Origin of the sequence: Kitasatospora sp. NPDC058492, from assembly GCF_042720685.1 — a bacterium.
In the GTDB taxonomy this organism is placed as follows: Bacteria; Actinomycetota; Actinomycetes; order Streptomycetales; family Streptomycetaceae; genus Kitasatospora.
This window is the reverse complement of the sequence record NZ_JBHXMU010000003.1, coordinates 202,343-245,006: the sequence shown is the minus strand read 5'-3', so window position 1 is coordinate 245,006 and position 42,664 is coordinate 202,343. Positions and strand designations below refer to the sequence as shown.

The 42,664-nt window shown below is 72.3% G+C and carries 33 protein-coding genes and 2 rRNA genes; 26 read left to right on the top strand and 9 right to left on the bottom strand.

Annotated features, from left to right (window positions below; translation table 11 throughout):
• From ACFWPI_RS03800 to ACFWPI_RS03775, 6 genes are all read left to right on the top strand, one after another.
• Positions 1–1,172, top strand: a 23S ribosomal RNA gene (locus ACFWPI_RS03800); the annotation flags it as partial.
• Between the two features lie 87 nt (positions 1,173–1,259).
• Positions 1,260–1,376: ribosomal RNA gene (rrf, locus tag ACFWPI_RS03795) — 5S ribosomal RNA — on the top strand.
• Positions 1,377–1,616: 240 nt separating this feature from the next.
• Complete coding sequence (locus ACFWPI_RS03790; protein WP_380371189.1) at positions 1,617–4,205, top strand: ATP-binding protein; 2,589 nt, start codon at positions 1,617–1,619, stop codon at positions 4,203–4,205.
• A gap of 109 nt (positions 4,206–4,314) precedes the next feature.
• The gene (locus ACFWPI_RS03785) at positions 4,315–4,995 is read left to right on the top strand and encodes a response regulator (RefSeq protein ID WP_033351413.1); all 681 of its coding nucleotides are present in this window, start codon (positions 4,315–4,317) and stop codon (positions 4,993–4,995) included.
• 66 nt (positions 4,996–5,061) lie between these two features.
• Positions 5,062–5,469 carry an OB-fold nucleic acid binding domain-containing protein gene (locus ACFWPI_RS03780; protein WP_063347599.1) on the top strand — a complete coding sequence of 136 codons (408 nt, stop codon included), beginning with the start codon at positions 5,062–5,064 and terminating at the stop codon, positions 5,467–5,469.
• A gap of 2 nt (positions 5,470–5,471) precedes the next feature.
• On the top strand, positions 5,472–6,287 hold the full coding sequence (locus ACFWPI_RS03775; RefSeq protein WP_244293354.1) for a DUF3159 domain-containing protein: 816 nt from the start codon (positions 5,472–5,474) through the stop codon (positions 6,285–6,287).
• A gap of 107 nt (positions 6,288–6,394) precedes the next feature.
• On the opposite strand, the gene ACFWPI_RS03770 is transcribed toward ACFWPI_RS03775, so the two are convergent.
• Together ACFWPI_RS03770 and ACFWPI_RS03765 are read right to left on the bottom strand one after the other, a co-directional pair.
• Positions 6,395–7,066, bottom strand: coding sequence for a TrkA family potassium uptake protein (locus tag ACFWPI_RS03770; RefSeq protein ID WP_063347598.1), 672 nt, complete (start codon positions 7,064–7,066; stop codon positions 6,395–6,397).
• Positions 7,066–7,734, bottom strand: coding sequence for a TrkA family potassium uptake protein (locus tag ACFWPI_RS03765; protein ID WP_063347597.1), 669 nt, complete (start codon positions 7,732–7,734; stop codon positions 7,066–7,068). Before ACFWPI_RS03765 ends, ACFWPI_RS03770 begins: the two co-directional genes overlap by 1 nt.
• A gap of 229 nt (positions 7,735–7,963) precedes the next feature.
• Between ACFWPI_RS03765 and ACFWPI_RS03760 the strand changes: the two genes are divergently transcribed.
• Together ACFWPI_RS03760 and ACFWPI_RS03755 are read left to right on the top strand one after the other, a co-directional pair.
• Positions 7,964–10,033 carry an APC family permease gene (locus ACFWPI_RS03760; protein WP_107452862.1) on the top strand — a complete coding sequence of 690 codons (2,070 nt, stop codon included), beginning with the start codon at positions 7,964–7,966 and terminating at the stop codon, positions 10,031–10,033.
• Positions 10,034–10,416: 383 nt separating this feature from the next.
• The gene (locus ACFWPI_RS03755; protein WP_380371281.1) at positions 10,417–11,763 is read left to right on the top strand and encodes a class I SAM-dependent RNA methyltransferase; all 1,347 of its coding nucleotides are present in this window, start codon (positions 10,417–10,419) and stop codon (positions 11,761–11,763) included.
• A 170-nt stretch (positions 11,764–11,933) separates the two neighbouring features.
• Here the strand turns inward: ACFWPI_RS03755 and ACFWPI_RS03750 are convergent, their stop codons facing one another.
• Positions 11,934–12,131: a hypothetical protein gene (locus ACFWPI_RS03750; protein ID WP_159398428.1), complete on the bottom strand. Its 198-nt coding sequence runs from the start codon at positions 12,129–12,131 to the stop codon at positions 11,934–11,936.
• 378 nt (positions 12,132–12,509) lie between these two features.
• On the opposite strand from ACFWPI_RS03750, the gene ACFWPI_RS03745 reads away from it, so the two are divergent.
• The 4 genes from ACFWPI_RS03745 to ACFWPI_RS03730 all read left to right on the top strand — a co-directional run bounded on the left by ACFWPI_RS03745 (position 12,510) and on the right by ACFWPI_RS03730 (position 17,217).
• Positions 12,510–13,469 carry a LysR family transcriptional regulator gene (locus ACFWPI_RS03745; protein WP_380371196.1) on the top strand — a complete coding sequence of 320 codons (960 nt, stop codon included), beginning with the start codon at positions 12,510–12,512 and terminating at the stop codon, positions 13,467–13,469.
• Between the two features lie 237 nt (positions 13,470–13,706).
• Complete coding sequence (locus ACFWPI_RS03740) at positions 13,707–16,388, top strand: collagenase (protein ID WP_380371199.1); 2,682 nt, start codon at positions 13,707–13,709, stop codon at positions 16,386–16,388.
• Positions 16,389–16,561: 173 nt separating this feature from the next.
• A complete protein-coding gene (locus tag ACFWPI_RS03735; RefSeq protein WP_063347592.1) occupies positions 16,562–16,798 on the top strand; it encodes a toxin-antitoxin system HicB family antitoxin in 237 nt (78 codons plus the stop codon).
• The gene (locus ACFWPI_RS03730; RefSeq protein WP_063347591.1) at positions 16,795–17,217 is read left to right on the top strand and encodes a hypothetical protein; all 423 of its coding nucleotides are present in this window, start codon (positions 16,795–16,797) and stop codon (positions 17,215–17,217) included. The genes ACFWPI_RS03735 and ACFWPI_RS03730 overlap by 4 nt, the downstream gene beginning before the upstream one ends.
• A 74-nt stretch (positions 17,218–17,291) precedes the next feature.
• Here ACFWPI_RS03730 and ACFWPI_RS03725 read toward each other — a convergent pair whose 3' ends face one another.
• Positions 17,292–18,161, bottom strand: a complete 870-nt coding sequence (locus ACFWPI_RS03725; protein ID WP_063347590.1) for a GNAT family N-acetyltransferase — start codon at positions 18,159–18,161, stop codon at positions 17,292–17,294.
• Positions 18,162–18,463: 302 nt separating this feature from the next.
• Here ACFWPI_RS03725 and ACFWPI_RS03720 point away from each other — a divergent pair, with 302 nt between their 5' ends.
• The 6 genes from ACFWPI_RS03720 to ACFWPI_RS03695 all read left to right on the top strand — a co-directional run bounded on the left by ACFWPI_RS03720 (position 18,464) and on the right by ACFWPI_RS03695 (position 23,910).
• Positions 18,464–19,435 (top strand): RimK family alpha-L-glutamate ligase, encoded by a 972-nt coding sequence (locus tag ACFWPI_RS03720; protein WP_380371204.1) that lies wholly within the window; start codon positions 18,464–18,466, stop codon positions 19,433–19,435.
• The gene (locus tag ACFWPI_RS03715) at positions 19,432–20,238 is read left to right on the top strand and encodes a RimK family alpha-L-glutamate ligase (protein WP_380371207.1); all 807 of its coding nucleotides are present in this window, start codon (positions 19,432–19,434) and stop codon (positions 20,236–20,238) included. The genes ACFWPI_RS03720 and ACFWPI_RS03715 overlap by 4 nt, the downstream gene beginning before the upstream one ends.
• A 170-nt stretch (positions 20,239–20,408) precedes the next feature.
• Positions 20,409–21,239, top strand: coding sequence for a putative RNA methyltransferase (locus ACFWPI_RS03710; protein ID WP_380336962.1), 831 nt, complete (start codon positions 20,409–20,411; stop codon positions 21,237–21,239).
• Between the two features lie 94 nt (positions 21,240–21,333).
• Entirely contained in the window at positions 21,334–22,686 is a 1,353-nt protein-coding gene (locus ACFWPI_RS03705; RefSeq protein WP_380371210.1) for an AAA family ATPase, read from the top strand.
• 69 nt (positions 22,687–22,755) lie between these two features.
• Positions 22,756–23,121 (top strand): nucleotide pyrophosphohydrolase, encoded by a 366-nt coding sequence (locus tag ACFWPI_RS03700; protein ID WP_380371284.1) that lies wholly within the window; start codon positions 22,756–22,758, stop codon positions 23,119–23,121.
• Between the two features lie 165 nt (positions 23,122–23,286).
• Positions 23,287–23,910: a DUF6099 family protein gene (locus ACFWPI_RS03695; RefSeq protein ID WP_380371212.1), complete on the top strand. Its 624-nt coding sequence runs from the start codon at positions 23,287–23,289 to the stop codon at positions 23,908–23,910.
• On the opposite strand, the gene ACFWPI_RS03690 is transcribed toward ACFWPI_RS03695, so the two are convergent.
• A complete protein-coding gene (locus ACFWPI_RS03690; protein ID WP_380371214.1) occupies positions 23,853–24,092 on the bottom strand; it encodes a hypothetical protein in 240 nt (79 codons plus the stop codon). The genes ACFWPI_RS03695 and ACFWPI_RS03690 overlap by 58 nt on opposite strands.
• Positions 24,093–24,220: 128 nt before the next feature.
• Positions 24,221–25,210: a 2,3,4,5-tetrahydropyridine-2,6-dicarboxylate N-succinyltransferase gene (gene dapD, locus ACFWPI_RS03685; RefSeq protein WP_063347584.1), complete on the bottom strand. Its 990-nt coding sequence runs from the start codon at positions 25,208–25,210 to the stop codon at positions 24,221–24,223.
• Positions 25,211–25,386: 176 nt separating this feature from the next.
• On the opposite strand from dapD, the gene ACFWPI_RS03680 reads away from it, so the two are divergent.
• From ACFWPI_RS03680 to argF, 3 genes are all read left to right on the top strand, one after another.
• A complete protein-coding gene (locus ACFWPI_RS03680) occupies positions 25,387–27,000 on the top strand; it encodes a 3' terminal RNA ribose 2'-O-methyltransferase Hen1 (RefSeq protein WP_380371287.1) in 1,614 nt (537 codons plus the stop codon).
• The gene (locus tag ACFWPI_RS03675; RefSeq protein WP_380371218.1) at positions 26,997–29,714 is read left to right on the top strand and encodes a polynucleotide kinase-phosphatase; all 2,718 of its coding nucleotides are present in this window, start codon (positions 26,997–26,999) and stop codon (positions 29,712–29,714) included. The genes ACFWPI_RS03680 and ACFWPI_RS03675 overlap by 4 nt, the downstream gene beginning before the upstream one ends.
• 196 nt (positions 29,715–29,910) lie before the next feature.
• Complete coding sequence (gene argF, locus ACFWPI_RS03670; RefSeq protein WP_380371221.1) at positions 29,911–30,912, top strand: ornithine carbamoyltransferase; 1,002 nt, start codon at positions 29,911–29,913, stop codon at positions 30,910–30,912.
• A gap of 9 nt (positions 30,913–30,921) precedes the next feature.
• On the opposite strand, the gene ACFWPI_RS03665 is transcribed toward argF, so the two are convergent.
• On the bottom strand, positions 30,922–31,509 hold the full coding sequence (locus ACFWPI_RS03665; protein WP_380371224.1) for a superoxide dismutase family protein: 588 nt from the start codon (positions 31,507–31,509) through the stop codon (positions 30,922–30,924).
• 470 nt (positions 31,510–31,979) lie between these two features.
• Between ACFWPI_RS03665 and acnA the strand changes: the two genes are divergently transcribed.
• Entirely contained in the window at positions 31,980–34,625 is a 2,646-nt protein-coding gene (gene acnA / locus ACFWPI_RS03660; RefSeq protein ID WP_063347581.1) for an aconitate hydratase AcnA, read from the top strand.
• A gap of 186 nt (positions 34,626–34,811) precedes the next feature.
• Positions 34,812–36,137, top strand: coding sequence for a glycoside hydrolase family 18 protein (locus tag ACFWPI_RS03655; protein ID WP_380371228.1), 1,326 nt, complete (start codon positions 34,812–34,814; stop codon positions 36,135–36,137).
• Between the two features lie 75 nt (positions 36,138–36,212).
• Here ACFWPI_RS03655 and pepN read toward each other — a convergent pair whose 3' ends face one another.
• The gene (pepN, locus tag ACFWPI_RS03650; protein WP_380371230.1) at positions 36,213–38,777 is read right to left on the bottom strand and encodes an aminopeptidase N; all 2,565 of its coding nucleotides are present in this window, start codon (positions 38,775–38,777) and stop codon (positions 36,213–36,215) included.
• 225 nt (positions 38,778–39,002) lie between these two features.
• On the opposite strand from pepN, the gene ACFWPI_RS03645 reads away from it, so the two are divergent.
• Entirely contained in the window at positions 39,003–39,635 is a 633-nt protein-coding gene (locus tag ACFWPI_RS03645) for a DsbA family protein (protein WP_380336936.1), read from the top strand.
• Positions 39,636–39,698: 63 nt separating this feature from the next.
• Here ACFWPI_RS03645 and ACFWPI_RS03640 read toward each other — a convergent pair whose 3' ends face one another.
• On the bottom strand, positions 39,699–41,114 hold the full coding sequence (locus ACFWPI_RS03640) for an amino acid permease (RefSeq protein WP_063347577.1): 1,416 nt from the start codon (positions 41,112–41,114) through the stop codon (positions 39,699–39,701).
• Between the two features lie 277 nt (positions 41,115–41,391).
• Here ACFWPI_RS03640 and ACFWPI_RS03635 point away from each other — a divergent pair, with 277 nt between their 5' ends.
• Together ACFWPI_RS03635 and ACFWPI_RS03630 are read left to right on the top strand one after the other, a co-directional pair.
• Positions 41,392–41,991, top strand: a complete 600-nt coding sequence (locus tag ACFWPI_RS03635; protein ID WP_063347576.1) for a biotin transporter BioY — start codon at positions 41,392–41,394, stop codon at positions 41,989–41,991.
• Positions 41,992–42,035: 44 nt separating this feature from the next.
• Entirely contained in the window at positions 42,036–42,521 is a 486-nt protein-coding gene (locus tag ACFWPI_RS03630) for a ribose-5-phosphate isomerase (protein WP_063347575.1), read from the top strand.
• Positions 42,522–42,664 lie beyond the last annotated feature (143 nt).

Genomic DNA, 42,664 nt, shown 5'->3' with positions numbered 1-42,664 from the left:
GAGCTGGGGGTGGCCGCAGAGACCAGCGAGAAGCGACTGTTTACTAAAAACACAGGTCCGTGCGAAGCCGTAAGGCGATGTATACGGACTGACGCCTGCCCGGTGCTGGAACGTTAAGGGGACCGGTTAGCTTGGATTCGTCCAGGCGAAGCTGAGAACTTAAGCGCCAGTAAACGGCGGTGGTAACTATAACCATCCTAAGGTAGCGAAATTCCTTGTCGGGTAAGTTCCGACCTGCACGAATGGCGTAACGACTTCTCGACTGTCTCAACCATAGGCCCGGTGAAATTGCATTACGAGTAAAGATGCTCGTTTCGCGCAGCAGGACGGAAAGACCCCGGGACCTTTACTATAGCTTGATATTGGTGTTCGGTTCGGCTTGTGTAGGATAGGTGGGAGACTTTGAAGCAGCAACGCCAGTTGTTGTGGAGTCGTCGTTGAAATACCACTCTGGTCGTGCTGGATGTCTAACCTGGGTCCGTGATCCGGATCAGGGACAGTGTCTGGTGGGTAGTTTAACTGGGGCGGTTGCCTCCTAAAGAGTAACGGAGGCGCCCAAAGGTTCCCTCAGCCTGGTTGGCAATCAGGTGTTGAGTGTAAGTGCACAAGGGAGCTTGACTGTGAGACTGACGGGTCGAGCAGGTACGAAAGTAGGGACTAGTGATCCGGCGGTGGCTTGTGGAAGCGCCGTCGCTCAACGGATAAAAGGTACCCCGGGGATAACAGGCTGATCTTCCCCAAGAGTCCATATCGACGGGATGGTTTGGCACCTCGATGTCGGCTCGTCGCATCCTGGGGCTGGAGTAGGTCCCAAGGGTTGGGCTGTTCGCCCATTAAAGCGGTACGCGAGCTGGGTTTAGAACGTCGTGAGACAGTTCGGTCCCTATCCGCTGTGCGCGTAGGAGTGTTGAGAAGGGCTGTCCCTAGTACGAGAGGACCGGGACGGACGAACCTCTGGTGTGCCAGTTGTCCTGCCAAGGGCATGGCTGGTTGGCTACGTTCGGGAGGGATAACCGCTGAAAGCATCTAAGCGGGAAGCCTGCTTCGAGATGAGCACTCCCACCTCCTTGAGAGGGTAAGGCTCCCAGTAGACGACTGGGTTGATAGGCCGGATATGGAAGCCCTGTGAGGGGTGGAGTTGACCGGTACTAATAGGCCGAGGGCTTGTCCTCAGTTGCTCGCGTCCACTGTGTTGTTCTGAAACAACGACCCCAACCCGTTTGGCTACGGGGTTGGTGCGGTTGACAGTTTCATAGTGTTTCGGTGGTCATAGCGTGAGGGAAACGCCCGGTTACATTCCGAACCCGGAAGCTAAGCCTTACAGCGCCGATGGTACTGCAGGGGGGACCCTGTGGGAGAGTAGGACGCCGCCGAACAATTATTCCGAAAAGACCCCCTCCCTTCTGGGAGGGGGTCTTTTTGCATTTCCCGGAGACAGGGCAGAAGGCTTTCAAGCCGGCCCGGCCGAGGGGGCGGGCGCCGTCAATATGTCGCTAAAACCGCATGATCAGTCCACTGATCAGCGGAAAATCGCCGCTCACGCCGTAGTCTCGAAGGGAAGGGGAACAGGTGTCCGGGGGTGGCCCCGGGGCAGAGCCGGATCAAGAATGGTGCTCATGGGACGAGGCAGGCTGCGCATCTACCTTGGGGCGGCCCCCGGGGTCGGCAAGACGTACGCCATGCTCGCCGAGGCGCACCGGCGACAGCAGCGTGGCACGGACGTCGTGGTGGCGTTCGTGGAGGATCACGGCCGGCGGCTCACCGCGGAGCTCGTCGACGGGCTGGAGGTCGTGCCGCGCCGGCAGCTGGTGCACCGGGAGGCCGCGTTCACCGAGATGGACGTGGACGCCGTCCTCGCCCGCCGCCCGCAGGTGGCGCTGGTGGACGAGCTGCCGCACACCAACATCCCCGGCTGCCGCAACGCCAAGCGCTGGCAGGACGTCGAGGAGCTGCTGGCAGCCGGGATCGACGTGATCTCCACCGTCAACATCCAGCACCTGGAATCGCTCGGCGACGCCGTCGAGGGCATCACGGGGGTGCGCCAGCGCGAGACCGTGCCGGACGCGGTGGTGCGCCGGGCCGACCAGATCGAGCTGGTCGACATGTCGCCGCAGGCGCTGCGGCGGCGGCTGGCGCACGGCAACGTGTACGCGCCGGAGAAGATAGACGCGGCCCTGGCCAACTACTTCCGTCCGGGCAACCTGACCGCGCTGCGCGAGCTGGCGCTGTTGTGGACCGCGGACCGGGTCGACGAGTACCTGCAGAAGTACCGGGCCGAGCAGGGTATCGAGGGCACCTGGCAGGCCCGGGAGCGGATCGTGGTGGGCCTGACCGGCGGCCCCGAGGGGGCGACGCTGATCCGGCGGGCGGCCCGGATCGCGGCCCGTGTCTCCGGCGGTGAACTCCTCGCCGTCCACATCTCCCGCTCGGACGGGCTCTCGGGCACCGGCTCCCCGCAGACGCTGATCGAGCAGCGGGCCCTGGTGGAGAGCCTCGGCGGCTCCTTCCACGCCGTCCTCGGCGACGACCCGGCCGCCGGGCTGCTGGACTTCGCCCGGGGCGTGAACGCGACCCAGATCGTGCTGGGCACCAGCCGCCGGCCGGCCTGGCAGTACCTCTACGGGCCTGGCGTCGGCACCACGGTGACCCGGGAGGCCGGCGACATCGACATCCACATGGTCACCCACGAGCACGCCGGGCACGGACGCGGGCGGGTGCCGGTGCGCCGGATCACCGACCTGGGCCGCTCCCGCACCATCGCGGGCTGGCTGATCGGGCTGGCGGGTCCGCCGGTGCTGGCGCTGGTGCTGACCGCGATCGGCGGGCTGGGCCTGTCCACCGACATGCTGCTGTTCCTGTCGCTGACGGTGTGCGCGGCGCTGGTCGGCGGGCTGCTGCCGGCGATCGGGTCGGCGCTGGTCGCCTCGTCGGTGCTGAACTACTACTTCACGCCGCCGATCCACACCTTCACGATCAACGAGCCGCAGAACATCATGGCGGTGGCGATATTCACCGTGGTCGGCATCTCGGTCGCCTCCGTGGTCGACCTGGCGGCCCGGCGCACCCACCAGGCGGCCCGCAGCCAGACGGAGGCGCAGACGCTCAGCGCGCTGGCCGGTACCGTGCTGCGCGGCGCGCCGAACGGGGACGGGGTGCTGACCGCGCTGATGGAGCAGGTCCGGGAGACCTTCGGGCAGGAGAGCGCCGCGCTGCTGGAGCGTCCGGAGCCGCTCGGCGCCTGGGTGCCGGTCGCCACCGCCGGGCCGCGCCCGCCGGAGCGGCCGGAGGAGGCCGACGTGGACGTGCCGGTCGGCGACAGCCTGGCGCTGGTGCTGCGCGGCCGGGTGCTGCCGGGGGCGGACCGGCGCCTGCTCGGGGCGTTCGCCGCGCAGGCGGCCGTGGTGCTGGAGCGCCGCCGGCTGGCCCGGGAGGCCGCGGCGGCGCGCCGGGAGGCGGAGGGCAACCGGATCCGCACCGCCCTGCTGGCGGCGGTCTCGCACGACCTGCGCACCCCGCTGGCGGGGATCAAGGCGTCCGTCACCTCGTTGCGGGCGGCCGACGTCGAGTGGGCGCCGGAGGACGAGGCGGAGCTGCTGGCCGGCATCGAGGCCGGGGCCGACCGGCTCGACCACCTGATCAACAACCTGCTGGACATGAGCCGGTTGCAGACCGGCACCGTCACCCCGCTGATCCAGGAGACCGACCTGGACGAGGTGGTGCCGTTCGCCCTCGGCGGGGTGCCGCCCGAGTCGGTGCGCCTCGACGTCCCGGAGACGCTGCCGATGATCCGGGCCGACGGCGGCCTGCTGGAGCGTTCGCTGGCCAACCTGGTCGAGAACGCCGTCAAGTACAGCCCGGACGGCGTCAAGGTGCTGGTCAAGGCCGACGCGCTGCGTCAGCCGGGCGGTTCCGCGCGGGTCGAGCTGCGGATCGTGGACCGCGGCCCGGGTGTGCCCGAGGACGCCAAGGAACGGATCTTCGCGCCGTTCCAGCGCTACGGGGACGCGCCGCGCGGCGCCGGGGTGGGGCTCGGGCTCGCGGTGGCGCGCGGCTTCGTCGAGGCGATGGACGGTACCGTCACCGCCGAGGACACCCCTGGTGGCGGCCTCACCATGGTCGTCAGCCTGCCCGCGGCCGAGCGGCCGCCGGAACCGGGGGAGGCGGCCGGTGACGGGCACGATCCGCTGTCGCGGCTGATCACGTGACAGCCGGTGGCCTGCCGCTCCGGCCTGTCGTTCCTCGCTTCCGCAATCCGTATGTTCAGCAAGTCCCACAGTCCGTAAGTCCGACAGCCCTGAAAGGCGGAGCCCGTAAATGACCCGGGTCCTCGTCGTGGACGACGAACCGCAGATCGTCCGCGCGCTGGTGATCAACCTCAAGGCCCGCAAGTACGAGGTCGACGCGGCCCATGACGGCGCGAGCGCCCTGGAACTGGCCGCCGCCCGCCATCCCGACGTCGTCGTCCTCGACCTGGGCCTGCCCGACATGGACGGCGTCGAGGTGATCCGCGGCCTGCGCGGCTGGACCCGGGTGCCGATCATCGTGCTGTCGGCCCGGCACGCCTCCGACGAGAAGGTCGAGGCCCTGGACGCCGGCGCCGACGACTACGTCACCAAGCCGTTCGGCATGGACGAGCTGCTCGCCCGGATGCGCGCCGCCGTGCGCCGCGCCGAGCCGGTCGCGGGAGAGGACGACTCGCTGGTCGTCACCGAGAGCTTCACCGTCGACCTCGCCGCCAAGAAGGTCAACCGGGACGGCACCGACGTCCGCCTCACCCCGACCGAGTGGCACCTGCTGGAGGTGCTGGTCCGCAACGCCGGTCGGCTGGTCAGCCAGACCCAGCTGCTCCAGGAGGTGTGGGGCCCCGCGTACCGCACCGAGACCAACTACCTGCGGGTCTACCTCGCCCAACTGCGGCGCAAGCTGGAGCGCGACCCCTCGCACCCGCGCCACTTCATCACCGAACCGGGCATGGGCTACCGCTTCGAGAGCTGACCCCGGGGCGCCCCCGGTGGCCGTACGGCCTGCCGCCGGGGGCGCGGAAACCGGTACCCTTCCGACATGAGTGGTGACAACAGCAGCGACCAGCCGCAGGGGCGCTTCCGCCGCATGCTCAGCCGGCTGACCTCCTCGGCCGAGGAGCTGCAGGCCGAGGAGCTGCGCCAGGAGAGCGCGGCGGAGTCGGGCTGCACGCCGATCGCCGGCTGCGCGGACCGCGAGCTGGTCACCGTGGCGGGCACGCTGCGCACGGTGACGCTCCGCCCGCGGGCCGGGGTGCCGGCCCTGGAGGCCGAACTCTTCGACGGCACCGAGGCGCTGGACGTGGTCTGGCTCGGCCGCCGCTCGATCGCGGGCATAGAGCCGGGCCGCCGGCTCGTCGCCAGCGGCCGGATCAGCCACGCACGCGGGCGCCGCGTGCTGTTCAACCCCCGCTATGAGCTGCGTCCGGTCGGACACGGGAGCGAATGAGCGTGAGCAACCAGCCCGGCGGCGAGTCCGCCGCCCAGCTTGACCTGGCCGCGAACCACCACGCGCCGCCCGGCCCGCACGGACCCGGGGCCGCGGCCGACGCGGCCGTCCGCGAGGCCGTCGTCGCCAAGGAGGCCGCCGACAGCGCGGCCGAGGAGGCCGCCCGCAAGGCCGCCGCCTCCAAGGAAGCGGCCGACACCATCCTGCAGGCCTTCGGCGGCGTGCGCGGCATGATCGACATGACGCTGCCCGGCCTGGTCTTCATCGTCACCTTCAACATCACCCACCAGGTCAGCTCCGCCGCCTGGGCCGCGCTGGGCCTGTGCGCGGTGTTCGTGGTGACCAGGCTGGCCCGGCGGGAGACCGTCCAGCACGCCTTCAGCGGGGTGTTCGGCGTCGCCCTCGGCGCCTGGATCTCGATGAAGAGCGGCCGCGCCGAGGACTTCTACCTGCCCGGCCTGCTGTGGAACGTCGGCTACAGCATCGCGCTGGCGGTCTCCGCCCTGGTGCGCTGGCCGATGATCGGCGTGATGCTCGGCCCGGTCACCGGCGAGATGTTCACCTGGCGCAAGGAGAACCCGGGCCGGTTCGCCGCCTACACCAAGGCGACCTGGGCCTGGGTGGTGATCATGGGCCTCAAGCCGGTGATCCTCTTCCCGCTGTACTTCACCCACAACGTCAACCTGCTCGGCTGGCTCAAGGTGGCCCTCGGCATCCCGCCGATGCTGCTGGCGATGTACGTCACCTGGCAGATCCTGCTCAAGGCGCCGCCGCCGATCAAGGCGCAGTTCGACGACGACGAGGAGCCGGCCCGCTAGGCCCTGTCCGGCCGGAGCCCCGGCTCGCCGGCCCGCACGCGACGGGCGAGGGCCCGCACCCCTGGTGGGTGCGGGCCCTCGCCCGTGTCCGGTCCGCGCTTTCGGCCCTACTGGGCGCCGGAGGACGCCGACAGCAGGTCCTCCAGCTCCTCCTCGCGCTCCTGCGCGGCCACGAAGAGCAGCTCGTCGCCGCCCTCCAGGGTGTCGTCCTTGCCCGGCACCAGCACCCGGCCCTCGCGGATGATCGTCACCAGCGCGGTGTCCTGCGGCCAGGCCACGTCGCCCACCCGGGTGCCGACCAGCTCGGTGTCGGCGGCCAGGGTCAGCTCGACCAGGTTGGCGTTGCCCTGGCTGAAGCGCATCAGCCGGACCAGGTCGCCGACGCTGACCGCCTCCTCGACCAGGGCGGACATCAGACGCGGGGTGGACACGGCCACGTCCACGCCCCAGGACTCGTTGAAGAGCCACTCGTTCTTCGGGTTGTTCACCCGGGCGACCACCCGCGGCACCGCGTACTCGGTCTTGGCGAGCAGCGAGACGACCAGGTTCACCTTGTCGTCGCCGGTCGCGGCGATCACCACATGGCAGCGCTGCAACGCCGCCTCGTCCAGCGAGGTGATCTCGCAGGCGTCGGCCAGCAGCCACTCCGCCATGGGCACCCGCTCCACCGAGATGGAGTTGGGGTTCTTGTCTATCAGCAGGACCTCGTGCCCGTTCTCCAGCAGCTCGCCCGCGATCGAGCGACCCACGGCACCGGCCCCGGCAATGGCGACCCGCATCAGTGACCCTCCTCCTTCGGCCCCTGCGCGAACGCGGCCTCGACCGCCGTCAGGTCGCCCCGGCGCAGCATCACGTGCACCAGGTCGCCTTCCTGCACCACCATCTGGGGCGAGGGCAGCACGCCCTCGCCGAGCCGGGTGACGAACGCCACCCGGGCGCCGGAGGACTCCTCCAGCACGCCGATGCGGTGGCCGACCCAGCCCGGGGCGTAGGCGACCTCGGCCAGCTGGACGCCGCCGCTCGGGTCCTGCCACAGCGGCTCGGCGCCGCTCGGCAGCAGTCGGCGCAGCATCTGGTCGGCGGTCCACCGGACCGTCGCCACGGTCGGGATGCCCAGGCGCTGGTAGACCTCGGCGCGGCGGGGGTCGTAGATCCGGGCCGCGACGTTCTCCACGCCGAAGTTCTCCCGGGCCACCCGCGCGGCGATGATGTTGGAGTTGTCGCCGCTGGAGACCGCGGCGAACGCGCCGGCCTCCTCGATGCCCGCCTCGCGCAGGGTGTCCTGGTCGAAGCCGACGCCGGTCACCCGGCGCCCGTTGAACCCGGCGCCCAGCCGACGGAACGCGGTCGGGTCCTGGTCGACCACGGCCACCGAGTGGCCCTGTTTCTCCAGGGCTCTGGCGAGGGCCGAGCCCACGCGGCCGCAGCCCATGATGACGATGTGCACCGGCGCTACCTCACCCGTCCCGTAGGGTTCTTGACCTGCGCAAACACCGTTCATCTCCCTTTCCCGCCCGGCTTCCCTGGGCGAGCGTTCTCGTGGGGCGCCGACTCACAACCTGAGTGTTGCCCGCCGACTCGTATCCGACACGCTAGCCGGTCCATAGAACGCAGTCGCGACGAAGGGGGGGACAAACGGCGGAGCCCGGCCCGGGAAGCCCCTACGATTCCTTAACGTGCCTATGCCGACTGACCTACCGAAACGCATCCTGATCGGGCGCGCCCTGCGCAGCGACAAATTGGGCGAAACACTTCTGCCCAAGCGGATCGCGCTGCCCGTCTTCGCCTCGGACGCGCTCTCCTCGGTCGCGTACGCCCCCGAGGAAATCCTGCTGACGCTCTCCGTGGCGGGTGCCTCGGCGATCCACTTCTCCTGGCAGATCGGCGTCGTCGTCGCGATCGTGATGCTCGCGGTGGTCGCCTCCTACCGGCAGAACGTGCACGCCTACCCGAGCGGCGGCGGCGACTACGAGGTCGCGACCGTCAACCACGGGCCCAAGTCGGGACTCGTCGTCGCCAGCGCCCTGATGGTCGACTACGTGCTCACCGTGGCCGTCTCGACGACCTCGGGCGTCGCCAACGTCGTCTCCGCCGTCCCCGCGCTGCGCGGCCACGAACTGACCCTGTCGGTCATCGTCGTGGTGGTGCTGATGGGCATGAACCTGCGCGGCGTCCGCGAATCCGGCACCGCCTTCGCCGTCCCGACGTACGCGTTCATGATCGGCGTCATCGGTATGGTCGGCTACGGCTTCGTCCGGCACTTCCTGCTCGGCCAGGACATGCCCGCCGAGAGCTCCGGATTCCACCTCGCCGCCATCCCCGGCAACGAATCGCTGGCCGGGTTCGCCATGGTGTTCCTGCTGCTCAAGTCGTTCTCCTCCGGCTGTGCCGCGCTCACCGGCGTGGAGGCCATCTCCAACGGCGTGCCGGCCTTCCGCAAGCCCAAGAGCAAGAACGCCGCCACCACCCTGCTGATGATGGCCAGCATCGCCGTGGTGATGTTCATGGGCATCATCTGGCTGGCCCGCCTCACCGGCGTGCAGATGGCCGAGAACCCGGCCGAGCAGCTCGTCGGCTCCTCGCCCGGCTACCACCAGAAGACCGCGCTCGCCCAGATCAGCGAAGCCGTCTTCAACAACTTCACGCCCGGCTTCTACTTCGTCGCCGCCGTCACCGGCCTGATCCTGGTGCTCGCCGCGAACACCGCCTTCAACGGCTTCCCGGTGCTCGGCTCGATCCTCGCCCAGGACCGCTACCTGCCGCGCCAGCTGCACACCCGCGGCGACCGGCTGGCCTTCTCCAACGGCATCATCCTGCTGGCGATCGCCGCGATCCTGTTCGTCATCGCCTTCGACGCGGACCCCAACCGGCTGATCCAGCTCTACATCGTCGGCGTCTTCGTCTCCTTCAACATGAGCCAGTCCGGCATGATCCGGCACTGGACCCGGCTGCTGCGCACCGAGACCGACCCGGCCAAGCGCCGCCACATGCAGCGCAGCCGGGCGATCAACACCTTCGGCCTGGTGATGACCATGGCCGTGCTGATCGTCGTCCTGGTCACCAAGATCAGCCACGCCTGGATCGCGATCGCCGCGATGGTCGTGCTCTTCGTGATGATGAAGGGCATCCGCCGCCACTACGACCGGGTCTCCGAGGAGCTCACCGCCGCCGAGGAGCCGGACGACGTGGTGCTGCCCACCCGGGTGCACGCCATCGTGCTGGTCTCCAAGCTGCACAAGCCCGCGCTGCGCGCCCTCGCCTACGCCAGGCTCGCCCGCGCCCACACCCTGGAGGCCGTCACCGTCAATGTCGACCCGGCCGACACGGCGGCGCTGCGCCGGGAATGGGACGAGCGCGGCATCGAGGTGCCGCTCAAGGTGCTGGACTCGCCGTTCCGCGAGATCACCGGGCCCGTCCTCGACTACGTGAAGAACCTGCGCCGCAGCAGCCCGCGCGAGGTGGTGTCGGTCTACATCCCCGAGTACGTGGTCGGCCACTGGTACGAGCACCTGCTGCACAACCAGAGCGCGCTGCGGCTCAAGGGACGGCTGCTGTTCAAGCCCGGGGTGATGGTCACCTCGGTGCCGTGGCAGCTGGAGTCCTCCGAACGGCGCAAGCCGCAGAAGGCCTGGTCGGCGCCGGGTGCCGTCCGGCGTGGCGAGCCTCGGGCGCCGAAGGCCGTAAAGTCGAAGGTCCCCGTTATGCCAGACGCCACCGCTGACAGCAGCAAGGACTCCGCCCAGTGACCCGCAACACCCCGTCCCGCTCCTCCGGATCCTCGGGCAAGGGCGCCCGCAAGGGCGCCGCCGCCCCCGGCAAGGTCGCCCGGCCGCGCTGGGGCAAGCCCGTGCGCCCGGCCGCCACCGACCGCGACGGCTTCACCGCGCAGACCGCGCCGCTCGCGCCGGGCGAGCCTGCTCCCGCGCGTCCGGCGGAAGCCGACACGGGGAAGCCGAAGGCCGACCGTACGCAGAAGACCGACCGTGCGCCGAAGACCGAGCGCACGCAGAAGGGCGAGCGCTCCAAGGACGGCGCGCCGAAGGGCGACCGCGCGCAGGGATCCCGCGCGCAGGCGTCCCGCACGCCGGGGGAGCGGCCGCGCAAGCAGGCGGTGCGGCCGCCGAAGGCGCTGCGCACCGCGCCGCGGGCCGCGCGGCCCGAGACGCCGACCGGCGATCCGCTGGCCGGCCAGCGCTACGAGGTCGAGGTCGGCCCGGTCGCGCACGGCGGCGGGCACTGCGTGGCCCGGCACGAGGGCCGGGTGCTGTTCGTCCGGCACGCGCTGCCCGGCGAGAAGGTGGTCGCACTGGTCACCGAGGGCACCTCCACCTCCCGGTTCCTGCGGGCCGACGCGGTCGAGATCCTGGAGCCCGCCAAGGAGCGGATCGCGCCGCCGTGCCCGTTCTCCGGGCCCGGCAAGTGCGGCGGCTGCGACTGGCAGCACGTCACCCCGGGCGGGCAGCGCAAGCTCAAGGGGCAGGTGCTGACCGAGCAGCTGGCCAAGCTGGCCGGGCTCACCCCGGCCGAGGCGGGCTGGGACGGCAGCGTCGAGCCGGTCGGCGGCAAGCTGCCGGCCGGGCAGGTGCCGACCTGGCGCACCCGCGTGCAGTACGCCGTGGACCAGGAGACCGGGAAGGTCGGCCTGCGCAAGCACCGCTCGCACGACGTGCAGCCGGTGGACCGCTGCCTGATCGCCGCCGAGGGCGTCACCGAACTCGGCATCGAGGCCCGCGACTGGCCGGGCATCGCCTCGGTCGAGGTGATCGCCGCGAGCGGCTCCTCGGACCGCCAGGTGGTGCTCACCCCGCGTCCCGGCGCCCAGCTGCCGCTGGTCGAGCTGGACAAGCCGGTGTCGATCGCCCGGGTGGACGACCAGGGCGACATCCACCGCGTGCACGGCCGCAGCTTCGTGCGCGAGCGGGCGATCGGGCGGACCTGGCGGGTCAGCAACGGCGGCTTCTGGCAGATCCACCCCGAGGCGCCGGACACCCTGGTCGACGCCGTCCTGGACGGCCTGGACCCGCAGTGGGGCGAGAACGCGCTCGACCTGTACTGCGGCGTCGGCCTGTTCGCGGGCGCGCTGGCCGACCGGGTCGGCGAGGAGGGCGCGGTGCTCGGCATCGAGTCCTCCAAGCAGGCCGTGGCCGACGCCCGGCACAACCTGGCTGCGCTGGACAACGTGCGGATCGAGTGCGACCGCGTCGAGACGCTGCTGCCGCGCACCGGCATCACCGCCACCGACCTGATCGTCCTGGACCCGCCGCGCTCGGGCGCCGGGCGCGAGACCGTCGCGCACCTGGTCGGCCTGGAGGCGCGCCGGATCGCGTACGTCGCCTGCGACCCGGCGGCGCTCGCCCGGGACCTGGCGTTCTTCCGCGAGGGCGGCTACCGGCCGGTCTCGCTGCGGGCCTTCGACCTGTTCCCGATGACGCACCACTTCGAGTGCGTGACGATCCTGGAGCCGATCGGGAAGTGACCCGGCGGCCCTCCGGGGTGCTGACTGACGGGCTCTGACCGCGTTCGAGGCGGTTCGGGGCGGTCAGAGGCAGTCCGGGGGAGTTCGGGGGAGTTCGTCGGAGGAGACGGCAGAGGAGGCGGCACCCGTTCACGCGGGTGCCGCCTCCTCGCCGTTCCGGTGCGGGACGGTCAGGGCCGGTTGTGCTCCTCCTCGTCGGCGCTGTGCGGAAGGTCGATCCCGTGCTGGGCGGCGAGCCGGAGCAGTCCGGCGATCCGGCCCTCGTACGCCTGGACGCCGTCGGCGTCCCCTTCGGCCCGGGCCGCTGCGAGGTCCCGGCGGGCCTGGGCGAGCTGCTCGCGCAGCTCCTGGTCGAACATGGCTGTCATTGCCGGCCTCCAGACCGGTCGGTGCCGCTCCGCGGAACGCTCAGGAGAGTTCAGAGTCTCGGAAGGTGAAGAACTCTTCAAGTCTCGCTCGCCCCGGCGGGGCGGCGTCGGGCGGCATTGGGCGGGGTGGCGGGTGCGGGCAGGGCGGTCGCCGGGGTGTGGGTCAGGGAGTGGTCAGGGGGACGCAATGCGCCGGTAAAGGCGGTTGCCGGCGCCGCCGTTCGGCTCCCGGAGGGGGCTTGACGAGGTGATTCGCGCGGGGCGAAGGTGAGCGGCCGACATGTCATGTGTGCTGTTGCACAGCCACCGCCGGGGCCGCACCCTCCCGCCCGGAGCGGTCGGCCGGGAGGGTGCGGCCCTTGCGTGAGGGGGAGGGTCATGGAGCTGGAACTGCGGCACCTTCGCGTGCTGTGCGCCATCGCCGACACCGGGAGCGTCGGCAGGGCCGCCGTCCTGCTCGGCGCCTCGCAGCCCGCGACCAGTACGCAACTGCGCCGGATCGAACGCCACCTGGGCGCGCCGCTGTTCGAGCGCACGGCCGTGGGCGTCGCGCCGACCTGCTTCGGCGTCGAGGTGGTGGCCGCCGCGCGCGACCTCCTCACCCGCGCCGACTGCCTCGGCCGCCGCCCGGCGGCCCCCGGCGAGCCGGCCCGCCAGGAGCTGCGCCTGGCCGCGACCATCTCGCCGATCCTGCCCGGACTGGTCACCAGGGCCCGGCACCAGCGGCCCGACCAGCGCTTCACGGTGACCTCCGTCTACCGCTCGTCGGACATCGTCGACCTGCTGGAGCAGGGCGACGCGGAGGCCGCCGTGGCCGTCGACTACCCGGGCCGGGAACTGCGCCACTCGCCGGCCGTCGCGCACCGCGGCATCGTCACCGAGCCCGCCTTCGTCGCACTCCCGGCGGGCCACCGGCTCCGGCACCGCACCGAGATCGCCCTGGTGGACCTGGCCGAGGAGGACTGGTTCCTCACCCCCGACGACGGGGCCGGCTGGCACGGCGTGTTCTACGGCGCCTGCGCCGCGGCGGGCTTCACCCCGGCGACCGTCCACGAGTTCCTCGGCGGCCGGCTGGAGCTGCAGGAGATGATCTCCGCCGGGCTCGGGATCTCCGTCGTCCAGGCGACCACCAGGCCGCTGGCCGAAGTGGTGGTCAAGCCGCTCGCCGGGACGCCGATCTGGGTCCGCCACCTGCTGGCCTGGCGGGCCGTCGGGGTGAGCGGCGAGGTGGTGGAGACGCTGTTCGGCGCGGCGGCCGCGGCCTACCGGGACCTGATCGCCAGTTCGCCGACCTTCCAGGCCTGGGCGGCGCGGACGTACCGGCCGGTCCGGCCGTAGGGAGGCCGGGTCGGGGGGCGGGACGGTCGGGTCCGGCGGTGGAGAGGCCGGGTCAGGCCGTGGTGCGAGGCGGGGGCGGGCGGGCGGTCCCGGTGGGGCGGTGTTATGCCGGACGCGGTAGATGTCATATGACCTGTGACATTGTTCTGGCGGGTCGCCCGATGGCAGGATCACGTCGACTTCCCCCATGCCTCGGCAGTCGTCCAGTCGCCTCCCCCACAGGAGAAGGACCCCGCAGTGCGCCTTCGCATACCCCTCCCCACGCTCATGGCCGGCGTCGTCGCCGGCTGTGCCACCGCCGCCACCCTGCTGCCGGTCCCCGCGCTCGCCGCGTCCGGACCGGCCGCCCAGCCGCCGGCCGGCGCCCGGTCGTCCGCCGCCGCCCCGGCGACGGCCGACGCCGCGTCGGCCGTCCCGAAGCCGCTGGGGGCCTTCCTCGCGGCCGATCCCTCCGAGGCCGCCGCCCCCGCCGCCAAGCCGCTGCCGCCGGCGCTGCTGGGCCAGGTCGTGATGGGCCAGCCGGCCGGCACCGCCGTGCAGACCGCGCCCCGTCCGGCCCAGCCGCACGCGCCCGCGGCCAAGCCGGGCAACTCCGCGGCCCAGCCGGGCAGTTCCGCCCGTGCCGCTGCCGGTTCGGCCGGTGCCGTCGCTGGTACGGCCCGCGCCGCCGCTGGTACGGCCGGTGTCGCCGCGCCGAGTTGCACCCCCGCCGACTTCGGCGGGCGCAGCGGTGCCGACCTGGTCTCCTTCCTCGAAGGCTCGACCACGGACTGCGTGAACACGCTGTTCAACGTCACCGGCACCGACGCGGGCAGGATCTTCAAGGAATCCCAGATGCTCACCGTCGCCAACGCCTACCAGGGCCTGGCGGCGAACTACACCGGGGACAACTCCACCGGCATCCTGCAGCTCGTGCTCTTCCTGCGGGCCGGGTACTACGTCCAGTCCAACAACGCGGACGCGGTCGGCCCCTACGACGCGGCGCTCACCAGTGCCTCCAAGGCCGGGCTCGACGCCTTCTTCGCCGGCCGGCACTGGACCGACGTCACCGACAACAACGGCACCGTGCTCAACGAGGTGCTGGTCCTGACCGACAGCGCCAACGTGCAGGGCAGCTACCTGGGCGTCTACAAGCAGGTGCTGACCAGCTACAACAACTCGTACAACGCCTTCCCGAAGATGCTCAAGGCGGTCAACGCCGTGCTGTCCGCGCCGCTGTGGCGGGGCAACTGGAACAGCGACTTCGTCAGCGCGGTCGGCGCCGACCCGAGCATCGGCACCGTCCTGGGCGACTTCGCGCTCAACCACAAGGACCTGCTCGGCACCGCCAACGCCTACCTCGACGTCAACGCCGGCAACGACCTCGGCCGGATGGCCGGCGACGGCCCCGTCGTCGAGGCCGCGGTCAAGGGGAAGGTCAAGGCGGTGCTCGACGGCGCCCAGATCACCGGCGTCACCGGCCCGTTGTACGTCCACACCGCCTACCAGGCCAACGCCTTCGACCCCGGCCAGTGCTCGTACTACGGCACCTGCGACCTGCCGGCGAAGCTGACCGCGGCGGTGCTGCCGAACCAGCTGGTCTGCGACAACCGCACCATCCTGACCGAGTCGCTGTCGCCCGCCGACCTGGCCGCCGTCTGCACCAGCCTGCGCGGCGAGGACACCTTCTTCCACAACCTGGTGAAGGACAACGGCCCGGTCAACCCGTACGGCAAGAACATGACCCTCGCGGTCTTCGCCAACCAGGCCGACTACCTGAACTACTCCTGGGCGATCTTCGGGAACTCCACCGACAACGGCGGCCAGACCGTCATGGACCCGACCGACCCCAACAACCGCGCCGTGTGCGTGATGTACCAGAAGTCGTGGAACGACGGCTTCACCGCCAACGTGTGGAACCTCAACCACGAGTACACGCACTACCTCGACGGCATCTACGACATGAAGGGCAACTTCTCCACCGAGATCTCCGTGCCCGACATCTGGTGGATCGAGGGCGTCGCCGAGTACGAGTCCTACGCCTACCGCGGCACCACCGACACCCAGGCGATGGCCGAGGCCGCCAAGCACACCTACAAGCTCAGCACCGTCTTCCAGAACACGTACGGCAACTCGGACTCGGTGCGCACCTACCCGTGGGGCTACCTCGCCGTCCGGTACATGTTCGAGAAGCACCCGGCCGACGTCTACGCCATGCTCGGCCACTTCCGCACCGGTGACTACCAGGGCGGCTACGCGGTCTACAACGGCATCGGCACCGGCTACGACGCCGACTTCGACGCCTGGCTCGACGGCTGCGCCGCCGGCGCCTGCTACGCGGCCGGCCCGACCGCGCTGTTCGGCCAGGCCGTCAACGGCGCCACCGTCACGCTGACCGACAAGTCCGTCCAGACCGGCCCCGGCCAGATCACCGCCTGGCACTGGACCTTCGGCGACGGGACCTCCTCCGACCAGCGGAACCCGAGCCACGGCTACGCCGCCGCGGGCACGTACACCGTCGCCCTGACCGTCACCGACGCCACCGGCAGGACCGCCAGCACCCCGGCCTCGGTCACCGTCACCACCGGCACCGGCGGCGGCACCACCCTGCCGACCTGCATCGACCCGCGCACCGACGCGCTCGGCCAGAACTGTTCCCGGTCCAACCTCACCGCCACCGCCGGCGGGCTCGACTACCTGTACGTCTACCTGCCGGCCGGCGTCAGCACCCTGAAGATCAGCACCTCCGGCGGCACCGGCACCGCGTACCTGTACTACAACGCGGACACCTGGGCCTCGCCGAACGCCTTCACCGCCTCCTCCACCAACGCCGGCAGCACGCAGAGCATCACCGTCACCAACCCGACGGCCGGCTACCGCTACATCAGCCTCTACGCCAGCACGGACTTCAGCGGGGTGACGGTCAGCACCCAGTTCTGATCCGGACCCGCGTTCGCTCCCGGGCGGCCACGCCTGCGGCACCCTGCCGCGGGCGTGGCCGCCTGGCGTCCGTGCAGGGAACGTCCGTGGGGGGCACGTCCGTGGGGGTGGGCGCTCCGTCCGGTGTGCGTGCGCCCTTGTTGTGCTAGCACTTCAGCGCTAGCTTGAGATTCATGGGTAAGAAGCAGCTGAACGTCCGGGTGGACGCCACGACCGCGGAGATGGCCCGGGAACGGGCGGAGCAGCAGGGGATCAGCATGAACCAGTACATCGAGCGCCTGGTCCAGCAGGACATGGGCGAGGCGGGGCGGGCCTTCGTCGACGCCGCCGCCCAGTTCATGAAGGAGTACGAGACGGCCTTCCTGGCCGAGTTCGCGGAGCCGGGCGACCTGAAGGACGTGCGCCGTTGAAGCTGGAGGTCGACCTCTCGTGGCTGCTCATGACCGCCGAGCAGTACACGCCCGGTGACCCGCAGGTCACCGACTACGGGTCGTTGCTCGCGGCCGTCGCCCGGCACCAGGCCGAGATCTTCGACATCGACGTCTACCCCGAACCGCAGGACCGCGCCGCCGCCCTGATGCACCAGCTGATCCGGGTGCCGGCCCTGGAGAAGACCAACGAGCTCTACGCGACCGCCGCCGCCTACGCCTACCTCGTCGCCAGCGGCTGCACCGTCGCCACCACCGCCCGCGAGGTGCGCAGCCTCGCCCGGGCCATCCGGGAGGGGCGGCTCGGTGTGTCCGGGGTCGCCGAACGGCTGGCGGGGTGGGTCGTCGACGAGGCCGAGGGGGAGGGCGTCAGCGGGGCGGAGGACGAGGACGACGACTGACCGGGTGGGCTCCTGCCCGGTCGCGTCGTCCTCGTCGTCCGTTCCTGAGGGCTCTCGTTGGTGTGGTCGGGGGGTCAGTCGCCGGGCCGGTCCGGGGCCGGCTCGGCGATCAGGGCCGTCGCGAACGGGCGGAAGCCCGCCCGGCGGTAGATCCGGGCGACCTCCTCGTCGGCGGCGGACAGGAACACCGTCCGCACGCCGTTCGCCCGCGCGTGCGCGACCAGGGCCGCGGTGACCGCCAGACCCAGCCCGCGCCGCCGCGCGACCGGCAGCGTCCCGACCCCGGCCACCTCGGTGACCGCGCCCACCGGATTGTGCTGGCCCGCGCACAGCGCGGAACCGTCCTCCACCGCGGCGGCCAGCACGGTGGCGCCGTCGGTGATCCGCCGCGCGATCCGCTCCACCGCGCCCTCTGCCGTCAACCGCCCTGCGGCCTCGGCCAGTTCGGCCGCACCCACGGCGCCCACACCGGTGCCCGGCTCGGCGAACGCCAGGTGCGGAACGGCGACCGCCGACGCCAGCTCCGGCGCATCCGCGCCCAGGACCTCCACCCGCACCTCCTCCGGCAGCTCGGGCGCCGGGGCCGGCTCGTCCTGCGGGCCCAGCACCAGCAGCGGGTGCTCGTGCACCGCGAGCCCGGCCGCCTCCACCGCGGCCCGCAGTTCCGGACTCCGCTCGGCCACCCACTCGAAGGCCTCCGGCTCGCCCAGCTCCCGCTGGCGGGCCAGCACCCGCAGGACGTCCTCGGCGGTGGTGGCGGGGCCGTCGTGGTCGAGCGTGGGGCGGGCGTAGTAGGGCCAGCCCGCGCCCTCGCGGACGAACAGGGTCAGCGGGCCGAAGTCCTCGGTCCGCGCGGCGCTGCGCGGCACCGCGTCGTAGTAGCGCTCGATCGCGTCGAGGAGGGAGTGGTCGGGGGCATGATCAACAGAAGTCACGGCGTGCATCCAAGCAGGGGCGTCGGCGGCCCGCCACCGCATTGTTCCCGGGCTTCGTGCCGGGGGCGCCGGTGACGGTGTGACGGACGGTGGCGGTGCCTCGTGCCGGGGGTGATGGCGGGCGGCGGCGGTGCTTCGTGCCGGGGGTGGCGAAGGGCCGGGGCGGTGCGGGCGCCTGATTGTTGCTGAACGCTTACCGGCTCGCAGCGATCTTGTGCGTATACCGCGTGGCATGCTGATGCCTTTACAGCTCTGCCGAAGGGGGACGGCGGACGTCCGCACTCGGCTTGGCAAGGGGGGAAGACAGGCCCATGAGGCTCTGCTTTCTGGTGGAGGAGCACTACCGGCACGACGGCATGCCGCTCGACGTGGCACGCCAGCTCACCGCATGGGGGCACCGGGTGGACGTGCTGCGCCCCGGGGACTCGCTGATGGCGATATCCGAGGCGATCCGGGCCGGCAGCCACGACGCCTGGGTGCTCAAGACCGTCTCCGGCGGGCCCGGGCTCACCCTGCTGGACGCGGCCGCCGCCGTCGGCCTCACCACCGTCAACGACGTCCGCTCCATCCGTGGCGTCCGCGACAAGGCGCTCGCCTCCGTCATCGCCAGCACCCGCGGCCTGCCCGTCCCCGTCACCTACGCCACCGCCCGCTGGGAACGGCTCGCCGAGATCCCGGCCGCCGAGTACCCGCTCGTCGTCAAGCCCGCCGACGGCAGCTCCGGGCGGGCCGTCCGGCTCGTGCCCAGCCCCGACCACCTCCTCGGCCTCGGCCCCGAACTCGCCGACGAGGGGCTGTTGATCGCCCAGCCCTACGTGCCCAACTCCGGCACCGACCTCAAGGTGTACTGCGTCGACGGCGAGCTCTTCGCGACGGAACGTTCCTCCCCGCTCCACCCCGGGCAGGGCGTACGCGAACGGCAGGTCCCGTTGCCTGGCGAGGTCGCGCGGATCGCGGCGCAGGTCGGCGAGGTGTTCGGGCTCGACCTGTACGGCGTCGACGTGCTGCTCGGGCCGGACGGGCCGGTGGTAGTCGACATCAACGACTTCCCGAGCTTCCGCCAGGTGCCGGACGCGGTCGCCAGGGTCGCCCGGGCGGTGCTGCGGCTCGCGCGCAGCGGTACGGCCGTGTCGGCGCCCGCGCCCGCACTGGTGCCGGCGGGTGGTGGCGCTGGGTACGGGCAACTGGGCTTCGGTGGTGGAGAGTTCAGCGGATCCGGCTTTGACGGAGCTGGCTTTGACGGGGCCGGCTTGGGCGGGTCTGGCTTGGGCGGGGCGATATGAGGATCGGCCTGATCACCGCCGACCCCGGACACCCGGTGCTCGCGGCGACCGCCGCCCTGCTGGCGGACCGGCACGAGGTGACGATCGTCGACCCTGCTGGACCGGCAGGGCCGGCGCTCGCCGACGTCTATCTGCTCAAGGCCCACACCCGTCGATCCCTTTCACTCGCACAAGAGTTGGAGCGGCGCGGGGCGCCCGTCATCAACTCGGCCGCGGCCACCGAACTCTGTCAGGACCGGGTGCGGATGGCCGAACTCGCGCGCGCGGCCGACCTGCCCTTCGCGGCCACCCGCGACGCCGGGCGGATCGCCGAACTCGCCGATCCCGCCTACCCGTTCGTCGTCAAGAGTCGGCACAGTCGGCGCCACGACCTGGTCGCCCGGGTCGACGGCCCGGCCCGGTTGCGCGAACTCGTCGCGCGCTGGCCCGACGAGCCCGTCGTCACCCAGCCGTTCGTCCCGGGGACCGGCTGGGACCAGAAGCTGTGGGTGATCGACCGGCAGGTATTCGCCGCCCAGCGGCGGTCCGAACTCGCCGACAGCGTAGGGGAGTCGGGGCAAGGGCAGGGCTGGGAACCGCCCGCCGACCGGGCCGCCCTCGCCCTGCGCGTCGGCGAGGTGTTCGGGCTCGACGTCTACGGCGTCGACCTGCTCGACGGGCCCGCCGAACCCGTCATCGTCGACGTCAACGCCTTCCCCGGCATCCGTGGCCGGCCCGGCGCGCCCGAGGCGCTCGCCACCCTCGCCCTGCGCGTTGCGGCGGAGCGCGGGCGCGGGCGCGCCGCGCAGGGGTGGGGCCGATAGGCCGGGCAGCGGGGCCGGGCGGGGTCGGGCGGGGTCGGCGGACCCGGGGCGAGGTCGGCTGGCCGGGCAGGCCGTCGGGGTCGGGCGGGGTCGTTAGGCTGGTTACTCAGGGCCACCGGACCCGCGAAACCCCCGGGCACCCGGGCTGAACGGCGAGAGAAGACGGAACGTTGCTGCAGGACATCGAGCACTACCTGGCCTGCCCCCACTGCGCGCAGGCCCTCACCCGGCACGAGCGCGCCCTGCGCTGCCCCGCCGGCCACAGCTTCGACCTCGCCAAACAGGGCTACGTCAGCCTCCTCGCCGGCGACGCCCACACCGGCACCGGCGACACCGCCGAGATGGTCGCCGCCCGTGCCGACTTCCTCGCCGCCGGCCACTACCGGCCCATCGCCGACGCCCTCGCCGAGGCCGCCGCGGCCGCCGACCCCGAAGGCCTCGTCGCCGACCTCGGCGCCGGCACCGGCCACTACCTGGCCCACGTCCTCGACGCCCTGCCCGGCCGCGTCGGCGCCGCCCTCGACATCTCCAAGTTCGCGCTGCGCCGCGCCGCCAAGGCCCACCCCCGGATCGGTGCCGTGGTCTGCGACGCCTGGCGGCCGCTGCCGCTGCGCGACGCCTCCGCCGGGCTGATGCTCAACGTCTTCGCCCCGCGCAACGGGCCCGAGATCCGCCGCGTGCTGCGCCCCGGCGCCACCCTGCTGCTGGTCTCGCCCACCGCCCGCCACCTGCGCGAACTCGTCGGCGCGCTGGGCCTGTTGTCGGTCGACGAGGAGAAGCAGCGGCGGATCGACGAGAAGCTCGGCCCCTACCTGACCCCTGCCGGGCAGCGGCAGGTCGAGTTCACCCTGCGGCTCGGCCCGGACGACGTGCGCACCGTCGTCGGCATGGGCCCCAGCGCCTGGCACACCGACCCGGACCGCCTGGCCGCCGCGCTCGCGGAGCTGCCGGACCCGGTCGAGGTGACCGCCTCCGTGACGGTGGCCGCCTACCGGCGCTGAACGTCGGGCGCGCGCGGGGTGTGGCCGCCACGTTGGGATGAATCTGCTGAGCAGGCACGTTTCTGCCGACCGGCCTGCGGCTAACGTCCGACGGGTGAACCGCGACGCCACCCGGCCCGCCGCGCCGGCCCACCCCCGACCGAGCGCCCCGGGGCCCGATCGGCCATCCGTAACACGTCCCACCGTCGAGGAGCTCCGGCTCACCTCGTTCAAGTCCTACCGGCGCGCGGTCCTGCCGCTCGCGCCCCTCACCGTCCTGCACGGGCCCGCCGGCGTCGGCAAGTCCAACGCCCTCGACGCACTGGCCGTGCTCTCCCGGCTCGCCCTCGGAGAGGAGATCGCCGACTCCTTCGACGGACTGCCCGACCGTACCGGCCCCCTGGCCAAACCCGTCCGAGGCGGCCTGACCGGGTGCGTCCCGCACGGGCGCGACGCCGTCATCCTCGGCTGCACCGTCCGCTCCCCGCACGGCCGCATCCGGCTCGACGTCGTCGTCCGCACCGACGGCCCGGTGCGGATCGCCCGCGAATCGCTCACCCTGGACGGCCGCACCCTCGTCGACACCGGCGAACAGGACGTCCGCAAGCGGCGCGTCAACGTCTGCTGGCACAACGACACCCGCCAGGGCGACATCCGGGCGCCCTTCCCCAGCGGCACCATGATCACCGCGCAACTGCCGCTCCGGGTGGCCGGCTCCTCCCCGGGCGAACGGCAGGTCCTCGCCGCCACCGAGGACCTGCTCACCGCGCTGCGCGAGGTCTTCCCCGTCCACCCCGTCCCGGCCCTCATGCGCGGCTGGGCCCGGCCCGACCCGCAGGCCCGGCTGCGCAGCAACGCCGCCAACATCTCCGCCGTCCTCGCCCGGCTCGGCAACGAATGCCCGCGCCGCTACGGGCAGCTCCTGCGCGCCGTCCAGTCCGCCGCCCCGCACCCGCTGCTCGGACTCTCCCTCGCCCACCGCGGCAGCGGGCCCGACCAGCGGGTCCTCGCGGTGTTCGACGAAGGCGTCCTCGGGCGCACCGGGGCCGACCAGGCCTCCGACGGCATGCTGCGCCACCTCGCGTTCGCCGCGGTGCTGCTCACCGGGGCCGGGGTGCTCGACCTCGACGTGGCCGCCGAGGTGCCGTGGGCGCACCGGCAGCTCACCGTGCTCGCCGAGGACCTCGGAGCCGGGCTCGCCACCGAACAGACCGCCTCACTGCTACGGCTGGCCCGGGACATGTCCGGGCGCAACCAGCTGCGCGTCCTCGCCGCGCTTCAGGAGCCGGCCGCGGCGCGGGAGGCGCTCGGCGCGGCCGAACCGCGGTCGGGCGCGGCCGTGCTGGTGGAGTGCCGGCGCGACCCGGACTCGGGGCACACCGTGCTGCGGCCCGAGACGACCCGGGTGCCGGCCCAGTGCGGGCGCGGGGACGGCGCGGACCCGGGGGCGGACGAGGCGGACGGGTGAGGTAGACCTGGACGGGTGAACGAACGAGTGACGAGGCCGGGGGAACCGGCCGGGCCCACCGGGCCGACCTTGGAGGCCCTGCGGCAGCGGCTGGCGGACTTCGCGGCGGCCCGGCGCTGGGAGCCCTTCCACACGCCGAAGAACCTGGCGGCCGCGCTGAGCGTGGAGGCCGGCGAACTGCTGGAGATCTTCCAGTGGTTGACGCCCGAGCAGGCGGCCGTGGTGATGTCCGAGCCGGAGCGGGCCCACCGGGTGCGGGACGAGGTCGCGGACGTCCTCGCGTACCTGGTGCAGTTCTGCACGGTGGTCGGGGTGGATCCGCTGGAGGCCCTCGCGGCCAAGATCGAGCGGAACGAGCTCCGCTTCCCGGTGCCGGACGGACCGGCGGACGCCGACCCGGACGGGGCGGGTGTCAACCCGGACGTGGACGAATAATACTTGTGAGGGACGGGAGTTATCCACAGCCCCGGACTTGTCCACAGCTTTCCCGATGACGGATGCGGCCTCGCCGACTTCGCCGCACGCTTTCGCCGTGACCACCTGACCGCCCCTCCGGCGGTCGTGGTCCCACGGCGACAGCGAGCGGAAGGAGTGGCGGCCATGGAGGCGCTGCGACTGATCAAGAGGGCCCGGCACGCCCTGGCCGAGGCCAGGCACGTACCGGATGTGCTGGCCGAGGCGCGGCAGGCCGCGCTGCTCACCGAGGCGGTGGGGGCCAGGCTGGCGGAGCTGGACGACGACGAGCTCACCGGGCTGGGGCAGCAGCTGTCCGAGGCCGCGGCGCACGCGGCGGTCTGCCTGGAACGCTCTGTCGTCAGGGCCGCCGTGCTGAGCGGCGGCCGGGCCGGGCGGCTCACCGAACTCGGCGAGCTGGCACCGACCTTGGGTGCGCTGGACGGGCTGCTGCGGGACGTCGGGGAGACGCTGGTGGTGCTGGCCTGCGGGGCCGACACCGAGAGCCTCTACTGGACGTGCATCGACGGCGTGGACGCGGTGTCGGAGTGCAAGGACCTGGCCGGGCGGCTGTGGAAGACGGCGGGCAGGTTGGAGGAAGAGGAGGGCGCGGTGCTCGGCGGGGCGCCGGCCGAGCGGGGCTCGCCCTTACTCGTGGTCCGGCTCGGCCCGCCGGACGAGGGCGGGCCGACGGGGGAGGAGCAGGCGCCGGACTATCGGGTGCCTGGCGTGGCGGGAGCGTCGGAGGAGGTGTCCGTACCGGTGGGATAGGTGGCCGGGCCGTCCTCCCGGATGCCGGAGGACTGCAACTCGGCGAGATCCGCGGACACCGAGGCGAGCAGTTCCTGCATCTGTTCCAGCAGGCTCTTCTGCGCGGCGGGCCCGGACGAGGTGCCGGCGGCCGAGCCCGCCGGGCTGCTCGGGAGCTGCGGCGTGGCAGTTGGTTGGGACATGACGGGACCTCTTCGGATCGGTAGTGCGGCGTGAAGCGGCGGGACCCGCCCCCCGCCGCAAGCCGGAGCACGCACTCGGGGTCCGGAGCCCGAGTCGGCTCCGGACCCCGATGGCGTGGTCCCGCAGGTCAGTTGTGGGCGTGCAGGTCGGCGTTGAGGCCGCCCCAGGAGCCGGAGCGGGCGATGACCTCGACGGCGCCGGTCTGCGAGTTGCGGCGGAACAGCAGGTTGTCCTGGCCGGAAAGCTCGACGGCCTTGGCCACGGTGCCGTCCGGGGTGGTGACCCGGGTGCCGGCGGTGACGTAGAGGCCGGCCTCGATGACGCAGTCGCTGCCGAGCGAGATGCCGATGCCGGCGTTGGCGCCGAGCAGGCAGCGCTCGCCGACCGAGACGACCTGCTTGCCGCCGCCGGAGAGGGTACCCATGATCGAGGCGCCGCCGCCGATGTCGCTGTGGTCGCCGACGACGACGCCCGCGCTGATCCGGCCCTCGACCATGGAGGTGCCGAGGGTGCCGGCGTTGAAGTTGACGAAGCCCTCGTGCATCACGGTGGTGCCGACGGCCAGGTGGGCGCCGAGGCGGACGCGGTCGGCGTGGGCGATGCGCACGCCGGACGGGGCGACGTAGTCGGTCATCCGCGGGAACTTGTCGATGCCGTACACGGCGAGCTGGCCGCCCTGGGCGCGGACCGCGAGGCGGGCCTGCTCGACCGTGTCCACCGGGACGGGGCCGATGCTGGTCCACGCGACGTTGGCGAGCAGCCCGAAGACGCCGTCCAGGTTCTGGCCGTGCGGCTTGACCAGGCGGTGGCTGAGCAGGTGCAGGCGCAGGTACACGTCGTGGGTGTCGAGCGGCTTCTCGTCGAGCGAGGCGATGGTGGTGCGCACGGCGACCACCTCGACGCCGCGGCGCGCGTCGGCGCGCAGCGCCTCGGCGGCGCCGGCGCCGAGTTCGGCCTCGGCCTGCTCGGCGGTCAGGCGGACGGTGCCGGCCGGGCCGGGCTCGGCGGCCAGGGCGGGGGCGGGGAACCAGGTGTCGAGGACGGTGCCGTCGGCGGCGATGGTGGCCAGGCCGGCGGCCACGGCCCCGTTCGGGAGGGAGGTCGATTCAGCAGTCACACCGTGCACGTTAACCAATGCGGGGCTCCGCTGCCGAACACGCCCGTCGTGCGGACGCGGCCGCCGGTCGGCAGGCCCCCGCCGTGCGTACACGGCCGCCGGCGGGCCGCGGCGGACGGCCGCCGCACCGGGAAACCCGGTGTTCAGCGGAGGTTTGCTCGGTGATACTCGGGCAGGTGTTCATGTCGATCTCCACCACCGGCAGCGTCGAGGGCCCGGCCACCGATCTCGGCTTCCTGCTGCACAAGCACCCGGGCAAGGTCCAGCGGTTCGCGACGTCGCACGGCGAGGCGCACGTCTTCTACCCCGATGCGGGCGGCGACGTCTGCACGGTGGCGCTGCTGCTGGACGTCGATCCGATCGCGCTGGTCCGCAAGGGCCGGGGCAAGGGGCGCGGCGGTTCGCCGGACTTCGCGCTCGCCCAGTACGTCAACGACCGCCCGTACGCGGCGTCCTCGCTGCTCGCGGTGGCGCTTCGGACGGTGTTCCGGTCCGCGATGAAGGGCGACTGCCCGGCCCGGCCGGGGCTGGCGGAGCGCCCGCGCCCGCTGCGGATCACGCTGCCCGCGGTGCCCGCGAACGGCGCGGGCGAGGGCGGTGGCCCGGCGATGGCGCTCCGGCTGTTCGAGCCGCTGGGCTGGCGGGTCGAGGCGGTGGCGCTCCCGCTGGACGAGGCGTTCCCGGAGTGGGGCGAGTCCCGGTACGTGCGGCTCACGCTGGTCTCGGACGCCGTGCGGCTCGCCGACGCGCTCCAGCAGCTGTACGTGCTGCTGCCGGTGCTGGACGGCGCCAAGCACTACTGGGTCGCCCCGGACGAGGTGGACAAGCTGCTCGCCGCCGGCGAGGGCTGGCTGGCCGCCCACCCGGAGCGCGCCCTGATCACCCGCCGCTACCTGTCCCGGAGCCGGGCGCTGACCCGGGTGGCGCTGGAGCGTCTGGAGCTGGCCCGGCTGGCGGAGGCGGACGACCGGGAGCCCGAGGAGGTCGACAACGCGGTCGACGACCGGCCGGAGGAGCAGGCGGAGGCCGCCGGGGCGACATCGGAGCCCAGGCCGCCGTCCCTCGCCGGGCAGCGCCGCGCCGCGATCCTCGCCGCCCTGCGGGAGGTGGGCGCGGCCCGCGTCGCCGATCTCGGCTGCGGCCGGGGTGAGTTGATCGGCGAACTTCTGAAGGACGCCCGGTTCACCGAGGTGCTCGGCGTGGACGTGTCCGCGCGGGCGTTGCAGGCGGCGGCCCGCGGATTGCGCCTGGATCGGATGCCGGAGCGGCAGGCGGCCCGGGTGACGCTGGCGCAGGGTGCGCTGACGTACACGGACACCCGGTTGAAGGGCTTCGACGCGGCGGTGCTGTGCGAGGTGGTCGAGCACCTGGACCTGCCCAGGCTGCCCGCGCTGGAGTACGCGGTGTTCGGCGCGGCCCGGCCGGGGGCGGTGGTCGTCACCACGCCGAACGCCGAGTACAACGTCCGTTGGGAGAGCCTGCCGGCGGGCGCTGTCCGGCACGCCGACCACCGCTTCGAGTGGTCGCGCGCCGAGTTCCGCGCGTGGGCCGAGCGGGTCGCGGCCGCGTTCGGTTACACGGTGGTGCTGCGCCCGGTGGGGCCGGAGGACGGGGAGGTCGGCGCGCCGACCCAGCTGGCCCTGTTCCGCCTCGGCACCGGCCCTGTCGAGCAGACCTTGCCCGAGCAGACCACGACCGGCACCACCCGGACCGACCAGACCCGGACCGCGCAGACCCCGACCGACCAGACCCCGACCGACCCGGCGCCCGAAGGAGGCGAATCCCGATGACCGACGAAGCGACCCCGACGCCCGAGCAGCACCAGCACCAGGACCAGGAGCACGACCAGGAACTGCCCCAGGACCACCCCGCCCCCCGCCGCCTCCCCGTCACCGACGTCTCCCTCGTCGTCCTGATCGGCACCAGCGGCGCCGGCAAGTCGACCTTCGCCCGCCGCCACTTCCTGCCCACCCAGGTCGTCTCCTCCGACTTCTGCCGCGGCCTGGTCGCCGACGACGAGAACGACCAGTCGGCCTCCGCCGAGGCCTTCGACGTCCTGCACTACATCGTCGGCAAGCGCCTCGCGGCCGGCCGGCTGACCGTCGTGGACGCCACCAACGTCCAGCCCGAGGCACGCCACCAGCTGGTGCGGATCGCCCGCGAGCACGACGTGCTGCCGATCGCGATCGTGCTGGACGTCCCGCCGGGCGTGTGCGCCGAGCGCAACCGCTCCCGCGCGGACCGCCAGCTGCCGGCCCACGTCGTCCCGCGCCAGCACCGCGAGCTGCGCCGTTCCCTGCGGGGCCTGGAGCGCGAGGGCTTCCGCAAGGTGCACGTGCTGCGCGGCGCGGCCGAGGTGGCGGCGGCCGAGGTGGAGCTGGAGAAGCGCTACAACGACCTGCGTCACCTGACCGGCCCGTTCGACATCGTCGGCGACATCCACGGCTGCCGCTCCGAGCTGGAGACCCTGCTGACCCGCCTCGGCTACACGCTGACCCGGGACGCCGGGGGCCGGCCGGTGGACGCGGTGCCGCCGGCGGGCCGTACCGCCGTGTTCGTCGGTGACCTGGTCGACCGCGGCCCGGACACGCCGGGTGTGCTGCGCCTGGTGATGGGCATGGTCGCGGCCGGGCACGCGCTGTGCGTGCCGGGCAACCACGAGAACAAGCTGGGCCGGGCGCTGGACGGCAAGAAGGTCAACGTCGCCTACGGCCTGCAGGAGTCGCTGGATCAGCTGGCCGGCGAGTCCGAGGAGTTCCGGGCCGAGGTGCGGGAGTTCATGCGCGGCCTGGTGAGCCACTACCTGCTGGACGGCGGCGCGCTGGTGGTCTGCCACGCCGGTCTGCCGGAGCGCTACCACGGCCGCAACTCGGGCCGGGTGCGCTCGCACGCGCTGTACGGGGAGACCACCGGCGAGACCGACGAGTACGGCCTGCCGGTGCGCTACCCGTGGGCGGAGGAGTACCGGGGCAAGGCGCTGGTGGTGTACGGCCACACACCGGTGCCGTCGGCGAGCTTCGTCAACAACACCGTCTGCCTGGACACCGGTTGCGTGTTCGGCGGCACCCTGACGGCGCTGCGCTACCCGGAGCGGGAGCTGGTGAGCGTGCCGGCCGAGCGGGAGTGGTACGCGCCGGTGCGCCCGTTGGCCACGGACGCGCCGGGCGCCCGCGAGGGCCGTCCGCTGGATCTCGCGGACGTGGCGGGCCGCCGGATCGTCGAGACCGGGCTGCACGGGCGGGTCGCCGTCCGGGAGGAGAACGCGGCGGCGGCGCTGGAGGTGATGAGCCGCTTCGCGCTGGACCCGCGGCTGCTGGCGTACCTGCCGCCGACCATGGCGCCGAGCGCGGCCTCCCGCCGGGACGGCTTCCTGGAGCACCCGCAGGAGGCGTTCGCCGCCTACCGCGCGGACGGCGTGCGGCACCTGGTGTGCGAGGAGAAGCACATGGGCTCCCGCGCGGTGGTGCTGGTCGCCCGGGACGACGCGGCGCTGGAGCGGCGCTTCGGCGTGGCCGGTCCGGGCGCGATCTGGACCAGGACGGGCCGGGCGTTCCTCGCCGACGACGGCCTGACCGCGGCCCTGCTGGGCCGGGTACGGGCGGCCGCCGAGCGCTCGGGGCTGTTCGACGAGCTGGGCACCGGCTGGCTGCTGTTGGACGCCGAGCTGATGCCCTGGTCGCTGAAGGCCGTGGAACTGCTGCGCCGCCAGTACGCGGCGGTCGGCGCTGCGGCGGGCGCTGCCCTGCCGGAGGCGCTGGCGGCTCTGGAGCGGGCGGCCGGTCGCGGGCTGGACCTGGCGGAGCTGACCGCCAAGCAGCAGCGGCGCGCGGCCGACGCGCAGGCGTTCACCGAGGCGTACCGGCGGTACTGCTGGCCGACCGAGGGGCTGTCGGGCGTGCGGCTGGCGCCGTTCCAGGTGCTGGCCGCCGAGGGGGCGAACCTCGCGGTGCGCCCGCACGACGAGCACCTGGCCTGGATCGACCGCCTGGTCGCGGCCGACGAAGCGCCGGCCGAAGCCGCACGCGAAGCCGCACGCGAAGCCGCGCCCGAGACGGCGTCCGAAGCGGACGGCGGCCGGGCACCGGTCCTGCACCGCACCGGCCGCCTCCTGGTGGACACCGAGGACGAGGCCTCGGTGGCGGCCGCCACGGCCTGGTGGGAGGAGCTGACGGCGGCGGGCGGCGAGGGCATGGTGGTCAAACCGCTGGCCTCGGTGGTGCGCACGAAGCGGGGCGGGGGCCGTCCGGGCGGGTTGGTGCAGCCGGGAGTGAAGGTGCGCGGCCGGGAATACCTGCGGATCGTCTACGGCCCGGACTACACCGAGTACCTGGACCGGCTGCGCGAGCGGTCGCTGGGCCACAAGCGCTCGCTGGCGCTGCGCGAGTACGCGCTGGGCCTGGAGGCGCTGGACCGGCTGGCGGCCGGCGAGCCGCTGTGGCGGGTGCACGAGCCGGTGTTCGCGGTGCTCGCGCTGGAGTCCGAGCCGGTCGATCCGCGCCTGTAGGCCGGCCGGGCGCAGAGGGTGCCCGCGCCTTTAGACCGACCGGGCGTCGAGGGGGCTCACGGTTGTAGGCCGGTCGGGTGTCGAGGGGGAGTCCGCGGCGGGGCTCCCCCTCTCCCACCCCCGTCGTGTATAGAAATTCCGAGCATCGTATAGACTTGCTACTTTCCCGTACGCCCCGTCATCCCAGGAGCCCGGTATGGCCTTCAACCTCCGGAACAGGCACTTCCTCAAGGAGCTCGACTTCACGCCCCAGGAGTTCCGCTTCCTGGTGGACCTCGCCGCCGGACTCAAGGCGGCCAAGTATGCGGGCACCGAGCAGCCCCGGCTGCGCGGGAAGAACATCGCGCTGATCTTCGAGAAGACCTCCACCCGCACCCGCTGCGCCTTCGAGGTCGCCGCCCACGACCAGGGCGCCACCACCACCTACCTGGACCCGTCCGGTTCGCAGATCGGCCACAAGGAGTCCATCCGGGACACCGCCCGGGTGCTCGGCCGGATGTTCGACGGCATCGAGTACCGCGGCCACGGCCAGGAGATCGTCGAGGAGCTGGCGGCGAACGCCGGCGTCCCGGTCTGGAACGGTCTCACCGACGAGTGGCACCCCACCCAGATGCTGGCCGACGTCCTCACCATCACCGAGCACAGCACCAAGCCGCTGACCGGGACCGCCCTCGCGTACCTCGGCGACGCCCGCTCCAACATGGGCAACTCGCTGCTGGTCACCGGCGCCCTGCTCGGCATGGACGTCCGGATCGTCGCCCCGAGCTCCCTCTGGCCGGTCGAGGAGGTCCGGGAGGCAGCCGAGATGCTGGCCGAGGCGACCGGCGCCCGGATCACCCTCACCGAGGACGTGGCCGAGGGCGTGGCCGACGTGGACTTCCTCTACACCGATGTCTGGGTCTCGATGGGCGAGCCCAAGGAGGTCTGGGCCGAGCGGATCGAGTTGCTCAAGCCCTACCAGGTGTCGATGGACACCGTCCGGGCCACCGGCAACCCGGCCGTGAAGTTCCTGCACTGCCTGCCCGCGTTCCACGACCTCGGCACGGTGCTCGGGCGGCAGATGTACGAGGCGACCGGCATGACCGAGCTGGAGTGCACCGACGAGCTGTTCGAGTCGGCGCACTCCGTCGTGTTCGACCAGGCCGAGAACCGCCTGCACACCATCAAGGCGGTCCTGGTCGCCACCCTCGGCTCCTGAGGCGGAAGCTCACTTCTCCAGCTTGACGCAGGCCGCCCGGTCGCCCGCCGCGTGCGGGCCGGTCGGGGTGCCCGCGTGCATCACCAGCGAGCGGGCCTCGCCCGGCCGCGGCTGCCAGGGCACCGAGGCCGTCGCGGTGCCCTCGCCGTGCTCGTCGGTGCGCAGCGCCAGCCGCAGTTCGTTGCGCCCGTTGGCGTACGCCGGGTCGGTGGACGGCTGCACCGGGTCCACGGCGTCCTGGTAGTGCGGTCCGGACGAGGCCGGGTCGGCCCCGCAGGAGCCGGTGTGCAGGTGGACCGGGAACTCGTGGTCGGGGGCGAGCCCGGTGACGGTCATGGTGAGCACCGTCCGCCCCGCGGTGGAGCGGTCGGTGACGATCCGGGTGTGCGCGCCGTACGGTACGAGGTCGTCCGCGTAGCTGACGGCGGTCGGCGGGACGAAGGCCGTCGCGGGGTCGAAGGCGGCCTCGACGACGGAGACCGGCGAGGCAGCGGCGACCGACGGGGCGACGGGGGCCGACGAGGCGGCGGCGGGGGCGAGCAGGGCCAGCGGCAGCAGTGCGGCGGCGAGCGGAGCGGCGGCGAGCGGAGCGGACATCAAGGGGCCTTCCAGGGGCAGGGCGACGGACACCCTGCTCAACGGCGCCGGGCGCCGGCGGACACCCTCGAACGGGCCCGGAGGCGCACGGGCCGCGCGGGCGCGCCTCTGCTCGTCCCGTCGCCGACCGGCGGTTCCGGTGGTGAGCTGGTGTGAGCCGGTGGTGGGCCGATGTCGAGTCGGTGGTGGGCCAGTGGCGGGCCGACTGCGGTGCGATTGCCGACCGCCGCCGCCCAAATGGCCACTGACCTGCGCTTTTGCCGACCTAGGCATGCCTGCGGTGGTGAAGGTGACGGCATGCACTATGGTTTATCTCGACATCGAGATAACTGCCCCATAGGATATATCTCGACATCAAGATACTTGCCGAGCGGAGCTCGCCGGCGATGCGGGCAAGGTAAGCCTAAGTAAGGCTGACCTTACCACCGTGGCGGCCGGATACCGCACGAAGCACCCAGAAGGAGTCAGTCGTGTCCGCGAACAGCTTCGACGCCCGCAGCTCGCTGCAGGTGGGCGACGAGTCGTACGAGATCTTCAAGCTCTCCGCCGTCGAGGGTTCCGAGCGGCTGCCGTACAGCCTCAAGGTGCTGCTGGAGAACCTGCTCCGCACGGAGGACGGCGCGAACATCACCGCCGACCACATCCGCGCGCTCGGCAACTGGGACGCCAGCGCCCAGCCGAGCCAGGAGATCCAGTTCACCCCGGCCCGCGTGATCATGCAGGACTTCACCGGTGTGCCGTGCGTGGTCGACCTCGCCACCATGCGTGAGGCCGTCAAGGAGCTGGGCGGCGACCCGGCCAAGATCAACCCGCTTGCCCCGGCCGAGCTGGTCATCGACCACTCCGTCATCGCCGACAAGTTCGGCACCCCGGACGCCTTCGTCCAGAACGTCGAGATCGAGTACGGCCGCAACAAGGAGCGCTACCAGTTCCTGCGCTGGGGCCAGACCGCCTTCGACGAGTTCAAGGTCGTCCCGCCCGGCACCGGCATCGTCCACCAGGTGAACATCGAGCACCTGGCCCGCACCATCATGGTCCGCGGCGGCCAGGCCTACCCGGACACCTGCGTCGGCACCGACTCGCACACCACCATGGTCAACGGCCTGGGCGTGCTGGGCTGGGGCGTCGGCGGCATCGAGGCCGAGGCCGCGATGCTGGGCCAGCCGGTCTCCATGCTGATCCCGCGCGTGGTCGGCTTCAAGCTCAACGGCCAGCTGCCGGCCGGCACCACCGCCACCGACCTGGTGCTCACCATCACCGAGATGCTGCGCAAGCACGGTGTGGTCGGCAAGTTCGTCGAGTTCTACGGCGAGGGCGTCTCCGCGATCCCGCTGGCCAACCGCGCCACCATCGGCAACATGTCGCCGGAGTTCGGCTCGACCTGCGCGATCTTCCCGATCGACGCCGAGACCATCAACTACCTCAAGCTCACCGGCCGCGACGAGCAGCAGCTCGCCCTGGTCGAGGCGTACGCCAAGGAGCAGGGCCTCTGGCACGACCCGTCGGTCGAGCCGGTCTTCTCCGAGTACCTGGAGCTGGACGTCTCCACCGTCGTCCCGTCGATCTCCGGCCCGAAGCGCCCGCAGGACCGCGTCGTCCTGGCCGAGGCCGCCACCCGCTTCGCCGAGGCGCTGCCGACCTACTCCGCCGAGGCCTCGAAGCCGACCGCCGTCACCGCCCCCGACGGGTCGACGTACGAGATCGACAACGGCGCGGTCGTGATCGCCTCGATCACCTCCTGCACCAACACCTCCAACCCCTCCGTCATGCTGGGCGCCGCCCTGCTGGCGAAGAAGGCCGTGGAGAAGGGCCTCACGGTCAAGCCGTGGGTCAAGACCACCCTGGCCCCCGGGTCCAAGGTCGTCATGGACTACTACGAGAAGGCCGGCCTGCTTCCGTACATGGAGAAGCTGGGCTTCAACCTGGTCGGCTACGGCTGCGTCACCTGCATCGGCAACTCGGGCCCGCTGCCCGAGGAGGTCTCGGCCGCCGTCAACGAGGCCGACCTGGCGGTCGTCTCGGTGCTCTCCGGCAACCGCAACTTCGAGGGCCGGATCAACCCGGACGTGAAGATGAACTACCTGGCCTCGCCGCCGCTGGTGGTCGCCTACGCCCTGGCCGGCAACATGAACATCGACATCACCCGCGACGCCCTGGGCCAGGACGCCGACGGCAACGACGTCTTCCTCGCCGACATCTGGCCGTCGGAGCGGGAGGTGGCGGACACCGTCGCCGGCTCCATCGACGAGGCGATGTTCGACAAGGGCTACCAGGACGTCTTCGCCGGTGACCACCGCTGGCAGTCGCTCCCGGTCCCGACCGGCAACACCTTCGAGTGGGACGCCGAGTCCACCTACGTCCGCAAGCCCCCGTACTTCGAGGGCATGGCCAAGACCCCGAGCCCGGTGACCGACATCGCCGGCGCCCGTGTCCTGGCCAAGCTGGGCGACTCGGTCACCACCGACCACATCTCCCCGGCCGGCAACATCAAGCCGGGCACCCCGGCGGCGCAGTACCTGACCGCCAACGGTGTCGAGAAGCGCGACTTCAACTCCTACGGCTCGCGCCGCGGCAACCACGAGGTGATGATCCGCGGCACCTTCGCCAACATCCGTCTGCGCAACCAGATCGCGCCGGGCACCGAGGGCGGCTACACCCGCGACTTCACCCAGGCCGACGGCCCGGTGTCGTTCATCTACGACGCCTCGCAGAACTACCAGGCCGCCGGCACCCCGCTGGTCGTCCTGGCCGGCAAGGAGTACGGCTCCGGCTCGTCCCGCGACTGGGCCGCCAAGGGCACCGCGCTGCTGGGCGTCAAGGCCGTCATCGCCGAGTCGTACGAGCGCATCCACCGCTCGAACCTGATCGGCATGGGCGTCCTGCCGCTGCAGTTCCCGGAGGGTCAGACCGCCGAGTCCCTCGGCCTGACCGGCGAGGAGACCTTCTCCTTCACCGGCGTGACCGAGCTCAACGAGGGCCGCACCCCGAAGACCGTCAAGGTCAAGGCCGGTGACAAGGAGTTCGACGCGGTCGTCCGCATCGACACCCCCGGTGAGGCGGACTACTACCGCAACGGCGGCATCCTGCAGTACGTGCTGCGCTCGCTCATCGGCTGAACCGAGTTCTAGTTCCGGGGGCTGAGCGCCCCGGTGGCTGAGAGGCCGGACCGCATCGCGCGGTCCGGCCTCTTTTGCATGCTGCCTCTCCTGAGCCCTGCCCCTTGTGCGGTGTGCCGCGATGGACTAAACCTCTATCCCATCTGGTCCAGACCATTTGACGATCATTCAGAGAACAGGTCCGGTATGCCCACTCGCGCCTCAGCCCTGCTCGCCGCCGCCACCGTCGCCGCGCTGCTCGCCGCCCCCGCCACCGCCAACGCCGCCGACGGCGGGCACGGCCCGAAGCTGAAGGGCCAGCGGGTCGGCTACTTCACCCAGTGGGGCGCCGACAGCTCCGCCAAGCGCGTCCAGGACTCCGGCCAGGCCGGGAAGCTCACCGTCGTCAACTACGCCTTCGGCAACGTCTCCGCCGACGGCACCTGCTTCGAGACCAACGACGCAGGCCAGGGCGACGCCCGCAACGACTACCAGCGCGCCTTCTCCGCCGCCGAGTCGGTCGACGGCGTGGCCGACGCCCCGGGCCAGAAGCTGAAGGGCCACTTCAACCAGCTGCGCAAGCTCAAGGCGAAGAACCCGCAGCTGCGCACGGTCATCTCGCTCGGCGGCTGGAGCTGGTCCAAGTACTTCTCCGACGCGGCCGCCACCGACGCCGCGCGCAAGAAGTTCGTCTCCTCCTGCATCGGCCTCTACCTCAAGGGCGACGTGCCGGTCCTGCCCGGCTCCCCGGAGGGCGGCGCCGGCGCGGCCGCGGGCGTCTTCGACGGCATCGACATCGACTGGGAGTACCCGGGCGGTGGCGGGGACGCGGGCAACGTGGTCCGCCCCGAGGACGGGCGCAACTTCACCCTGCTGATGCAGGAGTTCCGCCGCCAGCTCGACGACTTCGGCAAGAAGGGCGGCAAGAAGGGCGACAAGGGCCGGCACTACCTGCTGACCGCCGCCGTCGCCGCCAACGAGACCGTCGCCGACCGGCTCGAACTGCCCGAGCTGAGCGAGTCGGTGGACTGGCTCAACCTGATGACCTACGACCTGCACGGCCCCTGGGAGGGCAAGGGCCCGGCCAACCACCAGGCCAACCTCTACTCCGACCCGGCCGACCCCGACGCCCGCCGGCGCAGCGCCGACACGGCCGTCGACCACTACCAGGAGCGCGGCCTGCCCGCCGAGCAGATCGTGCTCGGCGCCCCGCTGTACGGCCACGGCTGGACGGGCGTCGCGCCCGGCAAGCGCGGGGGCCTCTATCAGAGCGCCACCGCCACCGCCCCCGACCTCTCCTACCGGGAGGTCAACGCGCTGCCCGGCAAGGTGTACGTGGACCGCGACCACGGCGCGTCCTGGAAGTACGACGGCACCACCTTCTACAGCTACGACACCGCCGAGGTGCTCACCCAGAAGGCGCGGTACGTGCGCTGGAACGACCTGGGCGGCGTGATGGTCTGGTCGCTGGACGGCGACGACGCCCAGGGCAGCGCGATCGCCGCCCTGGACCGCGGCCTGCGCCGCGACTGACGCCCCGACGCGAAGGGGCGCCCCGACGCGAAAGGGGCCCGCCGTGTCCGCACGGCGGGCCCCTTCACGCCTGTGTCAGGCCCGGTCGCAGGCCTGCGCCCGCAGCGCGCGGGCCAGGTCGTCGCGGCACTCCAGGACCAGGCGGCGCAGCGCCGGCGCGGCCTGCGGGTGGCCGTCCAGCCAGGCGTCGGCCTCGGCCAGGGTCTGCTCGCTGGTCTGCGCGCGCGGGAAGAACCCGCTGACGATCCGCATCGCGATCTCGATGGTCCGCTCGGCCCAGACCCGTTCCAGCAGCTTGAAGTAGGGCGCCGCGTAGAGCGCGGTCAGGTCGCGGTGGGCGGGCAGTGCGAAGCCCGCGATCTGGGCCTCGACCAGGGCGTTCGGCAGTTCGTCGGAGTCGACCACGGCCGACCAGGCGGCGGCCTTGGCCTCCGCGGTGGGCCGGGCGGCCAGGCACTGGGTGTACTGGCGCTTGCCGCTGGCGGTGTTGTCGGCGGCCAGCTCCCCGGCCAGTTCCTCGTCGCCGGCCTGGCCGGCGGCGGCCAGCGCCAGCCACAGCGACCAGCGCAGTTCCTGGTCGACGTCCAGGCCGTCGATCCGGGCGCTGCCGGCCAGCAGGCCGCGGACCAGGCCGAGGTGCTCGGCGCCGCCCGCGGTCTGGGCGAGGAAGCGGGCCCAGGCCAGCTGGTGGTCGCTGCCGGGGACGGCCTCGCGCAGTTCGCGCAGGGCGCCGTCGGCCAGCTGGCGGCCGCCCTCGCCGCGCCAGGCCGGGTCGGCGTACAGGTCGACGGCGGTCTTGGCCTGGGCGTGCAGCGACTGCAGCACGCCGATGTTGCCCTCCTGGCCGGCGAAGCGCAGCACCAGGGTGACGTAGTCGCGGGCCGGCATCAGGCCGTCCCGGGTGAGGTTCCAGACGGCGGACCAGGCGAGTGCCCGGGCCAGCTCGTCGTGGATGTCGCCGAGGCCGGTGCGCAGGGTCTCCAGGGACTCGGAGTCGAAGCGGATCTTGCAGTAGGTGAGGTCGTCGTCGTTGAGCAGCACCAGCGCGGGGCGGGGGCGGCCGGCGGCCTCGGCGACGACGGTGCGGTTGCCGGTGACGTCGAGCTCGATCCGCTCGGTGCGCACCAGGGAGCCGTCGGCGTCCCGGTCGTAGAGGCCGATCGCGATCCGGTGCGGGCGCAGCACCGTCCCGTCCTGGAGGACGGCGAGTTCGGTGATCCGGCCCTCGGCGTCGGTGGTCACCTGCGGGGTGAGCGAGTCGACCCCGGCGGTCTGCAGCCAGGCGGCGGCCCAGGCCTTGAGGTCGCGGCCGCTGGTCTCCTCCAGGACGTCCAGCAGGTCGCCGAGTTCGGTGTTGCCGAAGGCGTGGCGCTTGAAGTAGCGGCGGGCGCCCTCGAAGAAGGCCTCGGAGCCGACGTAGGCGACCAGCTGCTTGAGGACGGCGGCGCCCTTGGCGTAGGTGATGCCGTCGAAGTTGAGCTTGGCGTCCTCGAGGTCGCGGATGTCGGCGGTGATCGGGTGGGTGGTGGGGAGCTGGTCCTGCCGGTAGGCCCAGGCCTTGCGCTGGTTGGCGAAGGTGACCCAGGCGGAGGAGTACCGGGTGCGGGCGCCGATCAGGCCGTAGGAGCCCATGAAGTCGGCGAAGGACTCCTTCAGCCACAGGTCGTCCCACCAGCGCATGGTGACCAGGTCGCCGAACCACATGTGCGCCATCTCGTGCAGGATGACGTTGGCGCGGCCCTCGTAGGCGGCGTCGGTGACCTTCGAGCGGAAGACGAACTCCTCGCGGAAGGTGACGCAGCCGGGGTTCTCCATGGCGCCGATGTTGTACTCGGGGACGAACGCCTGGTCGTACTTGCCGAAGGGGTACGGGTAGTCGAACTCCTCGTGGAAGAAGTCGAGTCCGAGCTTGGTGACGCCGAGGATCTCGTCCGCGTCGAAGTACTGGGCGAGGGACTTGCGGCACATCGCGGAGAGCGGGATCTCCAGGGTGGTGCCGTCGGCGAGTTCGCGGCTGTAGTGGTCGCGGGCGACGTGGTAGGGGCCGGCCACGACGGCGGTGAGGTAGCTGGAGATCGGCTGGGTCGGCGCGAACTCCCAGGTGCGGGCGGCGCCTTCCTCGGTGACCTTGTCGTGGACGGCGTTGGACCAGACGTCCCAGGCGGCGGGGGCGGTGACGGTGAAGCCGAACGGGGCCTTCAGGTCGGGCTGTTCGAAGGTCGCGAAGACCCGGCGGGCGTCGGCCGGCTCGTAGTGGGTGTAGAGGTACGTCTCGCCGTCCACCGGGTCGGTGAAGCGGTGCAGGCCCTCGCCGGTGCGGCTGTAGGCGCAGTCCGCCTCGACGGTGAGGACGTTCTCGGCGGCGAGGCCGTCGACGTGCACCCGGGCGCCGTCGTAGGCGGTGGCCGGGTCGATCGCGCGGCCGTTGAGGGTGACGGCGTGGACGGCGGGGGCGAGCAGGTCGAGGAAGGTGGCGGCGCCGGGCCGGGAGCAGCGGAACGTGACGGTGGTGGTGGAACGGAAGGTGGCGGCCGCCGGATCGGGGGCGGAGGTCACGTCCAGCCGGACCTGGTAGCCCTCCACGGCCAGGATGCTGGCCCGCTGCTGCGCTTCGTCGCGGCTCAGGTTCTTGCCCGGCACGGCGGTACTCCTTTGTCCGGCTCGCACGGTGGTGCGTCTGTGGGTGGTGCGGTCTCGGCGCGCGGTGTGCCGCGCTCCGCAGGGGCATCCTTTCACGCCCTCCCTCGCCGGTACCATTGCACAGGCCGTCCCGGCGGGGCCGGAATCAGCGGCGGCGGGCGGGTGTTGACGGGTCGGGGTGGCACGCCTGCCTGCCTCGTCATCACCTCACGAAGGACGACAGCCGTGACGACTGCCGCTGAGCGCAAGACCGCCGACTTCTGGTTCGACCCGGCCTGCCCGTGGGCGTGGATGACGTCCCGCTGGCTGATCGAGGTGCAGCAGCTGCGTCCGGTGGACGTGAACTGGCACGTGATGAGCCTGTCGGTGCTGAACGAGGACCGCGACCTCCCGGAGAACTACCGCGAGCTGCTGGACAACGCCTGGGGCGCGGTGCGGGTGTGCATAGCGGCCGCCCGGCAGCACGGCGACGAGGTGCTGGGCCGGCTCTACACCGAGCTGGGCCTGCGCTTCCACAACCAGGGCCTGCCGCAGAACCGGGAGACGGTCGAGGCGGCGCTGGTGGCCGCCGGGCTGCCCGCGGAGCTGGCGGACGCGGCCGACACGGACGCGTACGACGAGGCCCTGCGCGCCTCGCACAAGGAGGGCATCACCCTGGTCGGCGAGGACGTCGGCACCCCGGTGATCGCGGTGGAGGGCGTGGACGGCGAGCGGGTCGCCTTCTTCGGCCCGGTGGTCACCCCGGCCCCGAAGGGCGAGGCCGCGGCCCGGCTCTGGGACGGCACCCTGCTGGTGGCCTCCACCCCGGGCTTCTACGAGATCAAGCGGACCCGTACGGCGGGCCCGTCCTTCGAGTAGCGCGGGGCGCGTGAAGGGCCCGGTACCGCGGCTGGCGGTACCGGGCCCTCGTGCGTTCCGGGGTCAGCGGGCGGCGGCCGCGTCCCGCCGCTGCTTGACCAGGCCGGCGGCGCTCAGCAGCGCGACCAGCACCCCGGCCGCGTACAGCTGCTGCCGGTTGCCCTCGGTGGTGGTCATCAGGGCGAGGATGCCGGCCACGGCGGCCATCGCGATCCAGGTCAGGTACGGGTAGCCCCACATCTTCACGGTGAGCAGTTCGGGCGCCTCGCGCTCCAGCCGGCGGCGCATCCGCAGCTGGACGAGGCAGATGAACAGCCAGACGACCAGGATGGCCACGCCGGTGGTGTTCATCAGCCAGGTGAAGACGGTCTCCGGCCAGAACTTGGCGGCCAGCACGGCGCCGAAGCCGAACAGGCAGGAGGCCAGCACGGCCCGGCGCGGCACCCCGCCGGAGACCTTGGCCAGCGCCCGGGGGCCCTGGCCGCGGCCGACCAGCGAGTACGCCATCCGGGAGGCGCCGTAGATGTTGGCGTTCATCGCGGAGAGCAGCGCGATCAGCACCACCACCTCCATGATCGTCCCGGCGCCGGTCACCCCGAGGTGCCGCAGCACGGTGACGTACGGGCCGTCGGTGACCACCGCCGGGTCCTTCCAGGAGACCAGGGTGACGACCAGGGCCATCGAGCCGATGTAGAAGATCGCGATCCGCCACACCGCCGTGCGCACCGCGTTGGCGACGTTCTTGCGGGGGTCGTCGGACTCGGCGGCGGCGATGGTGACGGTCTCCAGCCCGCCGTAGGCGAAGACGGAGGCGAGTAGGCCGACGATCAGCCCGCTGACCCCGGTGGGCAGGAAGCCGCCCTGGCCGGTCAGGTTGGTCGTGCCGGGGGCGCCGGGGCCGATCACCCCGGCGATGCCGAGGCCGCCGAGGACCAGGAAGGCGATGATCGCGGCGACCTTGATGGCGGCGAACCAGAACTCGAACTCGCCGAAGTTCTTCACCGCGGTCAGGTTGCTGGCGCAGAAGAAGACCATGAACAGGCCGACCCAGACCCAGGAGGAGACGCCCGGCACCCAGCCGTTGACGATCTTCCCGGCGGCGGTGGCCTCGGCGGCGACGCCGCAGCAGAGCATCACCCAGTACATCCAGCCGGCCGTGATCCCGGCCCAGGGGCCGATCTCCTTCTCGGCGTGCACCGAGAACGATCCGGAGGCGGGGCGGGCGGCCGACATCTCGCCGAGCATCCGCATGATCAGCATGACCAGCAGGCCGGAGAGGGTGAACGCCAGGATGATCGCCGGACCGGCGGCCGCGATGCCGGCGCCGGAGCCGACGAACAGGCCCGCGCCGATCACCCCGCCCAGCGCGATCATCGACAGGTGGCGCTGCTTGAGGCCGTGCGCGAGCTGCTGGCCGGTGGCCGGGGCACCGTCGGCGTCGGTGGTCCCGGACGCCTTGGGCGCGGAGGTGGGGGCCATAGGGCTGGATCCAGACTGTGCGGAATGCGGCATGAGCTGTCCAATATCCGGCGACACCTCTGTTCATGCCAAGAGCGGGGACCTCGGGCCCACCATGCGGACCACGCGGTGACGAGGCGGGGTCGACCGGTGACACAGCGTCGTTATGGGCTGAAATGGGCCGGTTCCGACAACGGCCGAGGGCGGGGCTTTGTCCGAAACCGTGGCGGTGGCGTAGTGGATCACCACGTAGGTTCACAGGTGTTCACTCACCTGAGCACCCCACAGGAGACCCCCGATGGCCACTGCCACCACCCCGATACCGCGCCGCGCCGTCCTCGCCGACCTGCTGCCCGCCGCCACCACCCGCCTCGGCGCCCAGGCCCGCGACCTGGCCCTGGTGGCCGGCGGCGCCGCCCTGACCGGCGTGGCCGCCCAGCTGTCGGTGAACGTCCCCGGCTCGCCGGTGCCGGTCACCGGCCAGACCTTCGCCGCCCTGCTGGTCGGCACCGCGCTCGGCGCCCGCCGCGGCATCGCCTCGCTCGCCCTCTACCTGCTGGCCGGCCTGGCGGGGATGCCCTGGTTCGCCGAGGGCACCTCCGGCTGGACGATGCCCTCGCTCGGCTACGTGCTCGGCTTCGTCCTGGCGGCCGGCCTGACCGGCGAGCTGGCCCGCCGCGGTGCCGACCGGAGCCCGGTGAACACCGCCGTCACCATGGTCCTCGGCAGCCTCGCCATCTACGCGGTCGGCGTCCCGTACCTGGCCCTGTCGCTGCACGTCCCGCTCGCCCGGGCGGCCGAGCTCGGCCTCTACCCGTACCTGGTCGGCGACGCCCTGAAGGCCGTCCTCGCCGCCGGGGCCCTGCCGCTGGTCTGGAAGCTCGCCGCGAAGCGGTGAGCCCCCTGCCGGGCCCGGGCGCACGCGCATGCCACACTCATGGCATGCGCGTGTACCTGGGCTCAGACCATGCCGGATACGAACTGAAGAACCACCTCGTGGAGTGGCTCAAGGAGGCCGGCCACGAGCCGGTCGACTGCGGGCCGCACATCTACGACGCCGAGGACGACTATCCGCCGTTCTGCCTGCGCGCCGCCGAGCGCACCGCCGCCGACCCGGAGGCGCTGGGCGTCGTCATCGGCGGCTCGGGCAACGGTGAGGCGATCGCCGCCAACAAGGTCAAGGGCGTGCGGGCGGCGCTGGCCTGGAGCGAGCAGACCGCCGGGCTCGGCCGCGAGCACAACAACGCCAACGTGGTCTCCGTCGGCGGCCGCATGCACACGCTGGAGGAGGCCACCAAGTTCGTCGAGGTCTTCCTCAACACCCCCTACAGCGGCGAGCCGCGGCACACCCGCCGGATCGAGATGCTGAGCGAGTACGAGACCACCGGCGAGCTCCCGCCGATCCCGGCCCACCACCCGCAGGGCTGATCCCTCCCCCCGTCCACCCCCCCGTGGGGGGGCGCGCCCCCCCCCCCCCCCCGGCCCCCCCCCCCCCCCCCCCCCCCGGCGGGGGGTAGAGCGCAAAGGCGCCGGGCCCCCCCGACCGGGGGGCGCGGGGGCGGGGGGCCCCC

Coding starts and splice junctions, on each gene's coding strand:
- ACFWPI_RS03690 (WP_380371214.1), bottom strand. CDS start 24,092: ATGTCCCAACCAACTGCCACGCCGCAGCTCCCGAGCAGCCCGGCGGGC.
- ACFWPI_RS03655 (WP_380371228.1), top strand. CDS start 34,812: ATGCCCACTCGCGCCTCAGCCCTGCTCGCCGCCGCCACCGTCGCCGCG.
- ACFWPI_RS03750 (WP_159398428.1), bottom strand. CDS start 12,131: ATGACAGCCATGTTCGACCAGGAGCTGCGCGAGCAGCTCGCCCAGGCC.
- ACFWPI_RS03635 (WP_063347576.1), top strand. CDS start 41,392: ATGGCCACTGCCACCACCCCGATACCGCGCCGCGCCGTCCTCGCCGAC.
- ACFWPI_RS03640 (WP_063347577.1), bottom strand. CDS start 41,114: ATGGCCCCCACCTCCGCGCCCAAGGCGTCCGGGACCACCGACGCCGAC.
- ACFWPI_RS03735 (WP_063347592.1), top strand. CDS start 16,562: ATGGGTAAGAAGCAGCTGAACGTCCGGGTGGACGCCACGACCGCGGAG.
- ACFWPI_RS03675 (WP_380371218.1), top strand. CDS start 26,997: ATGACCGACGAAGCGACCCCGACGCCCGAGCAGCACCAGCACCAGGAC.
- ACFWPI_RS03790 (WP_380371189.1), top strand. CDS start 1,617: ATGGGACGAGGCAGGCTGCGCATCTACCTTGGGGCGGCCCCCGGGGTC.
- ACFWPI_RS03630 (WP_063347575.1), top strand. CDS start 42,036: ATGCGCGTGTACCTGGGCTCAGACCATGCCGGATACGAACTGAAGAAC.
- ACFWPI_RS03770 (WP_063347598.1), bottom strand. CDS start 7,066: ATGCGGGTCGCCATTGCCGGGGCCGGTGCCGTGGGTCGCTCGATCGCG.
- ACFWPI_RS03665 (WP_380371224.1), bottom strand. CDS start 31,509: ATGTCCGCTCCGCTCGCCGCCGCTCCGCTCGCCGCCGCACTGCTGCCG.
- ACFWPI_RS03745 (WP_380371196.1), top strand. CDS start 12,510: ATGGAGCTGGAACTGCGGCACCTTCGCGTGCTGTGCGCCATCGCCGAC.
- ACFWPI_RS03785 (WP_033351413.1), top strand. CDS start 4,315: ATGACCCGGGTCCTCGTCGTGGACGACGAACCGCAGATCGTCCGCGCG.
- ACFWPI_RS03695 (WP_380371212.1), top strand. CDS start 23,287: ATGGAGGCGCTGCGACTGATCAAGAGGGCCCGGCACGCCCTGGCCGAG.
- ACFWPI_RS03715 (WP_380371207.1), top strand. CDS start 19,432: ATGAGGATCGGCCTGATCACCGCCGACCCCGGACACCCGGTGCTCGCG.
- ACFWPI_RS03780 (WP_063347599.1), top strand. CDS start 5,062: ATGAGTGGTGACAACAGCAGCGACCAGCCGCAGGGGCGCTTCCGCCGC.
- ACFWPI_RS03720 (WP_380371204.1), top strand. CDS start 18,464: ATGAGGCTCTGCTTTCTGGTGGAGGAGCACTACCGGCACGACGGCATG.
- argF (WP_380371221.1), top strand. CDS start 29,911: ATGGCCTTCAACCTCCGGAACAGGCACTTCCTCAAGGAGCTCGACTTC.
- ACFWPI_RS03725 (WP_063347590.1), bottom strand. CDS start 18,161: ATGCACGCCGTGACTTCTGTTGATCATGCCCCCGACCACTCCCTCCTC.